This is a genomic window from Phreatobacter sp. (assembly GCF_027532945.1).
Lineage (GTDB): Bacteria > Pseudomonadota > Alphaproteobacteria > Rhizobiales > Phreatobacteraceae > Phreatobacter.
This window is the reverse complement of sequence record NZ_JAPZTZ010000013.1, coordinates 111,778-162,190: the sequence shown is the minus strand read 5'-3', so window position 1 is coordinate 162,190 and position 50,413 is coordinate 111,778. Positions and strand designations below refer to the sequence as shown.

At 69.0% G+C, this 50,413-nt stretch carries 61 protein-coding genes (1 of these 61 cut by a window edge); 28 read left to right on the top strand and 33 right to left on the bottom strand.

Annotation, left to right across the window (positions count from 1 at the left end):
- Positions 1-60: 60 nt before the first annotated feature.
- Genes O9344_RS10505 through O9344_RS10495 form a run of 3 tightly spaced genes read right to left on the bottom strand, consistent with a single transcriptional unit; the run spans position 61 to position 2,935 of the window.
- On the bottom strand, positions 61-1,116 hold the full coding sequence (locus tag O9344_RS10505) for an Ldh family oxidoreductase (protein WP_298476303.1): 1,056 nt from the start codon (positions 1,114-1,116) through the stop codon (positions 61-63).
- A 2-nt stretch (positions 1,117-1,118) separates the two neighbouring features.
- Entirely contained in the window at positions 1,119-2,000 is an 882-nt protein-coding gene (locus O9344_RS10500; protein WP_298476300.1) for an alpha/beta fold hydrolase, read from the bottom strand.
- 29 nt (positions 2,001-2,029) lie between these two features.
- Positions 2,030-2,935 (bottom strand): VOC family protein, encoded by a 906-nt coding sequence (locus O9344_RS10495; protein WP_298476297.1) that lies wholly within the window; start codon positions 2,933-2,935, stop codon positions 2,030-2,032.
- 292 nt (positions 2,936-3,227) lie between these two features.
- Between O9344_RS10495 and O9344_RS10490 the strand changes: the two genes are divergently transcribed.
- On the top strand, positions 3,228-3,965 hold the full coding sequence (locus O9344_RS10490) for an FCD domain-containing protein (protein ID WP_298476295.1): 738 nt from the start codon (positions 3,228-3,230) through the stop codon (positions 3,963-3,965).
- A 16-nt stretch (positions 3,966-3,981) separates the two neighbouring features.
- Here the strand turns inward: O9344_RS10490 and O9344_RS10485 are convergent, their stop codons facing one another.
- The gene (locus O9344_RS10485) at positions 3,982-4,149 is read right to left on the bottom strand and encodes a hypothetical protein (protein WP_298476292.1); all 168 of its coding nucleotides are present in this window, start codon (positions 4,147-4,149) and stop codon (positions 3,982-3,984) included.
- A 186-nt stretch (positions 4,150-4,335) separates the two neighbouring features.
- On the opposite strand from O9344_RS10485, the gene O9344_RS10480 reads away from it, so the two are divergent.
- Both O9344_RS10480 and O9344_RS10475 read left to right on the top strand, forming a co-directional pair.
- Positions 4,336-4,641 (top strand): hypothetical protein, encoded by a 306-nt coding sequence (locus tag O9344_RS10480; RefSeq protein ID WP_298476289.1) that lies wholly within the window; start codon positions 4,336-4,338, stop codon positions 4,639-4,641.
- A gap of 67 nt (positions 4,642-4,708) precedes the next feature.
- Positions 4,709-5,134 (top strand): Rrf2 family transcriptional regulator, encoded by a 426-nt coding sequence (locus O9344_RS10475; RefSeq protein ID WP_298476286.1) that lies wholly within the window; start codon positions 4,709-4,711, stop codon positions 5,132-5,134.
- Positions 5,135-5,206: 72 nt separating this feature from the next.
- Here the strand turns inward: O9344_RS10475 and O9344_RS10470 are convergent, their stop codons facing one another.
- Complete coding sequence (locus tag O9344_RS10470) at positions 5,207-5,593, bottom strand: GFA family protein (protein WP_298476283.1); 387 nt, start codon at positions 5,591-5,593, stop codon at positions 5,207-5,209.
- A gap of 44 nt (positions 5,594-5,637) precedes the next feature.
- Positions 5,638-6,273: an NAD(P)-binding domain-containing protein gene (locus O9344_RS10465; protein ID WP_298476279.1), complete on the bottom strand. Its 636-nt coding sequence runs from the start codon at positions 6,271-6,273 to the stop codon at positions 5,638-5,640.
- A 69-nt stretch (positions 6,274-6,342) separates the two neighbouring features.
- On the opposite strand from O9344_RS10465, the gene O9344_RS10460 reads away from it, so the two are divergent.
- Entirely contained in the window at positions 6,343-7,266 is a 924-nt protein-coding gene (locus tag O9344_RS10460) for a LysR family transcriptional regulator (RefSeq protein ID WP_298476276.1), read from the top strand.
- Here the strand turns inward: O9344_RS10460 and O9344_RS10455 are convergent.
- The 4 genes from O9344_RS10455 to O9344_RS10440 all read right to left on the bottom strand — a co-directional run bounded on the left by O9344_RS10455 (position 7,236) and on the right by O9344_RS10440 (position 10,231).
- Positions 7,236-8,072 carry a heme ABC transporter ATP-binding protein gene (locus O9344_RS10455; protein WP_298476273.1) on the bottom strand — a complete coding sequence of 279 codons (837 nt, stop codon included), beginning with the start codon at positions 8,070-8,072 and terminating at the stop codon, positions 7,236-7,238. The genes O9344_RS10460 and O9344_RS10455 overlap by 31 nt on opposite strands.
- Positions 8,069-9,100 carry an iron ABC transporter permease gene (locus O9344_RS10450; RefSeq protein WP_298476341.1) on the bottom strand — a complete coding sequence of 344 codons (1,032 nt, stop codon included), beginning with the start codon at positions 9,098-9,100 and terminating at the stop codon, positions 8,069-8,071. The genes O9344_RS10455 and O9344_RS10450 overlap by 4 nt, the downstream gene beginning before the upstream one ends.
- Positions 9,101-9,161: 61 nt before the next feature.
- Entirely contained in the window at positions 9,162-10,040 is an 879-nt protein-coding gene (locus O9344_RS10445) for an ABC transporter substrate-binding protein (protein WP_298476271.1), read from the bottom strand.
- Complete coding sequence (locus tag O9344_RS10440) at positions 10,037-10,231, bottom strand: hemin uptake protein HemP (protein ID WP_298476268.1); 195 nt, start codon at positions 10,229-10,231, stop codon at positions 10,037-10,039. The genes O9344_RS10445 and O9344_RS10440 overlap by 4 nt, the downstream gene beginning before the upstream one ends.
- Before the next feature lie 227 nt (positions 10,232-10,458).
- Between O9344_RS10440 and O9344_RS10435 the strand changes: the two genes are divergently transcribed.
- The 6 genes from O9344_RS10435 to O9344_RS10410 all read left to right on the top strand — a co-directional run bounded on the left by O9344_RS10435 (position 10,459) and on the right by O9344_RS10410 (position 17,379).
- Entirely contained in the window at positions 10,459-12,654 is a 2,196-nt protein-coding gene (locus O9344_RS10435) for a TonB-dependent hemoglobin/transferrin/lactoferrin family receptor (RefSeq protein ID WP_298476265.1), read from the top strand.
- 196 nt (positions 12,655-12,850) lie between these two features.
- On the top strand, positions 12,851-14,089 hold the full coding sequence (locus O9344_RS10430) for a TonB family protein (protein ID WP_298476261.1): 1,239 nt from the start codon (positions 12,851-12,853) through the stop codon (positions 14,087-14,089).
- A 39-nt stretch (positions 14,090-14,128) separates the two neighbouring features.
- Complete coding sequence (locus O9344_RS10425; protein WP_298476258.1) at positions 14,129-14,473, top strand: antibiotic biosynthesis monooxygenase; 345 nt, start codon at positions 14,129-14,131, stop codon at positions 14,471-14,473.
- A gap of 4 nt (positions 14,474-14,477) precedes the next feature.
- Positions 14,478-14,999 carry a heme utilization cystosolic carrier protein HutX gene (gene hutX / locus O9344_RS10420; RefSeq protein ID WP_298476253.1) on the top strand — a complete coding sequence of 174 codons (522 nt, stop codon included), beginning with the start codon at positions 14,478-14,480 and terminating at the stop codon, positions 14,997-14,999.
- Positions 15,000-15,036: 37 nt separating this feature from the next.
- Positions 15,037-15,891: a metallophosphoesterase gene (locus O9344_RS10415; RefSeq protein ID WP_298476250.1), complete on the top strand. Its 855-nt coding sequence runs from the start codon at positions 15,037-15,039 to the stop codon at positions 15,889-15,891.
- Positions 15,892-15,984: 93 nt separating this feature from the next.
- Positions 15,985-17,379 (top strand): FAD-linked oxidase C-terminal domain-containing protein, encoded by a 1,395-nt coding sequence (locus O9344_RS10410; protein ID WP_298476247.1) that lies wholly within the window; start codon positions 15,985-15,987, stop codon positions 17,377-17,379.
- 6 nt (positions 17,380-17,385) lie between these two features.
- On the opposite strand, the gene O9344_RS10405 is transcribed toward O9344_RS10410, so the two are convergent.
- Positions 17,386-17,904: a DUF2478 domain-containing protein gene (locus O9344_RS10405; RefSeq protein ID WP_298476246.1), complete on the bottom strand. Its 519-nt coding sequence runs from the start codon at positions 17,902-17,904 to the stop codon at positions 17,386-17,388.
- Between the two features lie 164 nt (positions 17,905-18,068).
- On the opposite strand from O9344_RS10405, the gene O9344_RS10400 reads away from it, so the two are divergent.
- On the top strand, positions 18,069-18,353 hold the full coding sequence (locus O9344_RS10400; RefSeq protein WP_298476243.1) for a hypothetical protein: 285 nt from the start codon (positions 18,069-18,071) through the stop codon (positions 18,351-18,353).
- A 4-nt stretch (positions 18,354-18,357) separates the two neighbouring features.
- Here O9344_RS10400 and O9344_RS10395 read toward each other — a convergent pair whose 3' ends face one another.
- From O9344_RS10395 to O9344_RS10380, 4 genes are all read right to left on the bottom strand, one after another.
- On the bottom strand, positions 18,358-18,615 hold the full coding sequence (locus O9344_RS10395; RefSeq protein ID WP_298476240.1) for a sulfurtransferase TusA family protein: 258 nt from the start codon (positions 18,613-18,615) through the stop codon (positions 18,358-18,360).
- A 10-nt stretch (positions 18,616-18,625) separates the two neighbouring features.
- On the bottom strand, positions 18,626-18,826 hold the full coding sequence (locus O9344_RS10390; RefSeq protein ID WP_298476237.1) for a hypothetical protein: 201 nt from the start codon (positions 18,824-18,826) through the stop codon (positions 18,626-18,628).
- Between the two features lie 102 nt (positions 18,827-18,928).
- The gene (locus O9344_RS10385; protein WP_298476338.1) at positions 18,929-20,080 is read right to left on the bottom strand and encodes an Mrp/NBP35 family ATP-binding protein; all 1,152 of its coding nucleotides are present in this window, start codon (positions 20,078-20,080) and stop codon (positions 18,929-18,931) included.
- A 76-nt stretch (positions 20,081-20,156) separates the two neighbouring features.
- Positions 20,157-20,618 carry a hypothetical protein gene (locus O9344_RS10380; protein WP_298476234.1) on the bottom strand — a complete coding sequence of 154 codons (462 nt, stop codon included), beginning with the start codon at positions 20,616-20,618 and terminating at the stop codon, positions 20,157-20,159.
- Between the two features lie 287 nt (positions 20,619-20,905).
- Between O9344_RS10380 and guaB the strand changes: the two genes are divergently transcribed.
- Positions 20,906-22,399, top strand: a complete 1,494-nt coding sequence (guaB, locus tag O9344_RS10375; RefSeq protein ID WP_298476229.1) for an IMP dehydrogenase — start codon at positions 20,906-20,908, stop codon at positions 22,397-22,399.
- A gap of 60 nt (positions 22,400-22,459) precedes the next feature.
- Here the strand turns inward: guaB and O9344_RS10370 are convergent, their stop codons facing one another.
- On the bottom strand, positions 22,460-22,873 hold the full coding sequence (locus tag O9344_RS10370) for a hypothetical protein (protein WP_298476227.1): 414 nt from the start codon (positions 22,871-22,873) through the stop codon (positions 22,460-22,462).
- A 183-nt stretch (positions 22,874-23,056) separates the two neighbouring features.
- Between O9344_RS10370 and O9344_RS10365 the strand changes: the two genes are divergently transcribed.
- Positions 23,057-23,485, top strand: a complete 429-nt coding sequence (locus O9344_RS10365; RefSeq protein ID WP_298476224.1) for an MAPEG family protein — start codon at positions 23,057-23,059, stop codon at positions 23,483-23,485.
- A gap of 51 nt (positions 23,486-23,536) precedes the next feature.
- Here O9344_RS10365 and O9344_RS10360 read toward each other — a convergent pair whose 3' ends face one another.
- Entirely contained in the window at positions 23,537-23,920 is a 384-nt protein-coding gene (locus O9344_RS10360; protein WP_298476221.1) for a hypothetical protein, read from the bottom strand.
- 221 nt (positions 23,921-24,141) lie between these two features.
- Here O9344_RS10360 and O9344_RS10355 point away from each other — a divergent pair, with 221 nt between their 5' ends.
- From O9344_RS10355 to O9344_RS10325, 7 genes are all read left to right on the top strand, one after another.
- Positions 24,142-25,389 carry a diguanylate cyclase gene (locus O9344_RS10355; protein ID WP_298476218.1) on the top strand — a complete coding sequence of 416 codons (1,248 nt, stop codon included), beginning with the start codon at positions 24,142-24,144 and terminating at the stop codon, positions 25,387-25,389.
- An 80-nt stretch (positions 25,390-25,469) separates the two neighbouring features.
- Entirely contained in the window at positions 25,470-26,774 is a 1,305-nt protein-coding gene (locus tag O9344_RS10350; protein ID WP_298476215.1) for an RsmB/NOP family class I SAM-dependent RNA methyltransferase, read from the top strand.
- Positions 26,771-27,232, top strand: a complete 462-nt coding sequence (locus O9344_RS10345) for a CAP domain-containing protein (RefSeq protein WP_298476212.1) — start codon at positions 26,771-26,773, stop codon at positions 27,230-27,232. The genes O9344_RS10350 and O9344_RS10345 overlap by 4 nt, the downstream gene beginning before the upstream one ends.
- A 77-nt stretch (positions 27,233-27,309) precedes the next feature.
- Positions 27,310-28,863 (top strand): glutamine-hydrolyzing GMP synthase, encoded by a 1,554-nt coding sequence (gene guaA, locus O9344_RS10340; RefSeq protein ID WP_298476210.1) that lies wholly within the window; start codon positions 27,310-27,312, stop codon positions 28,861-28,863.
- 31 nt (positions 28,864-28,894) lie between these two features.
- Positions 28,895-29,122: a hypothetical protein gene (locus O9344_RS10335; RefSeq protein WP_298476207.1), complete on the top strand. Its 228-nt coding sequence runs from the start codon at positions 28,895-28,897 to the stop codon at positions 29,120-29,122.
- Positions 29,123-29,279: 157 nt separating this feature from the next.
- On the top strand, positions 29,280-30,116 hold the full coding sequence (locus tag O9344_RS10330; RefSeq protein ID WP_298476204.1) for a CPBP family intramembrane glutamic endopeptidase: 837 nt from the start codon (positions 29,280-29,282) through the stop codon (positions 30,114-30,116).
- Between the two features lie 3 nt (positions 30,117-30,119).
- Complete coding sequence (locus O9344_RS10325; protein WP_298476201.1) at positions 30,120-30,509, top strand: arsenate reductase; 390 nt, start codon at positions 30,120-30,122, stop codon at positions 30,507-30,509.
- On the opposite strand, the gene O9344_RS10320 is transcribed toward O9344_RS10325, so the two are convergent.
- Entirely contained in the window at positions 30,496-31,011 is a 516-nt protein-coding gene (locus O9344_RS10320; protein ID WP_298476198.1) for a hypothetical protein, read from the bottom strand. The genes O9344_RS10325 and O9344_RS10320 overlap by 14 nt on opposite strands.
- 88 nt (positions 31,012-31,099) lie before the next feature.
- On the bottom strand, positions 31,100-31,573 hold the full coding sequence (locus O9344_RS10315) for a hypothetical protein (RefSeq protein WP_298476196.1): 474 nt from the start codon (positions 31,571-31,573) through the stop codon (positions 31,100-31,102).
- Between the two features lie 348 nt (positions 31,574-31,921).
- Here O9344_RS10315 and O9344_RS10310 point away from each other — a divergent pair, with 348 nt between their 5' ends.
- From O9344_RS10310 to der, 3 genes are read left to right on the top strand one after another with little or no spacing between them, the layout of a single operon-like run.
- A complete protein-coding gene (locus O9344_RS10310; protein WP_298476193.1) occupies positions 31,922-32,569 on the top strand; it encodes a tetratricopeptide repeat protein in 648 nt (215 codons plus the stop codon).
- Positions 32,570-32,589: 20 nt separating this feature from the next.
- Entirely contained in the window at positions 32,590-32,850 is a 261-nt protein-coding gene (locus O9344_RS10305) for a hypothetical protein (protein ID WP_298476190.1), read from the top strand.
- 10 nt (positions 32,851-32,860) lie between these two features.
- Entirely contained in the window at positions 32,861-34,264 is a 1,404-nt protein-coding gene (gene der, locus O9344_RS10300) for a ribosome biogenesis GTPase Der (RefSeq protein WP_298476187.1), read from the top strand.
- 31 nt (positions 34,265-34,295) lie between these two features.
- Here the strand turns inward: der and O9344_RS10295 are convergent, their stop codons facing one another.
- Positions 34,296-34,907 carry an NAD(P)-dependent oxidoreductase gene (locus O9344_RS10295; protein ID WP_298476184.1) on the bottom strand — a complete coding sequence of 204 codons (612 nt, stop codon included), beginning with the start codon at positions 34,905-34,907 and terminating at the stop codon, positions 34,296-34,298.
- Positions 34,908-35,009: 102 nt separating this feature from the next.
- On the opposite strand from O9344_RS10295, the gene O9344_RS10290 reads away from it, so the two are divergent.
- Positions 35,010-35,429: a helix-turn-helix domain-containing protein gene (locus O9344_RS10290; protein ID WP_298476181.1), complete on the top strand. Its 420-nt coding sequence runs from the start codon at positions 35,010-35,012 to the stop codon at positions 35,427-35,429.
- 25 nt (positions 35,430-35,454) lie between these two features.
- Here O9344_RS10290 and O9344_RS10285 read toward each other — a convergent pair whose 3' ends face one another.
- From O9344_RS10285 to O9344_RS10255, 7 genes are all read right to left on the bottom strand, one after another.
- On the bottom strand, positions 35,455-36,201 hold the full coding sequence (locus tag O9344_RS10285) for an SDR family NAD(P)-dependent oxidoreductase (protein ID WP_298476177.1): 747 nt from the start codon (positions 36,199-36,201) through the stop codon (positions 35,455-35,457).
- Between the two features lie 19 nt (positions 36,202-36,220).
- On the bottom strand, positions 36,221-37,723 hold the full coding sequence (gene purF / locus O9344_RS10280; protein ID WP_298476174.1) for an amidophosphoribosyltransferase: 1,503 nt from the start codon (positions 37,721-37,723) through the stop codon (positions 36,221-36,223).
- A 135-nt stretch (positions 37,724-37,858) separates the two neighbouring features.
- The gene (locus tag O9344_RS10275) at positions 37,859-38,470 is read right to left on the bottom strand and encodes a CvpA family protein (protein WP_298476171.1); all 612 of its coding nucleotides are present in this window, start codon (positions 38,468-38,470) and stop codon (positions 37,859-37,861) included.
- A gap of 122 nt (positions 38,471-38,592) precedes the next feature.
- Positions 38,593-39,255 (bottom strand): DUF502 domain-containing protein, encoded by a 663-nt coding sequence (locus tag O9344_RS10270; protein ID WP_298476168.1) that lies wholly within the window; start codon positions 39,253-39,255, stop codon positions 38,593-38,595.
- Between the two features lie 18 nt (positions 39,256-39,273).
- Positions 39,274-40,701 carry a DNA repair protein RadA gene (gene radA / locus O9344_RS10265; protein ID WP_298476165.1) on the bottom strand — a complete coding sequence of 476 codons (1,428 nt, stop codon included), beginning with the start codon at positions 40,699-40,701 and terminating at the stop codon, positions 39,274-39,276.
- Positions 40,702-40,716: 15 nt separating this feature from the next.
- Complete coding sequence (gene alr, locus O9344_RS10260) at positions 40,717-41,820, bottom strand: alanine racemase (RefSeq protein ID WP_298476162.1); 1,104 nt, start codon at positions 41,818-41,820, stop codon at positions 40,717-40,719.
- A gap of 4 nt (positions 41,821-41,824) precedes the next feature.
- Positions 41,825-43,318: a replicative DNA helicase gene (locus tag O9344_RS10255; protein ID WP_298476159.1), complete on the bottom strand. Its 1,494-nt coding sequence runs from the start codon at positions 43,316-43,318 to the stop codon at positions 41,825-41,827.
- Between the two features lie 368 nt (positions 43,319-43,686).
- Between O9344_RS10255 and O9344_RS10250 the strand changes: the two genes are divergently transcribed.
- On the top strand, positions 43,687-44,496 hold the full coding sequence (locus O9344_RS10250) for an outer membrane beta-barrel protein (RefSeq protein WP_298476156.1): 810 nt from the start codon (positions 43,687-43,689) through the stop codon (positions 44,494-44,496).
- A 129-nt stretch (positions 44,497-44,625) separates the two neighbouring features.
- On the opposite strand, the gene rplI is transcribed toward O9344_RS10250, so the two are convergent.
- From rplI to rpsF, 4 genes are all read right to left on the bottom strand, one after another.
- Entirely contained in the window at positions 44,626-45,174 is a 549-nt protein-coding gene (rplI, locus tag O9344_RS10245) for a 50S ribosomal protein L9 (RefSeq protein WP_298476153.1), read from the bottom strand.
- Between the two features lie 28 nt (positions 45,175-45,202).
- Positions 45,203-46,147, bottom strand: a complete 945-nt coding sequence (locus tag O9344_RS10240) for a DUF2232 domain-containing protein (protein WP_298476150.1) — start codon at positions 46,145-46,147, stop codon at positions 45,203-45,205.
- A 133-nt stretch (positions 46,148-46,280) separates the two neighbouring features.
- Positions 46,281-46,532: a 30S ribosomal protein S18 gene (gene rpsR / locus O9344_RS10235; RefSeq protein ID WP_245901832.1), complete on the bottom strand. Its 252-nt coding sequence runs from the start codon at positions 46,530-46,532 to the stop codon at positions 46,281-46,283.
- Positions 46,529-47,023, bottom strand: coding sequence for a 30S ribosomal protein S6 (gene rpsF / locus O9344_RS10230; protein ID WP_298476140.1), 495 nt, complete (start codon positions 47,021-47,023; stop codon positions 46,529-46,531). The genes rpsR and rpsF overlap by 4 nt, the downstream gene beginning before the upstream one ends.
- Before the next feature lie 264 nt (positions 47,024-47,287).
- On the opposite strand from rpsF, the gene O9344_RS10225 reads away from it, so the two are divergent.
- Both O9344_RS10225 and O9344_RS10220 read left to right on the top strand, forming a co-directional pair.
- On the top strand, positions 47,288-47,482 hold the full coding sequence (locus tag O9344_RS10225; protein WP_298476136.1) for a hypothetical protein: 195 nt from the start codon (positions 47,288-47,290) through the stop codon (positions 47,480-47,482).
- A gap of 75 nt (positions 47,483-47,557) precedes the next feature.
- Positions 47,558-47,833, top strand: coding sequence for a hypothetical protein (locus tag O9344_RS10220; RefSeq protein WP_298476133.1), 276 nt, complete (start codon positions 47,558-47,560; stop codon positions 47,831-47,833).
- Between the two features lie 18 nt (positions 47,834-47,851).
- Here the strand turns inward: O9344_RS10220 and O9344_RS10215 are convergent, their stop codons facing one another.
- Positions 47,852-48,793 (bottom strand): NAD-dependent epimerase/dehydratase family protein, encoded by a 942-nt coding sequence (locus O9344_RS10215; RefSeq protein WP_298476130.1) that lies wholly within the window; start codon positions 48,791-48,793, stop codon positions 47,852-47,854.
- Positions 48,794-48,870: 77 nt separating this feature from the next.
- Between O9344_RS10215 and O9344_RS10210 the strand changes: the two genes are divergently transcribed.
- Entirely contained in the window at positions 48,871-49,806 is a 936-nt protein-coding gene (locus O9344_RS10210) for a LysR family transcriptional regulator (protein WP_298476127.1), read from the top strand.
- A 14-nt stretch (positions 49,807-49,820) separates the two neighbouring features.
- Here the strand turns inward: O9344_RS10210 and zigA are convergent, their stop codons facing one another.
- Positions 49,821-50,413 carry the 3' end of a zinc metallochaperone GTPase ZigA gene (zigA, locus tag O9344_RS10205; protein WP_298476124.1) on the bottom strand. Its footprint extends 631 nt past the window's final position, so the window shows 593 of its 1,224 coding nt (coding positions 632-1,224); its start codon lies beyond the right edge, outside the window; the stop codon is at positions 49,821-49,823.

Below are 50,413 nucleotides of genomic sequence, written 5' to 3'. Positions count from 1 at the left end.
GTCTGTTCTTGTCGTCGGGGACCGCGGGCGGGTGACCGTCTCCGCGCGCGGCATCAGCAGTTAGGCAAGGTCTGGCGGGACGGGCACCCCGTGCTTAGCCGCCAGCGCCGCCAGGCGATTGAGCGTGCCGGCGGCGACCGGGATGCCAGCGGCGAGGCGCCGCGCGCGCTCGGCGGCGCCACGTTCGCCGGGCAGCAGCACGGCCTCGGCTCCCGCCGCGACCGGCAGGGCCTTGATCACCGCGGCGAGGTCCGAGACGCTGGCGGTGAAGCCGGGCGCAGCGCCAAAGGCTTGCGGGTCGAGCGCCACCGCGATGCCGTTGCCGCCGGGCTCCGAACCGTCGCGCAGCGCGACCGTGAGCAGCGGATTGCCGACGAGCACGCTCGCCAGCACCTCGATCATCAGCGACAGGCCCGTGCCTTTCGGCCCGGCCATGGGCAACACCGCCTTCACCGCAGCAGGGTCGGTGGTCTCGCGGCCCTCCGCATCGACCGCCCATCCCAGCGGAATGGCGCGGCCGGCATCCTTCGCCGCGGTGATCTTGCCAGCGGCGACCGAGGCCGTGGACATGTCGAAGAGCAGCGGCCGCCCCGGATCGGCGCTTGGCGCGGCGATGGCGAGGGGATTGGTCGAAACGCCCTCGGTACGGGCGCCGTGATAGATCATCAGCGGTTTCGAGGCGGTCATGACGAGACCGACCAGGCCGGCCGCGGCGATGGCCTCGGCATAGATCCCGATAGCCCCCGCATGGGTGATGCGGCGCACGACGCACCAGCCGATGCCGTGCACGCGCGCATCGGCAATGGCGCGGACGGTGGCGGTGTTCATCGCCACCGCGCCGGGCGCCTTGTCGGCATCGAGCACGGCGACCGCGCCCTTGCCGGCGACCTGGCGGATCGCCGCGGCCGGGTTGATCAGGCCCTGCTCGACCATCTCGACATAGCGCGGGATGCGCAGCACGCCGTGGGACTCGACACCCCTGAGATTCGCCCAGACCAGCATCCGCGCCGTCGCTTCCGCATGGTCGGCGGCAAAACCTCCGGCCGCGAGCAGGTCGCGCGCATAGGCCTCGAGAATTGCCGCCTGGACGCGGCGCGGTCCGCCGGGTGCCGCCATGGTCACTGACCCAGGGGGCTGGGGAGATATTTGTCGAGCCATCCCTTGAGGAGCGTTTTGGTTCTGGGCGCATCCTGCGGCGACAGCGGGAAATGCGACGTGCCCGTGATCAGCATCAGTTCGGCAGGCTGGCCTGCCTTTTCATACATGCGGATCGATTGCTCGGTCGGGGTGATCGAGTCATTCGCGGTGTGGAAGAACAGGATCGGCCGCGGGGCTATGTCGGCGACCACATCGTCGGCCCGGAAATTGTACATGCTCCAGGCCGTTTCGACCGGGATTTCCATGATCGCCTTGGGCGACAGGTTCTTGCGCAGGGCCTCGGGGATCGGCACGGCGTCGAAGCGCGAGATCCACATGCTCTTGCCGGTTTCCTGCTTGTGCTTGCGGCCCTTCTCCAGCAGTCCGGTGAACTTCGCCCAGGCCTCCGGCGTCGGGTGCTGGCCGCGGAACTTGCGCTCGCCGTCGCCCCAGCCGCAGGAGGAGATGACGCAGGCGAAACGGTCGTCGATGCCGGCCGCATAGACCGCGACCGCCGCGCCGAAGCTGTGGCCGAGCACGCCGATCCGCGCGGGATCGACCTCCTCACGGGCCTGCAGGAAGGTCAGCGCGTTCTTGGCATCCGCCACCTGGTCGAAGCAGCGCACCTGGGCGCGCTCGCCCTCGCTCTCGCCGCAGCAGCGGAAGTCGAAGCGGAGCGCCACATAGCCCATGGCCTCCAGCATCCGCGCCTGGATCTCGGCGTGGGATTCGTCCTTCGAGCCTACGAAACCATGCAGCACGATGAAGCCGGGCAGGCGCTGGCCGGGCTTGCGACCCTCCGGCACGTGCAGGACGGCGGACAGCTTGAGGCCGTCCGACATGAAGGTGAGTTTCTCTTCCATGGCGGGATGTCCTTGCGGGAGGGGCGGCGTCAGGCGACGGCGGTGAAGGGGAAGTGGAACTCGCGCCATTCGAGCGGCGCCGGCGTGCCCCAGACGTTCATGGCGCGGACATTGCCGGGCCGCTCCAGGTTGGTGATGACATTGGCCTCGAAGGTCGCGTCATCGGCGATCATCGACATGCCGCTGGAGCACTCGAACATCGCCCCCGCGGGGTCGATGTAATAGGAGTAGACGTTGTCGCCCGGGCGGTGGCGGCCGGGGCCCCAGAGCATCTGCTTGTCGAAGCGGTCGAGCGTGTCGCCGAGCCGGATGAACTGGCTGGCGTCGAGGAATTCGAACGAGATGTGGTGCACGCCCGCCCCTTTGCCCTTCACCAGGCCGAGGATGTGGTGCTGGCGGTTGCCGCCATACATCCAGCTAAGGCTGTCATTGACCAGGCGCTCGGACAGCCGCATCCCGCCGATGATCTCGAGCTGGCGGCGTGTCGCCGCCGGATCGGGCGTCAGCAGGTTGATGTGGTCCATCCGGTTCGCGCCGACCCCCTTGGTCGGATAGCGGCGGCCGGCGAGGTCGTCGCGGATCGGCGTGTGGATCTCGAAGCGCAGGCCCTCCGGCGTCACGAAGGTGAAGCCGGCGGCCATGCAGTCGAGGCTCGGCGTGCGGCTCACCACGGTGCAGCCGGCCTCCGCAACCTTTGCTTCCGCGGCGCGGACCGCATCGACCGTCAGGGCCTCGAGGCCGATCGTGTGGGCGGAGTTCTCCCCCGCATGGACCAGCACCAGTTCGACGGCGCGGCCATTCGAGCTGAGCCAGGTCTGTGCATCCCCGCTGCACGTGACCCGCAGGCCGAGAATCTCGGTCGCTTCCCGCACCACCGCGTCCGCGACGCTGGTGTTGATCTTCATGTGCCCGATGGCGTGCACCAGGTGCGTCATCGTCGCTCCTCCCATCTTCTCATTGGGCGGAGTCCTAGCGCAGGGTATGGGGCGTGATCAACCGAATTTCGACGCGAGTGATAAATTTCGAAAATCATATTTTGGACTGCGAAGGGCAACCCTGACGCTGTGCCGCTGCATTTCCGGGGCAGTGCACCATCAACTTGTGGCGACTCTGCCAGCGCCCGCGACATTTTTCGACAAACCGCGGAATTTGCGTCGCGGGAGTGAAACTGCGATACAGGACGTCCGGCGGGCGGGGTTGAACGGCCGTGCGGGCGAGGGTGAACTCATGGCGGTACGGGCGGAGCCCAGGGGTGCCGAGGAGACGCGGGCGGCCGATGTGCTGCAGCGGATGCGTCACGACATCATCAGCTGCACGCTGAAGCCCGGCACGCGCCTGCGCTTCGAGCCGCTGAAGGAGCTCTACGCCGTCAGCTTCTCGACGCTGCGCGAGGCGCTCTCTCGGCTCGTCGCCGAGGGGCTGGTGGTCAGCGAGGGCCAGCGCGGCTTCATGGTGGCGCCCCTCTACCTCTCGGACCTTGAGGACCTGACCGACGTGCGCGTCCTCATCGACCAGGAATGCATCGGCCGGTCGATCATCCATGGCACCGACGACTGGGAGGCCGAGATCATCGCCGCCTTCCACCGCATGGACCGGCTGAAGGCGCGCCTTGGCGAGCTCTATTACCTCTCGGACGAGTGGTCGCAGCTCCATGGCGGCTTCCACTATTCCCTCGTCGCGGCCTGCCGGTCGCCGACCCTCCTGGATTTCCGCGACAAGCTGTTCCAGCGCGCCAATCGCTACCAGCGCATGTCCTGCCAGTTCCGCGCCAAGTGGCGGCCGAAGGATGTCGAGCACCGCACCCTGATGGACACGGTCATCGCCCGCGACGCCGATGCCGCGAAGCAGCTGATCGAGCGCCACATCCGCGAGACCACCGAGAATGTCCTCGCCAATGCCGGCCAGTTCCTGAGCCCCGAACCCGCCGGCTTCGCCACAGCGCTACGGCCCGTCGCGGCGGAGTGAGACGGGCGGCGCCGCGTCACATCGTGTCGGGCGTCTGGATCGGATCTTCCGGCACCGGCGGCATGGGCGAGGGATCCGGCTCATCCGGCTGCGGCGGGATGGGCTGTGGGCCCGGCGAGGGGAAGGGCTCGGGCAGCGGCGGCTGCGGCGTGCCGAAGACCTCCGGCGCGTTCTGCATGATCATGGAAGCCTCCTGCGGTCGTGATGCCGGGACAACTGCCGGGTGCCGTCATCGTTCCGCCATTGCGGCGGCTTAACCGCCCGATGAGACCGCGGAGCGCAGGCCGCCGCTTGCGATTCCGCGCCCCATCTCTAGGCTCGCCCGCCTCGGGCCCCTCCGCTTCGACCCTCGCCCCGAAAGGTCACCGCCATGCGTCTTGCCGCCATCGCCGCCGCCCTTGCCGTCTCCTTCGCCGTTGCCGGCGAGGCGCGGGCCGTTCTCATCCTCGGCCATGGCACCGACACCTGCGCGACCTGGCTGCAGGTGCGCACGACGCCGCGCGCCGGCGAATATCGCCAGTGGATGCTTGGCTATCTCTCCGCCTCCGCCTTCCACAAGAACCGCGACATCCTCCGCAACATGAACGCCGAGCAGGTGTTCACGCGCGTCACTGCCGACTGCCAGCGCACGCCGACGCGCCGCATCGACGACGTGCTCGACGGTTTCCTGCGCTGACGCGCCGGTGCAGGCGTGCGGCAATCCACGCCTTTCCCCTTCTGTCGCCATGGGTTAGACACAGCCGATGTGGCTCAATCAACGCACCGTCGACGCGATCCGGCTGATGGCCGAGCTTTCGGCCCGCTGGCCGAAGGCGGTGAAGGCGGCGGAGCTTGCCGCCATCACCGGCATCACCTTTCTCAACGTCCAGAAGACCGCCCATGCCCTGTCGCGAGCGGGCCTCATCGAGGCCGAGCGCGGCCGTTATGGCGGCTTGCGCCTGGTGCGCGCCGCCGATGAGATGAAGGTCGCCGAGATCGTCCGCGCCTTCGAGCCGGCGGATTGCCCGGTCAATTTCCTCGCCGCCGACCAGAGCCGCGACCCGGTCTCCCGGCTGATCTTCCGCGCCCATCGCGGCTTCTTCCAGCCGCTGGAGGAAACGACCCTCGCCGATATCGAGCCGCGCGCCCTGGCGGTGCAGCCGGCGGTGCGCAGCACCAAGGTGGCGTGAGGCCGGCCTGCCCGGTTGGGCCCCCACCGGTCCTCGGTCATCTCGGCGTCGTGAGTCCGCTCCGTTAGGACATCAAGTCGGCGGCGCGCTGGTCGCCGGCAGGTCGTACCAGTCGGGCTTCGACTGTTCCCACAGGTTCTTGATGATCCGCTTGCCCGTCGGACCGTCCACGAGGCCGGCGGAGACGAGCCAGCGACCGGCGGCGGTCACCTCCTTCAGCACCCGCCCGCCGCAGGTCGTGCAGAAGGCCCGCCGCGCCGCCTCCGACGACTGGTACCAGGTCAGCGCATCCGCGCCCTCGATGGCGACGTCACCAACCGGGGCGGCGATGAAGGCGTTGAAATTGCCGTGCATCTTCTGGCAGTCGCCGCAATGGCAGGCGAGGACCCCGGCTGAGGCGGCCGGCAAGGTGATGCGGACGCGGCCGCAATGGCAGGAGGCATGGAGCATGTCGGCCATGTCTTGTCCTTTCGGGGAGCGGAACGAAGGGCGATGAGGACGCGTCAGGACCCGGTGACGGCCGCAAAGGCCCAGTCGGGCCCCTTGCCGCGGGCCATGGCCTGGTTGATCCAGACCATCGCGAGGGGTTCGAGGATGCGTGCCTTGGTGATGTCGCCGGCGTCCAGAGCCTCGAAGCCGAGATCGGCGAGGAGCCCCATCGCCACCGCCTTGGCGCTGCTGTCGTCGCCGGCAACGAACTGCACGGGACGGTGGGTGAGGTGGGAATTGCGCGCCATGATGGCCGCGCCGACCTGATTGAGAGTCTTCACCACGCGCGCCTGCGGAAGCCAGCCGGCGACGATCTCCCCGCCGCTCGTCGTGTGGCCGATGGTGAGCGCATAGGCGCCGTCCACCACGCCGAGCGGGTTCATGCAGTCGATGACCACTTTGCCGGTGAGATCGCCGAGCGCGCGGATGGCGGCTTCCGCGGCGGTCCATGGCAGGGCGAGGATGACGAGCTCCGCGCCTGAGGCGGCGTCCACCGGGCTTGCGACCGTCGCGCCCACGGAGGTGGCGAAGGCCGTCGTCTCGGCCGCGGCCGTGTCGCGCGTGCCGAGGATGACGACATGGCCCTTGCCGCTCAGGCCCTGCGCCAGGGCGCTGCCGACCCGTCCAATGCCGATGATGGCGATCCGCATGGTCTGCCCTCGTGATCCGGTGAGGCCACGATAGGCGGAGCCGTCATGTCGCGTTATCAAAATGGCATCATGACAGACTTCAGCAACACTGAACTCCGGCGCCTTGATCTCACGCTCCTGCTCGTCTTCCTCGGCCTTCTCCGGCTGCGCAAGGCGGCGGGTGTCGCCACGGAGTTGGGTCTCACCCAATCCGCGGTCAGCCAGTCGCTCCGCCGCCTCAGGGATGTTTTCGGTGACGACCTGTTCCTGCGGCGGCCCCACGGCATGGAGCCGACGGCGGTGGCGCTGGCACTGGAGCCGGCGGTCCGCAGCGCGGTGGACGCCCTCAGGGGCGCGCTCGGCGCCGCCCGAACCTTCGATCCGGCGGCCGCGGCCGGCATCGTTCGCATCGCGGCGCTCGACGCGGCCCAGTCCGTGGTGGTGCCGCCACTGGCGCGACGGCTCGCGCGCGAGGCTCCAGGCCTGCGCCTCTCCGTCCTGCCGCTCGCCCGCGGCGAGGCCGTCGCGGCCCTTGCGGAGGGGCGGGTCGACCTGTCTGTCGGCTTCATCTGGGACCGGCCGGACATGATCTCCGCCGAACTGCTCTACGAGGAAGGCTACCGCGTCGCCGGTCGGCCGGAGGCGCTGCCTGACGCGCCGCGTGTCTCACTCGACGCCTATTGCACCGCCGACCACGTGCTCATCTCACCCGGTGGCGACATGCGCGGCGTCATCGACGATCATCTGGAGGCGCTGGGGCGGAGCCGGCGTGTCACGCTCGCATTGCCCGCCTTCCTGCCGGCTCTGGCGGCGGTTGCCGCCTCCGGCGCGCTGGTGACGCTCCCCGCGCGTGTCGCGGAGGCCTTCGCCGGCGGCTTCGGCCTGGTCACCGCGGCGGCGCCGGTAGAGGTCCGGCGGTTCCCCGTCTCCGTCTTCTGGCACCGCCGCAACGATGCCGATGCCCGGACGCTGTGGCTGCGCCGTCAGCTCGCCGCGGCCGTCGCGGGCGCGTAGCGGGGCGGCGCGTCCCGGTGCTGCGGCAGCACCACGGGGAGGCCGCCGGCGGCTGCGTCACGGCACAGGTCGACCCCGAACACGTCCCGCACCGTCGCGCGGGTGACCACGTCGGCCGGTGCTCCGCAGGCGTGACAGCGGCCCGCGCTCATCACCAGGATGCGGTCGGCGAAGGTCGCGGCGAGGTTGAGGTCGTGGAGGACGGCGATGACGCCGATGCCCTCGCGCGCGAGGCGCTGGGCGCAGTCCATCAGCCCGATCTGGTGGGCGAGGTCGAGGCTCGCGACCGGCTCGTCGAGGAACAGCACCTGGCGGTCCGTCGCCACGTGGCCGGCGCGCAGCTGCGCATAGGTGCGGGCGAACTGCACCCGCTGCTGCTCGCCGCCCGAGAGCATCTGATAGCCGCGGGCGACGAGATGGCCGATATCCGCCGCCTCCAGCGCCTCGGCGATGACCGCCTCGCGGCCGCTCCGCGTCAGCGCCCGGCCGACGCCGTCAATGCCGATCCGCACCACTTCCGCGACCGTGAAGGGGAAGGCGAGGCGATTGGCCTGCGCCATCACGGCCCGCCGCGCCGCCAGCTGCCATGGCGGGATGGCCGACAGCCTGTCTCCCCCGATGAGGACCTCGCCCGAATCGGGCGCGAGTTCGCCGGTGAGCAGCTTGGTCAGGGTCGTCTTGCCGGCGCCATTCGGGCCGACCACGACGATCATCTCGCCCTGGCCAAGCGCCAATGAGACGCTGTCCACCACCTTGCGCCCGCCGAAGGCGGCGGTGAGGTCGCGGGCTTCGAGGAGGGGGCTCATGCGTCGAGGCTCCGGTCGCGCCTCAGCAGCAGCCACAGGAAGAAGGGGGCGCCGATGGCGGCGGTGAGGATGCCGATGGGCAACTCAGCCGGGGCAACGACGATGCGGGCTGCGAGATCCGCCCCGGTGAGGAGGCCGGCGCCGAGCAGCGCGGCGAAGGGCAGAAGCGTGCGGTGGTCGGGGCCGAAAACGAGCCTGAGCAGGTGCGGCACGACGATGCCGACGAAGCCGATCACGCCCGCCGAGGCGACGCTCGCGCCCACCGCCACCGCCACCATGAGGATCACCGCGCGCTTCAGCGTCTGGACGGGGATGCCGAGATGGAAGGCCTCGGCCTCGCCGAGCAGCAGGGCGTTGAGCCCGCGGGCGAGAAGCGGCACTGCGAGCAGAACGGGCAGGACCAGCGGCACGACGGTCCAGACCTTGGTCCAGCTCGCGCCCGACAGCGAGCCGAGCGACCAGAAGGTGAGGTCGCGCAATTGCCGGTCGTCGCTGACGAAGGCGAGGACGCCGGTCAGCGCCCCGGCAAAGGCGCCGAGCGCGACACCGGCGAGCAGCATTACCGCCACCGATGTCCGGCCGTGGCGCGTGGCGATGGCATAGAGGATCAGCGTCGAGGCGAGGCCGCCGACGAAGGCACCGATCGGCAACAGGATGAAGGGCAGCTGCGCCGAGACCGTGCCGAGGATCCGGTCGCCCAGCACGATGGTGAAGCCGGCGGCGAGTGCCGCGCCCGACGACACGCCGACGAGGCCGGGATCGGCCAGGGGATTGCGGAACAGGCCCTGCATCAGCGCCCCCGACACGGCGAGCGCCGCCCCGATCAGCGCCCCGAGGATAAGGCGCGGCACGCGGATGGACAGGATGATGAGCGCCTCGCGGCTGGCAAGCACCTCGCGGTCTCCGGTGAGCCAGGCGGCAAGGACAGCGACCACGCGCTCCGGCGCGATGCGGACCGCGCCGCTGCCGAGCGACAGAACAGCGACGAGGGCGAGGCCGATGCCGATCGCGCAGCCGGCGATGGCAATGCGTCGCCGCTGCGAGGCGAAGAGGGCGGCGACCGCCGGGGAGGGGACGGCGAGCGTCACCTCAGCCCGCCTTGCCGTAGAGCGCGGTCATCAGCTCGCCGGCCGCATCCGGGGTGCGCGGCCCGAAGCCGAGGAGGTAGAGCCCGTCCATGGCAATGAGGCTGCGGGTCTTCGCCGCCGGGGTGGCGCCGAGCGAGGCGATGCCGAAGACCTGGTCGGGCGAGGCCGCATGATCGTTGTGGCTCATCATCAGGATCGCGTCCGGTGCGGCAGCGATCAGCCCCTCGTCGGTCAGCGGCTTGAAGCCCTCGACGGTCTCGGCGGCATTGAGTCCGCCGGCGGCGCGGATGATCGCGTCGGCGCTGCTCCGATTGCCGCCGACCATGACGCGGCCGTTCTGCAGCGACAGCACGAAGAGCACGCGCTTGCGTGCGGCGATGGCCTCGCGGCGGCGCTTCAGGCCGGCAAATCCCTCCTCGACGCGCGCTGCCAGGCCATTGGCCTCGCCCTCGGCGCCGACGAATCGGCCGATGGCCCGGATGCGGCCGGAAACGCCGGCTTCCGAGGTGTCCTCGCCGACGCGCTCGACGCGTACACCGGCCTCGGCGATGAGCTTCAACGCGTCGGGCGGCCCGGCCCCCTCGACGGCGAGCAGATCCGTGGTCCTGAGCGACAGCACGCCCTCCGGCGACAGGGCGCGGACATAGCCCACCTGTGCCTTGTCCTTCAGCGCGGCGGCGGGAAAGAGGCTGGTCGTATCGACGCCGACCAGCAGGTCCTGACGGCCCAGCGCATAGACGATCTCGGTGATGACGCCGCCGGCGGCGACGATGCGCCGCTCGGCCGCGCGCGAGACGTGGGGCGCCAAGGGGAGGGCGGCGGTGGCGGCGAGGAGGCTGCGGCGCGACAGCGGCAGGATCGGGAAAGGTGCGCGGGTCATTTGGTCAGGATCAGCTTGTCGTTGGCGGTGACGCGAAGGCGGTAGCGCTCGCCCTTGTGCAGGATCACCGCTTCGCGGCCGGCGCCGAGGATGGCGCTGACCTCAACGGTCGGGACCGCCTGCGGAGATTCCGCTCCCGTCTCTCGGCTGGAATGCAGGGGAGGAACCACCGGTTCGGGGGATGCGATCATCGGAAAAGCCTAGTTTGGAATGATAACAATCAGTCAGAAGTGTCTGGAAACATTAAAAACTGCCTCCGCCACAACCATTGTTGACATTGATAGTCAGGTTAATTAGGCATCGTCAACAGCGCCGCGACCGGTCAACCCGGCCGGATCATTCGCCAGCCAGCCCGATGCCGGAGCATCGACGCCAGCCAGCCGACAACGACACGTCATTCAGGCTTGCAGGTTCGATCATGCTCATCCGTCGCGGCTGCGCGGCGCTTCTCGCGTCCGTCTCCACCCTCGTTTTCACCGCCGGCCCGGTCCTCGCCCAGGCGCCATCCCAGCCGGCCGAGCAGCGCACCCAATCCGCCCAGGACGAGATCACCGTCTCGGCCGAACGCACGCCGTCGACGGTCTACAACGCACCCGGCACGGTTACGGTGGTGAACGAGCAGCAGCTCCAGCAGAACCTCATCCAAGGCCCGCGCGACTTGGTGCGCAACGAGCCGGGCCTTGCCGTCAGCAACGCACCGACCCGCGTCGGCGCGGGCAACTTCTTCATCCGCGGCATCGGCGATAACCGCGTCCGCCTTGAGATCGACGGCACGCGCATCCCGGACTATCCGGGCTCCAATGTCGGCCCCGGCCTCTACACCCGCGACATCGTCGACTACGAGGACCTGAAGCGCGTCGAGGTCATCCGCGGGCCGGCCTCGGCCCTCTACGGCTCGGACGCCATCGGTGGCGTCGTCTCCTTCACCACCAAGGACCCCGGCGACTATCTGCGAGAGGTCGGCCGCGACTGGTATGCCGGCACGCGCTTCTCCTTCAACAGCGTCAACCGATCCTTCTCCGAGACCATCACCGGTGCTGCGCGCAAGGGGCCCTTCGAGTTCCTGCTGCAGTACACCCGCCGCGATGGCACGGAGACGCAGGTCAACTCGGCCACCCGCCGCGCCAATCCGCAGAACTTCCAGTCCAACAACATCCTGGCGAAGCTGGTCTATGAGACGCCGGATTCCGGCCGCTGGCGCCTGACCGCCGAGGCCCTGTGGCGCGGTATCGGCACCAACCTCATCTCGGCGCGCACCACCTCCATCGCCAACCAGATCACCCACGACACCAACAAGCGCTTCCGCCTCAGCCTCGACTGGACGCAGCAGCTCTCCTGGGCGATCGCCGACGAGATCAAGGTCATGGTCTATGCCACGGACTTTGACCGCCAGGAGCACACCGACGAGTTCCGCCGGTCAGTGCCGGGGGCGGGCGCAGCGAACCGCCTGCGCGTCTCCGATTTCGATTTCCGCCAGCAGATCTTCGGGCTCGATACGCAGTTCGGCGCGCGCCGCCAGTTCGGCGGTCTCGACCACCACTTCGTCTACGGCTTTACCGCCGACTTCACCCGGTCGTCGCGTCCGCGCATGCGCACCGAGACCGACTTGACGACCGGCCTGCCGATCCCCGGCCCCATCGCCGGCGAGACCTATCCGAACAAGAACTTCCCCGACACCGAGACGATCCAGGGCGCCTTCTACATCCAGGACACGATCTCCTGGGGGCGCCTGCGCGTTACCCCGGCGGTGCGCTTCGATTACTACCACCTGTCGCCGAAGCCGGACGCAGCCTTCTACAATTCCAATCCCGGCTTCCCGATCGGCAATGTCTCGGCCTTCGCCGTCTCGCCGAAGCTAGGCGCCACCTATGACCTTACCGAGAACTTCCGTCTCTTCGGCCAGTACGCCCGCGGCTTCCGCGCGCCGCCCTACGACAACGCCAATTTTGCCTTCTCGAACGCCGCGCAGTTCTACGAGATCCTGCCGAACTTCGGCCTGCGTCCTGAGACGGTGAACAGCTTTGAGGCAGGCCTGCGCGGTCGCTTCGCCGATGGGTCGAGCTTCCAGGTCAGCGGCTTTTACAATCTCTACAACGACTTCATCAACACGGTGACGGTCGGCATCTCGCCGGCCGGCCTGACCCAGTTCCAGTACCAGAACCTCCAGTCGGTGCGGATCTGGGGCTTCGAGGCCAAGGGCGAGTATCGCATCAACCCCGAATGGACCGCCTATGGCTCGGTCGCCTACGCCAACGGCACCGACCAGACGACGGGCCTGCCGATCGACAGCATCGATCCGGTGACCGGCGTCGCCGGCCTGCGCTACACCAGCCCGCAGAACTGGATGCTGGAGGGTCGTATCCGCGCCGCCGCCGCCAAGACGCGGGTGAGCGCCGCCAACATCTTCCAGCCCGGCGCCTACGCCACGATGGACGTGCTCGGCGCCTACGAGATCAGCCGCAACGTCACGGTGCGCGCCGGTGTCTTCAACATCTTCAACGCCCGCTACTTCAACGCCATCGACGTGGCGGGCCTGACTCGGACCAACGCCAATCTCGAGCTCTTCCGCGCCCCCGGCCGGTCGGTCTCGCTCAGCGTCTCCGCGAAGTTCTGAGGCCGTCATGGCGGGCACAGCGACGGCACGGCGGTTGGAAGGCGGGCGCCACCCGGCGTCCCGGTCCCGCGGTCGCGCGCGCGTCGAGCCCGTCCTCGTCGGTGGCGAGGGGCCGGCCCGCCAGGGCCTGCCCGGCTCGGCATCCCCGGGTGCCGCCGCGCAGCGGGGGGAGGGCGCACCTCCTGTCATCCTCCCGTTGCCGGACCTCGCCGCCGCCACCCTGTCTCCGCCGGTGGAGATCCCGCCGGCGGTTGTCGACGACCATGCAGCGGTGGCGGCTGCCGCCATCACGCCGGAGCGGGCCGTCTCGGCCTGTCCCATGCCGGCGCGGCGCCTGTCGCTCTCGGTCATCGCCTCGATCGCCCTTCATGGGGCTGCGGCCGCTGCTTTCGTCTGGCTGGGTCTCAAGGCCCCGGCGCCGATCTCGGCCGGCAAGGAGGGCATCGCCGTGGAGGTGGTGGTCTCCGCCGACACCGGCGCCGCATCGCGCCAGGATGCGGCGAGCGGCAGGGAGGAGGCGGTCAGTTCCGCCATCGACAGCGAGGCCCGACAGGCGGTTGAGGCACCGCCCACGCAGACGCCGCCGGAGATGGCGGTTCTCGATCCGGCTCCCGTGCCCACCGATGATCCGCCCGTCGCGCAGCCCGATCCCCTGACGATGGCCGAGCGCCTCGTCGACCAGCTGCCGCCGCCGCCCATGCCGGAGACGCTGGCTCTCGCGGAACGGCCCGTCGAAGCGGCAGCGGTTGAGACCCCGTCCCCGCCCGCGCCGGAACAGGTGGCGATGCCGCCCCAGCCCGCCGCGCCCGTCCAGGTGGAAGCGCCCGTCGAGGCTAGCCAGCTCGCCGAACTCCAGACCGCGGCGCCCCAGCCGGTCCTGCCGCCGACCCCCGCGCCTGCCTTGCGTGCCGTGACGCCGCCCCCAGCCCGCCGTGAGGCCGTCCGGCTGCCGCCCACCCGGCGCGAGGCACCGGTGACCCGCCAGCCCGTCCGTCCGACGCGCCAGGCCGCGGCGACGCCGCAGCCCGACCGTCCCGCCCGCGCTGCCCGCCAGGCCGAATCCTCCGCCGCGCAGTCCGAGCGCGGCGAGGGCGCCGGCCAGCGCAACCGCCAGCAATCCGATGCCAATGGCACGACCGGAGCCGCGACGACGGCGGCCGTTGCCGCCTGGCGCCAGCGTGTCCTCGCCCATCTCGCCCGGTTCAAGGTCTATCCCGACCACGCGCGCGATGCCGGCATCCGCGGCCGCGCCGCCGTCTCCTTCACGCTGTCCGCCAGCGGCTCCGTGTCGTCGGTCGCCATCGCCACCTCCTCCGGGGCGGCGGTGCTCGATCAGGCGACGCTCGCCATGGTGCGTCGCGCCCAGCCCTTCCCGCCGAACCCGGCCGGAAGTCCCGCCAGCTTTACGGCGGGCATCAACTACTCTCTCTATTGACGTCAGCCAGTCCCAGGGACCAGCCAGAAGGACCTCGCCATGTACATCGCCATGAACCGCTTCAAGGTCATCAAGGGCGCCGAAGCCGATTTCGAGACCATCTGGCGGACCCGCCAGTCCTATCTCAGCGAGCTCGAAGGCTTCGTGGAATTCGCCCTGCTGAAGGGTCCGGAGCGCGAGGATCACACGCTCTATTCCTCCCACACGGTCTGGAGGTCGAAGGCCAATTTCGAGGCCTGGACGAAGTCGGAGCAGTTCCGCAAGTCGCATGCCCGCGCCGGCCAGCAGAACAAGCCGACCTCGCTGGGCCACCCTGAATTCGAGGGCTTCGAGGCGATCATCGTCGAGCGCAACGAGGGCTCGCCCTCGGTCGCCGCGGAGTGAGGCCATGACGGTCCATCAGGTCCTGTCCCGCGAGGACAGGCTGTCGGCAGCGCGCGCAGCGCTCGCCGCCAAGCCCGACGGGGTCATCGAGAACGTCGCGCGCGAGCATGGCGTCGCCGCCCGCGACGTCCTCGCCATGCTGCCGCCGGGGGAAGCCGTCGCGGCGCCCGCCGAGGCCTTCGAGGCGATCTGGACCGAGGTGACGGGATGGGGCGAGATCCTCTTCATCGTCAACACGCCGGACATCGTGCTGGAATGCCACGGCGCGCTGGTGCCGGGCACGGCCGGCCACGGCTGGTTCAACGTCCATGGCGACAGCCCCATCGGCGGTCACATCAAGGCGTCGAACTGCCGCGAGATCTGCTTCGTCGACCGGATGTTCCACGGCCGCCGTTCGCTCTCGATCCAGTTCTTCAACGAGGCCGGCGAGGCGATGTTCAAGATCTTCGTCCGTCGCGACAAGGAGCGGGCGCTGATCGCCGACCAGATCCCGCGATTCGAGGCGCTGCGGGCCCGCTACGCCTGAGCCATGGCTCGCCGCCGCTTCACAGGCGGCGGCGAACATGCGAGGCAGCGGCGTGACCACCATCGCCCATGTCTCCGACCTTCATCTCGCGCCGGTGCCTTTCCCGTTCGGGGAGGGGCTGAAGCCGGCACTGGGCTGGATCAACTGGCGGCGCAAGCCCGACGCCCATGATCCCGCCATCGCGGCCCGCGTCGCCGAAGCCGTGCGGGCGGCCGCGCCCGACCAGGTCGCCATGACCGGCGACCTCATCGAACTCGGCCAGGCGAGCGAGTATGGCGCCGCAGCCGAGGCCCTCGCCGCCTTTGGCCCGCCCTGCCGGCTCTCCTGGGCTCCCGGCAATCACGACGTCTACACGGTGCGCGCCGTGCCGCGCCTGCGCGAGGCGCTCGGTGGCTGGCTTGCGCCGGAGACCGGGCCTCAGAACGCGGCCGACATCCGTGGGCATTTTCCCCGCCTCGTGGTGGTCGGCCGCGTGGCCCTGGTCACCCTCTGCTCGGGCCTGCCGACCTGGCTCTTCTCCGCCGAGGGGGAGATCGGTGCGGCCCAGCTCGCCCGGTTCGACGCGGCGCTGTCATCGCTCGACCGCACCGCTCATCTGCCCGTCATCGCCATCCATCACCCGCCCCATGCGCCGGGCCTGTCGCCGCTGAAGCGCCTGCGCGATGGCGACGTGATGATGCGCCTCCTCGCCCGTCATCGCTGCCCGCTCGTCCTGCACGGCCATCTGCACACGGCCGGCGAGACGACGGCCACGGTCGATGGTTTCGCCATCACGCTCGCCGGTGCGCCCTCGGCCTCATCCGCCGGCCATCACGGCGACGATCCCGCCGGCTATTCGCTTGTTCATGTGGACGAGGCCCTCGGCTGGCGCCTCGAACGCCGCGCCGTCTGACCAAGGCGCAGGGGCGCCCTGCAGCTTTCCGATTGGCAGCGCCGCCGCTTGGTGTCTTGATGACGCCCCCGCGGCACCAACCGGTCGACCTCCATGAATGCTCCCTTCGCGGCCCCCGCCATCGATCCGGCTCTCGTCGAGGCCCTGCGCGCCCTGCTTGGCTCCCGCCTGTCGCTGTCCGAATCAGACCGTGCCCAGCACGGCCGCGACGAATCCCGCCACACGCCGCGCCTTCCGGACGCGGTCTGTCGCCCGCACACGACGGAGGAGGTGTCGGCCATCGTGAAGCTCTGCGCCGCCCATGGCACGCCGGTCATCGCCTATGGCGTCGGCTCTTCGCTGGAGGGCGCGCTGATCCCGGTGAAGGGCGGCGTCTCCATCGACATGAACGAGATGAACGCCATCCTCGAGGTTCGGTCGCAGGATCTCGACGTCACCGTGCAGGCGGGCGTCACCCGCAAACAGCTCAACGCTCATCTGCGTGACACCGGCCTGTTTTTCCCCATCGATCCCGGCGCCGATGCCTCCATCGGCGGCATGGCCGCGACCCGCGCCTCCGGCACCAATGCCGTGCGCTACGGCACCATGCGCGAGAACGTGCTCAGCCTCACCGTCGTGCTGGCGGACGGGCGCATCATCCGCACACGCTCGCGCGCCCGCAAATCGGCGGCGGGCTATGACCTCACCGGCCTCTTCGTCGGCTCGGAGGGCACGCTCGGCATCATTACCGAGGTGACGGTCCGGCTCTACGGCATTCCCGAGGTGATGGCGGCGGCGATCTGCGCCTTCCCGAGTGTCGAGGCCGCCGTCGACACGGTGATCCAGACCATCCAGATGGGCATTCCCGTCTCGCGCGTCGAACTGCTCGACGACAATGCCATCTCGGCGGTCAACGCCTATTCCAAGCTCTCCCTGCCGGTGACGCCGACGCTGTTCTTCGAATTTGCCGGCAGCCAGGCCGGCGTCGAGGAGCAGGCCGCGATCGTCGAGGAGATCGCCAAGGGCGAGGGCGCCACCAACTGGCGCTGGTCGGCCGATGCCGACGAGCGCAATCGCCTCTGGCAGGCCCGCCACGACATCCACTGGGCCATCCGCGCCGCCAATCCCGGCAAGCAGGGCTTCGGCACCGATGTCTGCGTGCCCATCTCGTCGCTCGCCGAGGTCATCCGCGGCGTACGCGAGGACACGCGGCAGCAGCCCTTCAACACCACGCTCGTCGGCCATGTCGGCGACGGCAACTTCCATTTCGGCTTCCAGATCGATCCGGAAAGTCCGGAGGAGATCCGTGCAGCGGAAGAGGCCTATGACAAGATGGTGGCCCATGCGGTGCGCGTCGGCGGCACCTGCACCGGCGAGCACGGCGTCGGCCTCGGCAAGCGCAAATACATGCGCATGGAATATGGCGACGCCGTCGACGTCATGCACCTAGTGAAGAACGCCCTCGATCCGCAGGGCATCCTCAATCCCGGCAAGGTCCTGCCGGACTGAGGAGCCTCACTCCGCCGCAGCCGGCACCTGCCGCGACCACCAGGCGTCGAGCGCGGCGCGGCTGCAGGGGACGCGATCATCGAGCTCGCCGGCGAAGGCCGCCCAGGCCTTGGTGAAGCGCTTCGGCACCCCGACGATCAGCGGCAGGCCCTGTTCCACGGCTGCGCCGATCTCGGCGACGAGCCCGCCGCCTTCGGCCTCGGCCCGGCCGAACTTGTTGACGATGACGAGGCTCGCCGGCTGCTCCAGCGCCGCGCGCAGGGCCCCTGCGGCTGCCGCGAGGCCGGCCGGATCGAGCCGGCAGGCATTGACGCTGCCCGAGCCGAGGTCCTGGCAGATGTTGAACCGCCGCCCGCTGCCGACCAGCTCCAGCTCCATGTCGATCTCGGCGCAGCTCGCCCCCGCATTGACCTGGACGAGCCCTGCCACCGCGACGCCGGCGCGCGCGAGGTCGTGGGCGAAGTCCGTGAGAAGGACGTCGCAATCCTCGTCGGGGCCGTAGATCACGGCAGCAATGGCGGTCATCGGGTCGTCTCGCTTTCCCGCGCAAGATGGGGCGCGTCGCCCGGTGCGTAAAGCCCTGGCTCGTCGCGGCCCCGGTCGGGCTCGGCAACGGAGCCTTTTCGGTGTCTCATGCGTTGGCGCTGCGTCGCTGCGTCGCCGTGCCTACCGATGAGGGAACCGAACCCATGAAAGCCATCGTCCTTGCGGCCGCCGGCCTTGCCTGTCTTCTCGCGTTGCCCGGCAATGCCGAGGCCTCCCATCGCCGCGACCGTTCCATGGCGGGCTGGTGCCGCGCCGACGCCGCCCAGATGATGGGCGTGAGCCGCCGCGCCGTCGTGCTGGAGAACCGGGTGCTGCGCACCGAAGCCGGCCGCTACCAGATCCGAGGCCTCGCCGCGCATGGTGCACTGGGATCCCGCACCTTCACCTGCCATTTCAACGCGCGCGGCGTCCTGCAGGGCGCGGTCTGACCGCTCATCCGGTCTTGCGGATGGTGAAGGTCAGGGTCTCCGACACTTTCGCCTGAGCCTCCAGCACATGCCCCGTCTCGCGGACGAGATGGGGGATGTCGATGGCCGCCATCGGGTCGGTGCAGACGACGTGCAGACGGTCGCCGACCTCGGCGCGCTGCAGGGCGCGGCGGGTGCGGAGGGCGGGGAGGGGGCATTTCAGCCCTTTCAGGTCCAGCAGCGTCGCCCCATCCGGAGCGCCGCCGGAACCATCCCCGCTCATGATGCGGACATCAGTGCTTGGCGCCATCCGGACGGGCCATGCCGTCCCAGGTCTTGCCGACGAGGTTGTAGCCAGCCTCGGTGCCGCGCAGCTGCGCGCCGGTCGTGGCGAAGCGGGCGTCGGCGGTCATCTGGTAGTTGGAGTTGAGGACGAAGCCGGCGCCGACGGCGATAGCCACGGCAGCGACGAAAGCAAGGATCATGGCCTTCATGGTGGTCCCCCGTTCTTGTCTTCTTGCAAAAAGAAGCTGTTGTTTCGTCAGGATATCTAGCACGCGGCTGGAATGGTTCAAGCGTCGCCGCGTCGCAGCCCGTCACTCGATGATGATGCGCGGCGGCGGCTTGATGGTGACATCGCCCGTGCCGGTGAGGCTCGCCCAGACCTGCCGTGCGATCTCGCGATAGACCAGGGCATGCGGGCTGTCGGGCACGGTCGCGACCAGCGGCCGACCGGAATCGGAGCGGGCGCGCAGGTCCATGTCGAGCGGAATTTCGCCGAGGAAAGGCACGCCGAGCCGCGTCGCCTCTGCCCGCGCCCCGCCATGGCCGAAGATGTCGTAGCGCTTGCCGGTGTCGGGAGCGATGAAATAGCTCATGTTCTCGACGATGCCGAGGATCGGCACCTCGGTCTTCCGGAACATCGCGACGCCGCGCCGCGCATCGATCAGCGCGAGGTCCTGCGGCGTCGAGACGATCACCGCGCCGGCGAGCGGCGTTGCCTGCGCCATGGTGAGCTGCGCATCGCCGGTGCCCGGCGGCATGTCGACGACGAGCACGTCCAGCTCGCCCCAGGCGACCTCGCGCAGCATCTGGGTGATGGCGCTCATCACCATCGGCCCGCGCCAGATCATCGGCGTCTCTTCCTCGACCATGAAGCCGATGGACATGACCTTCACGCCGAAATTCTCGAGCGGGGCGAGGGTGCGGCCGGAGACGACGCGCGGCTTGCCCGACAGGCCAAAGAGCTTGGGCAGCGAGGGCCCATAGATGTCGGCGTCGAGGATGCCGACCTTGCGGCCATTGGCGGCGAGCGCCAGGGCGAGGTTGCAGGCCGTGGTGGACTTGCCGACGCCGCCCTTGCCGGAGGCGACCGCGATGACGTGCTTCACGCCGGGAATGGTCGCGACCTTCGGCGACGGCGCGTTTGTCGGGCGGCCCGGCGCCACATGCGGCTGCGTCGAGGGGGCAGGGCGCGTGGCCGTCGCGGCGGCGCCCGGCGCACGGTCGGCGGTGAGCGAGACAAAGACCTGGCCGACGCCGGGAATGCCGGAAATGGCGGACTGGGCCGCGGCGCGCACCGGCTCCATGGCGGGCGCCTCCGTCGGGTCGATGGCGATGGCGACCATCACGCGCTCGCCGGTGACGACGATGTCGGAGAGGCGGCCCGAGGCCGTCAGCGACTGGCCGCTCGCCGGCAGGAGCACCTTCTCCAGCGCACGTGCGACTTCTTCCCGTGTGACCATGATGCCCTCGCCTGACCGGCGGTCACATAGGGCATGGCGGCGTCCGGCGAAAGGGCAGCGGGCCGATCGCGACGAAAGGTCAGGGGGTGACGGTCAGCTTCAGCACATAGGCGTCGAGCGGCACCGGCCGTCCGCCGGTGGTGAGCTCGCGCGGCGGCGCCGACAATTCACCGAAGGTGACGAAGCGGCCCTGCACCGGCACGAAGGGCGCGCCCAGATGGGCGGCGGGCGACAGGCGGAAGGACGGCGTGGTGGCACCGATGGCCTGGACCTCGACCACCGGGGGGCCGGCGCGCTCGCAGCGCGCCGTGGCACAGCGGCCGTCGGCGATGACGCGGGTGAACCTCAGCTTCAGCATGCGGCCGCCGGGACCGGGGACCTCGACCGTCTCGCCGCCACGGATCTCGATGTGCCGGGGACCTGCGTCCTGCGCCTTGCTGGGTCCGGTGACCAGCACGAGCGCGGCGCTGGCCGCGAGGAACATCAGGGTGGGGGCGGCGATCATGGTCAGCGTAGCCAGGGTTCGGGTGTCGAAATGCATGTGCGGCTCCGGATGTTGCATCCGTGTGTCGCGGCCACGCTGAAAATGGTTCGACAGACAGATGGGCGCGTGAGGCCCAAAATGCGAAGGGGGGCGGGATCACGTTCCGGCGAGCCCTGTCCGTCTGCATGGCTGCACGGTAAAAATCGTGCCTTTGGCGGCCTCAGCCATGTTGGAGCCGTCACCGAGTCGTGGTAGCAGGCTTCGCCAACCCTTCAACGAGCCGCCCCGCTTCCTTTCGCCGAATCGAAAGGCCGGGATCGGCTTTTCCCGCAGCGGAGTTGGCCATGGCCGTCATCAAGTCCATCGAGGAAGCCCTCACCTTCGACGACGTGCTGCTGCGGCCGGGACTGTCTGACGTCATGCCGGGTGATGTCGACGTGAAGACGCGGATCACGCGCACCATCAGCCTCAATATCCCGCTGATGTCCTCGGCCATGGACACGGTCACCGAGTACCGCATGGCCATCGCCATGGCCCAGGCCGGCGGCATCGGTGTCGTCCACCGCAACCTCGATCCCGAGATCCAGGCGGATCATGTCCGGCAGGTGAAGCGCTTCGAGAGCGGCATGGTGTTGAATCCCATCACCATCCACCCCGACGAAACCCTGGCCGATGCCCTCGCCCTGATGAAGAAGCACGGTTTCTCCGGCTTCCCCGTCGTCGAGCGCGGCCCGAATGGCAAGGGCGGCAAGCTTGTCGGCATCCTCACCAACCGCGACGTGCGTTTCGCCACGCGTCCCGACCAGCCGGTCTCTGAGCTGATGACCAAGGACCGGCTCATCACCGTGGGCGAGGGCGTCAGCCAGGAGGAGGCCAAGCGCCTCCTGCACCAGTTCCGCATCGAGAAGCTGATCGTCGTCGACGAGCACTACCGCTGCACCGGCCTCGTCACCGTCAAGGACATCGAGAAGCAGGTTGCCAATCCCAACGCCTGCAAGGACGAGCAGGGCCGCCTGCGCGTTGCTGCCGCCACCACCGTTGGCGAGCAGGGCTACGAGCGCACCGAGATGCTGATCGATGCGGGCGTCGACCTCGTCGTCGTCGACACCGCCCACGGCCATTCCCAGAAGGTTCTCGACCAGGTCGCCCGCATCAAGCGCCTGTCGAACAAGGTCCAGGTCGTCGCCGGCAATGTCGCCACGGGCGCCGCCACCAGGGCGCTCATCGATGCCGGCGCCGATGCCATCAAGGTCGGCATCGGCCCTGGCTCCATCTGCACCACCCGTATTGTCGCCGGCGTCGGCGTGCCGCAGCTCACCGCCATCATGGAGAGCGTCGAGGCCGCCCAGGCCACCGGAACGCCGGTGATCGCCGATGGCGGCATCAAGTTCTCCGGCGACCTCGCCAAGGCGCTTGCGGCCGGCGCCGAGGTGGCGATGATCGGCGGGCTCCTTGCCGGCACGGACGAGGCACCGGGCGAGGTCTATCTGTGGCAGGGCCGGTCCTACAAGAGCTACCGCGGCATGGGCTCGGTGGGCGCCATGGCCCGTGGCTCGGCCGACCGCTACTTCCAGGCCGAGGTGAAGGACGCCCTGAAGCTGGTGCCGGAGGGCATCGAGGGCCAGGTGCCCTATAAGGGGCCGGTCTCCACCGTGGTCCACCAGCTCGTCGGCGGCCTGCGCGCCGCCATGGGCTATACCGGCGCCCGCACGCTGGCTGATTTCCGCACCCAGACTGAGTTCGTGCGGATCTCCGGCGCCGGCCTGCGCGAGAGCCACGTCCATGACGTGACCATCACCCGCGAGAGCCCGAACTATCCCAATGGCGGCCGCGTCTGAGGCCCGGAGATGAAAAAGGCGGCCGGTGGGCCGCCTTCTTCCATTGATCGGCGCGAAGCGTCAGTTGCAGACGCGAACGCGGCGCAGCTCCGGGCCGTAATAGGTATCGACCCAGCGGCGCTCGACCCAGCACTCGCGGTAGCTGTTCGCGGAAGCGGCGGCAGCGGCTCCGCCGATGATGAGCGCGGCGGCGCCGATCCCGATAGCGGCACCTGGGCCGATACCACGGCCGCGGCCACGATACGGGCCAGGACCCGGGCGGAAACCGGGACGGCCGGCGAAACGCGGGCCGCCGCGGAAGCCGCCACGACGGCGCTGCATTTCGGTGGGCTGTGCGGTGTCGATGGTCGAGCTGATCGCGGCCCGCTCGGCCGAGGCGGCGGAAGCGGTTGCCGGCATCAGCGCGGTGAAGCCGAAGGCCATCAGGCCGGCAGCGGTGGACAGGGCCAGGGCCCGGATGGACGTCGAACGCATGACTGTTCTCCCCGAGTTCGGCGGTTTCCTCCCCGCCGGATCGCGACCGACACGATCGCGACGTGTGTCATAGGTAAGGGCCATGAACGGCCGTTCCTTGACCAACGTATGACCAGCATGGTCGGTTCTGCGCCCTAACGGAAGCGGAATCTCACGGATGTCTTCACAAGAAGGATTGTCTCGATGGGCTTGATGAATGCCGGCATGAATTCGCTGGTCTGGCCGGTGCTGGCGCAGATCCTACTCACGCTCGTCGTGCTCGTGGTCATGGGAGTCTTCCGCCGCAAGGCCATGATGGCCCGCGAGGTCAGGATCAGCGAGATCGCGCTGAAGAATGACGCCTGGCCCTCGAAGCCGCAGCAGGCCGCCAACAATTTCACCAACCAGTTCGAGACTCCCGTCCTCTTCTACGTCCTGTCGATCCTCGCCATTCATGTCGGCGCGACCGGCTGGGTCATGGTGGCGCTCGCCTGGCTGTTCGTTGCGAGCCGCATCGTCCATGCCGTCATCCATATCGGCTCGAACAACATGATCATCCGTCCGCTGGCCTTCCTGGTCGGCTGCGTCGCCATCCTCGGCATGCTCGTCGGCGTCTTCATCGCCGCGGTCTGATGCGGAGGGGCCGCCCCGGTCTGCGACCGGGACGGCCCGACGAGAGGCACCTCAATAGGCGCAGACGTTGACCAGCCGACGCTCGACGCCGTAGGGCGTGTCGATCCAGCGGTAGCGGTAGCAGCTGGCGCCCACCGTCGCGATGCCGAGACCACCGACCCAGACACCGTGGCGCCAGAAGCCGCGGCGATGCCCATGGCGAGGGCCGTGGAAGCCGAGACGCGGGCCGCCGATGTGACGCGGGCCACCAATGTGACGAAGGCCACCAATGTGACGCCCGCCGCCGACGTGGCGAACGCCGCCGAGATGCACGCCACCGGCGCGGAAGCCACCGCCGCCGCCGCGGTAACCGCGGGCTTCGGCATCGGTGGTGGCATAGAGCGAGAGACCGGCAACGGCGATACCGGCGAGGGCAAGGGCCTTGAGGGAGGTCATGGCTGCGTTCCTTGAGCGTTGGAGGAGTGAGGAATTCGCCCCTTCGATCATGGGTCGCCGCGCCCGCGGAAAAGGTTCAACGCTGACGGCGCGGCCCGTCGTCGCGCTCATTGCGGTCTTGGCTGGTAACCGCGCTCCATACTGCAAATCGATCCGGTTTAATTAAGCAGACTTTCAGCCTCGATCCCTAAACTCCTTCCTATCGCGGCAGACCGGGACCGATGACGCAGCAACCCGCCATCACCCTGGAGGATGTCAACCGGGCCATGACCGCCCGGCGGCGGGACCTGTCCTTCCCCGAGCCAATCGAGCAGCATTTCGCCGCCGAGATGGATGCCCGCCGCGGCCGCGCCGTGCGCCGGATTTTGCCGCGCACCCTGGTCATCTACAATGCCTTCATCATCGGCGACCATCTTCTGACGCCGGACGCCGTCATGGTGTCGTGGATCGTCCACTTTCTCGTCGTGACGCCCTGGATCATCGCCGTCATCCTGCTGATGCCGAAGATCACAACGCGGCTGTGGCGCGACCTCTTGGTCGCCAGCCTGCCGCTGTCGATCGTCGCCGGAGTACTCGCGGTCTTTGCCATGTCTCGCTCGCCGTTTGCCGAGCACTACCAGTACTTCGTCATCGTGGCACTGCTCTACGGCAACGCCGTCCTGCGCCCGAGCCTTCCGCTCACGCTCGCCATCTCGGCAGTGACCGTGGTCGCGCATGCGGTGGTCCTCGCGCTGCACCCGGCCGTTCCCGTCGTGGTGGCCGTCTCGGCCAGCGCCTGCCTCATGGTCGCGAGCTACGTCTCGCTGGCCACCAATGCCGCCATGGAGCGCGACCTGCGCCGCCTCTACCTGATGCGCCTGTCGGAGAGCCTCATCGCGAGCGACCTTGAACGCGCCGCCGCCGACCTTCACCGCATCGCCCTGGTTGATCCGCTGACAGGCCTTGCCAATCGCCGTGGCATCGATGCCCGGGCCGCGGCGCTCAGCGGTGGCGTCGATGGCGGCCCCTTCGCCGTGCTGATGATCGACGTCGACCGCTTCAAGTCCTTCAACGACCATTATGGCCACCCCGAGGGCGACAGGTGCCTCGCCGCCGTGGCCCTGGCCATACGGGAATCGGTGTGCGGCGGCGTCGATGTCGCCGGCCGCTATGGCGGCGAGGAGTTCCTCGTCCTGCTGCCCGGCGCCACTCTCGCAGAGGCGCAGCCCGCCGCCGAACGCATTCGCCGCGCCATCGAGGACCTGGCCCTGCCGCATGCCGCGGCCGAGTGGGGCGTCGTCTCGGTCAGCATTGGCCTTGCCGCCGCCGACGGCCTCACTCCCGAGACCTTCCCCCCTGTGGTGGCCGCTGCCGATGCGGCGCTCTACGTCGCCAAACAGGCTGGCCGCAACCGTGTCCATGCCGCCGGGCAGGTGCCTCCCATCGACACAGCCGGGCGGCGGTCCCGCCCGGTCTCGGATGCCGCCTGATCGGGGTGCGCTTGCTTGATGAGCGTCTGCCGGTCTAACAGCACGGGCCTTGGCGGGTCCGCTCCCGTCCTGGAGACGCCGTGACACCCTCCGCCCGCCTGTCCGCCGCCATCGAGGTTCTCGCCGATATCGAGGCCCGCCGCCGTCCTGCGCCCGACGCGCTGAAGGACTGGGGCCTGTCCCATCGCTTCGCCGGGTCGAAGGACCGCGCCGCCATCGCCAGCCTCGTCTATGACGCGCTGCGCCGCCGCGCCTCCGCCGCCCATGTGATGGGCGATGGAAGCCCGCGCGCCGTCCTGCTCGGCAGCCTTGTCCTGGCGCGAGGGCTCGACGCGGCCGCGATCGCTGCGCTCTGCACCGGCGATCGCTTTGCCCCCGAACCCCTGTCGGAGGAGGAGGCCCGTCGCCTCGCCCATCCCGATCTTGCGGACGCGCCCGCCCACGTCGCCGGCGATTTCCCCGACTGGCTGTCCGATGACCTCGCCGCCGCCTTTGGCGACCGGATCGTCGAGGAGATGCAGGCGCTGGCCGCCCGCGCGCCAATCGACATCCGCACCAACACGCTGAAGACCGAGCGCGCCCGCCTCCAGCCGCTCCTTGCGCACCTGTCCCCCGAACCGACGCCCCACGCGCCAACGGGTCTGCGCTTCTCCGCCGGCGAGGATGGCCGTGGACCGACGCTCCAGGTGACGCCGGAATTCCTCAAGGGCCTGTTTGAAATCCAGGACGAGGGCTCGCAGGTCGTTGCCGCGCTGGTCGGCGTCGCGCCGGGCATGCAGGTCGTCGACCTCTGCGCCGGCGGCGGCGGGAAGACGCTTGAGCTCGCCGCGCTCATGGACAATTCCGGCCAGGTCTTTGCCACCGACGCCGATGCCCGGCGTCTTGCCCCTATCCACGACCGCCTGACCCGCGCGGGCGTCCGGAACGTGCAGGTGCGCACGCCGAAGGGCAGGGGCGACGAGCCGCTGGCCGATCTCGCCGGCAAGATCGACCTCGTCCTTGTCGATGCTCCCTGCACCGGCATCGGCACCTGGCGGCGCAATCCCGACACCAAGTGGCGGGTGCGCCCCGGCGCGCTGGACGAGCGCATGAAGGAACAGGACCTCGTGCTCGACCGCGCGGCCAAGCTGGTGAAGAAGGGCGGCCGCATCGGCTACATCACCTGTTCCGTCTTGCCGCGCGAGAACGATGCGCGCGTCACGGCCTTCCTTGAGCGCCATCCCGGCTTTGCGAGCGTTGATCCGCGTGAGCTTCTGGCCCTCGCCCCCGACACCCTTTCGGAGCGCGACGACCTCGTCTCTCCCGCCGGCCTCGGCCTGCAACTCTCGCCACTCAGGACAGGCACGGACGGTTTCTACTGCGCCGTGCTGGAACGATCCCGGTGAGTGACCGGCAGCTCTCCCGCCGCCTCGTCCTGGCAGCTGCGATCGGCCTTGCGCCGGCCCTCGCTGAGGCTCAGCCGGTCGCACGCGTCTCGACGCGGGAGGCGGCTACCGCAGCGCGCCTCATCAATGCCTATCGCGCTAGCCGCGGCCTCGCCGCGCTGCGCGTCGATGCCAGCCTCAATGCCGTCGCCGCCGAACATGCCCGCGCCATGGCAGGCGTGGACCTGCTCTCCCACGACCTCGGCGAGGGCTATACCGCCCGCATGCGGCGCCATGGGCTCCCGCGCGCCTCGGAAAACATCGGCTGGGGCTATGAGACCGTCGCCGAGGCGGTGGCGGCGTGGCGCGCCTCGCCGGCCCACGACGCCAATCTGGTGAAGCCGCATGGCCGCATGGGCCTGGCCCGCGCCGTGGCGCCGGGCATGCGCCCCTACTGGGCTCTGGTCCTCGCCCCCTGACGTCCTGCTGCCATTCCCGTGTTGACGGCTGAAATCCCGGACTTGCGCCGTTTGCGGCATGGTCGTAACGCAAGGCGATGACCCAGCACGACTCCATCCTGATCATCGACTTCGGCTCGCAGGTGACCCAGCTCATCGCCCGTCGCGTCCGCGAGGCCGGCGTCTATTGCGAGATCCACCCCTTCCAGTCGGCGGAAGCCGCCTATCGCAAGATGAAGCCGAAGGGCGTCATCCTCTCCGGCGGCCCCGCCTCGGTGACCGAGGACTTCTCGCCCCGCGCACCGCAGCTGATCTTCGACGAGAAGCTGCCGATCTTCGGCATCTGCTATGGCGAGCAGACCATGGCTGAGCAGCTGGGCGGCAAGGTGGAGGCTGGTCACCACCGCGAGTTCGGCCGCGCCTTCCTTGAGGTGCAGAAGCCGACCAAGCTCTTTGACGGCGTCTGGGAGCCGGGCACCCGTCATCAGGTCTGGATGAGCCACGGCGACCGCGTCACCCGCCTGCCCGACGGTTTCGAGGTGGTCGCGACCTCGGACAACGCCCCTTACGCCGCCATCGCCGATGAGAGCCGCAACTACTACGCCGTCCAGTTCCACCCCGAGGTGGTCCATACGCCGGACGGGGCGAAGCTGATCCAGAACTTCGTCCACAAGATCGCAGGGGCGAAGTCCGACTGGACCATGTCGGCCTATCGCCAGGAGATGATCGCCAAAATCCGCGCCCAGGTCGGCAAGGGCAAGGTGATCTGCGGCCTGTCGGGCGGTGTCGATTCCTCCGTCGCGGCGGTGCTTATCCACGAGGCCATCGGCGACCAGCTCACCTGCGTCTTCGTCGACCACGGCCTGATGCGCCAGAACGAGGCGAGCGAGGTCGTCGACCTGTTCCGCGGCCACTACAACATCCCGCTCGTCCATGTGGACGCCTCCGACCTCTTCCTCGGCCAGCTCGCCGACGTCACCGATCCCGAGACCAAGCGCAAGACGATCGGCCGCCTCTTCATCGAGGTCTTCGAGAAGGAGGCCAAGGCCATCGGCGGGGCGGAGTTTCTGGCCCAGGGCACGCTCTATCCGGATGTGATCGAGAGCGTCTCCTTCACCGGCGGGCCCTCGGTCACCATCAAGAGCCACCACAATGTCGGCGGCCTGCCCGAGCGCATGAACATGAAGCTCGTCGAGCCGCTGCGCGAGCTGTTCAAGGACGAGGTCCGGGCGCTTGGCCGCGAGCTCGGACTTCCCGACAGCTTCGTCGGTCGCCATCCCTTCCCCGGTCCTGGCCTCGCCATCCGCATCCCCGGCGAGATCACCCGCGAGAAGCTCGACATCCTGAGGAAGGCCGACGCCATCTATCTCGACGAGATCCGCAAGGCGGGCCTCTACGACACGATCTGGCAGGCCTTCGCCGTGTTGCTCCCCGTCCGCACTGTCGGCGTGATGGGCGACGGGCGCACCTATGACCATGTCTGCGCCCTGCGGGCCGTCACCTCGGTCGACGGCATGACCGCCGACTTCTACCCCTTCGACATGAACTTCCTCGGCCGCGCCGCGACCCGCATCATCAACGAGGTGCGTGGCATCAACCGGGTCGTCTACGACGTCACCTCGAAGCCGCCGGGCACGATCGAGTGGGAGTGAGGCGCCTCGTGATCGCCGCGGGCACGCGCCCATGAGCCAGAAGGGGTCGATCCCGTCCCGCGAGCGCCGGATCAAGCGCGTCTGTGTCCGCTACGGCCTGCATCTGATGACGGCGCAGAAGCCGGACAAGCGGGTTCTGGCGCATGGCGGCTACATGCTCCGCGATGCCGAGACCATGACCATCGTGCTCGGCGACCAGGGCTATCTCTTCTCCGCCGACCTCGACGAGGTCGAGGCCTATCTGGAGACCCTGGCCTGACGGCGAGGGCCATCGGTGGGCCCGCCTTCAGCCCATGAGGACTTCGCCCAGCTTGTGAGAGGCTGCCGCCCGCCTAGGCTGCCCGCGATGGCGGTACGGGGCATGAGACATGGCGATGGCAGCGGGCACGGCTGACAACGGACCGTGGTGGCGGCGCGTGTTGGGATCGCCGCCTGTCGTCCTGGCGATCCTCTACGTGGCGCTGACCTACCTCTATCTCTCCGGCTTCTTCTTCCGCGCCTCCTTCACGCAGGGGCCGGTCCAGGGCGCCGCGGCCTCCGTCGTCTCCGGCATCATGATGCTGGCGATCTATGCGAGCATCGTCCGCACAGCCGAGAACCGGCCGGTCGACGAACTCGCCCTCGGCCCCGCCGCCCGCGAACTGGGGCTTGGGCTTCTCCTCGGCTTCGGCCTCTACACTGCCTGCATCCTCGTGCTGATGGCCCTCGGCATCTACCGGCTGCAGGGCCTCAACGCCTGGTCCATGCTGCTGCCCGGCCTCGCCGCGCCCATCGCCACTGGCGTCTTCGAGGAACTGGTGTTCCGCGGCGGCGTGTTCCGCCTCGCGGAGCGCTGGTTCGGAACCTGGATCGCGCTCGTCCTGTCCTCCGTCGTCTTCGGCTTCGTTCACCTCGAGAACGATTCGGCGACGATGCAGGGCATCCTCTCGATCTCGCTTTGGGCCGGGATCCTGCTCGTGGCGACCTATCTCCTGACCGGTCGGCTCTGGCTCGGCATCGGCCTCCACGCCGCCTGGAACTACACGCAAGGGTCCGTCTGGTCCGGTATCGTTTCGGGCAACCAGGCGGCACCCGCCGGGCTCGCCCGCTCGACCATGCAGGGGCCGGACTGGCTCACCGGCGGCACGTTCGGGGTCGAGGCGTCTCTTGTCGCGCTGGTGACCTGCTCGGCCGTCGGCATCGCGATGATCGTCGTGGCGGTTCGCCGCGGCCGGATCATCCCACCCCCCTGGACAGCGCCGCGGCAGCCGTGATCCTTGCGGGCGCTTCCGCCCCGGAGCCCTCATGTCAGCCGCCACCGCACCCTCTACGGCATCACCACCTGCGACACCGTCCGCAAGGCGCGCGTCTGGCTGGACGAGAATGGCGTGGCCTACCGCTTCCACGACTTCCGCAAGGATGGGCTCGATGCGGCGCGGCTGAACGGCTGGCTCGATGCGCTCGGCTGGGAGGCGGTGCTGAACCGCGCGGGGACCTCCTTCCGGGCCCTGCCGGAGACAGAGCGCACAGGCCTCGACCGCGACCGCGCGGCGGCGCTGATCCTCGCCAATCCGACGCTGGTGAAGCGTCCGGTGGTGGAGACCGGCGGCGCGGTGATGATCGGCTTCAAGCCCGATCTCTATGCCAGGGCCTTCAACCCCGGCTGAGTGGTCCGACGGCGTCGTCCGGCCCTTTCGGGCGTGACCTCAAGGCAAGCCAAACGCCGAACCCACCGCCCAGCGCCGCTGCGATGATCGGCGCCCAGGCGGCGGCATAGGCCCAGGCATAGCTGCTGAAATAGGGCGATCCGCGCAGCGCGTAGAAGCCCGCGAGCATGAGGAGCGCTGCCCCGTAGCCGCCGACCACGCCGAGGATGGCGCCGATCAGTGTGCGCGGCCCCCGGCCCCACGGCCGGGCCGGCGACAACTGCCCGCCGTCCCGCAGCCTATCGCGCCGTGCCACGACGAGGGCCGCCGTCGTGGCTGCGGCGAGGGCGATGATGCAGGCAACGAAGGGCCCGATGACGAAGGCAAGCCCCATGGCGGCGGCGCCTTCGCGCTGCGAGACTTGGAAGATATCGAAGAGAACGATGCCGATGGCCACGGTGGCGACATAGCCGCTGACGAGGCCGATCAGCCCCCAGACCAGAGCCCATGTGAAGACGCGCATCGCTGAACTCCCATTGACCTGGGAGCCACGGATAGACGCGCGCCATTGCGGCGTTGCCGCGCGGGGCGCCCGCGATGTTTCGCCGATGTCAGGGAGCGCGGGACGGGCGCGGCGGCGGCAGCGGCGCGAAGCCGAGGGCTGCGGCGGGCGGCGTGCTGTCTTCGACCCGGGGGGCCTCGGCCGGCACTGCCGTCGAGAGGGGGATCATGCGAGCGGTCGCGGGCGGCGCCTGCATCTGGATCGGCGCGGCGGCGGGCTCTGGATCGGCGGGGACGACGATGCGCGCCTGGACCTTGTTGGGATCGGCAGCATCGCCCGGCAGCGTGACCGGGCGCGAGGTGCTGGAGGCAAGCGACGGAGCGGCCGGTGCGGGGGAGGCGATGGGAGCTGGTGGGGCAGGCGGCGGGACGAAGGCCGCGACCGTGTCGCGATGGGCGTGGGTGAAGGCAGCGGCGGCGGCGGCGGCCACGGCGATCGCGGAGACGAAGAAGGCGAGGCGTCGCCATCGTGCCCCGCGCAACCGTCGCGCCACGGCGCGTTCGGTGGCGGGATCGTAGCTCATGCCGAGCGCGGCATCGCCGGCTGGGGCGGCGGTCTCGGCGGCGTGTTGGGCTGCTTGAACCTGATTCATTCGACCAATGGCACGCGATGCGAATGGGGCCGCCGGGCCCGGCGCGAGACCAGGCAAGCGGCTATGGCGATGAAGTCCCCGAAGCCTATGCGCGCCAAATGTGGCGCAGATGCGGAGCGGAGGCAAATTGTCCCGCCCCCTGTGGACGGATCGGCGAGCCGTCCATAAGCCCTCTGCCTCACCCCCGCCGCGTTTGCGTCCGACAGGGGGAGTTGATAGGTTCCGCCGCTTCTGACGGGGGCTCGCGCGATCCCTTGGGCGCGGAGCTGGATTGAGACCATGGCCGATATTTTCGACGAAGTGGAAGAGGACCTGCGCCGGGCGCGGTTCGAGGCCTTCTGGCAGAAGAACTGGGTGATCATCGTCGGCGCCGCCGTATCGGTCGTGCTCGTCGTCGGAGGCTGGCGCTTCTACGACCATCTCCAGGCCGAACGCTCGGCCGCGGCGGGCGCCAGGTTCGAGGCGGCGCTGAGGCTCTCGCGTGACAACAGCCCGGACGCGACGTCCCAGTTCAGCAGCCTCGCCGCCGAGGCGCCGGGCGGCTATCGCATCCTGGCCCGCTTCCGGCAGGCGACCGAGCTTGCCACCCGCGACAAGGCGGCGGCTGTCTCGGCCTATGACGCCCTTGCTGCCGATGCCGGCATCGGCCCGCTGATGCAGGACCTCGCCCGCCTGCGCGCCGCCTATCTCCTCGTCGACACGGCTCCCGCCGCCGACCTCGTCCGCCGCGCCGAGCCGCTCGCCGGTGCCGATGGCGCCTTCCGCCATTCGGCGCGCGAGATCCTGGCGCTTGCCGCCCTCAAGGCCGGCGACCGGGCCGGTGCTGAGCGCTGGATCAAGGCAATCCAGGACGACCGCGAGACGCCGCAAGGCGTGCGCGGCCGGGCCGACCTGATGTCCACCGTCTTCCCTGCCAGTGGCAGCTGAGCGATCAACGGAATTTTGCGATGACCCTCCGCCCCGACCGTCGCCTCGTCCTGCGCACCGCCGCCCTCGGCGGCCTCGGCCTCATGCTGGCCGGCTGCGAGTCTCTCCAGGACATCCCCTCCATGTTCGAACGCCGCCAGGCGCCGCTGCCCGGCGACCGCCGCCCGGTCTTCCCCGAGGGCGTCCCCGGCATCGACCGCTCCGTCCAGCAGCCCGCGAACTCGCCCGGCGCCGTGCCGGCCGAGCCGCCGCCGGCCCAGCCGCCCGCCCGCGGCCGCTGAACGCCAGCCCATGTCCTTCACGCTCGCTATCGTCGGCCGGCCCAATGTCGGCAAGTCGACGCTGTTCAACCGTCTCGTGGGCCAGCGGATCGCGCTGGTCGACGATCGGCCGGGCGTGACCCGCGACCGCCGCGAGGGCGATGCCAGCCTCGGCGATGTCGCCTTCACCATCATCGACACGGCAGGCCTCGAGGACAGCCGCGAGGGCAGCCTTGAGAGCCGCATGCGCGCCCAGACGGAGGAGGCGATCCGCCTCGCCGACGCGATCCTGTTCATGGTCGATGCCCGCATGGGCCTCACTCCCGACGACCAGACCTTTGCCGAGATGGTGCGCAAGTCCGGCAAGCCGGTCATCCTCGCTGCCAACAAGAGCGAGGGGAAGGTCGGCATGGCCGGCGCCTACGAGGCCTTCTCCCTTGGCCTCGGCGATCCCGTGCCGCTCTCCGCCGAGCACGGCGAGGGCCTGAACGAACTCTACGAGGCGCTCGCCGCCCTCATGCCGCCGCCGGTCTTCGACGACGAGCCGGAGGACGACGAGGATGACAGCATCCCCGCCGGCGACCAGGAGGCGCCGCCGGAGGATCTGTCGAAGCCGATTCCCGTCGCCATCGTCGGTCGTCCGAATGCCGGCAAGTCGACCCTCGTCAATGCGCTGATCGGCGAGGACCGCCTGCTCACCGGCCCCGAGGCCGGCATCACCCGTGACGCCATCGCTGTGGACTGGGAGTGGGGGGGCCGCAAGTTCCGCCTCGTCGACACGGCGGGCCTGAGGAAGCGCGCCCGCATCGAGGACAAGCTTGAGAAGCTGTCAGTGGCCGACGCACTGCGCGCCATCCGCTTCGCCGAAGTGGTCGTCGTCTGCATGGACGCCGAGAAGCCATTCGAGGACCAGGACCTGCGCATCGCCGATCTCGCCGCCAAGGAGGGCAGGGCGGTCGTTCTCGCTTTCACCAAATGGGACCTTGTGCCCCACAAGGGCGGCAAGGCGGCCAAGCTCCGCGAGGAGACCGACCACTGGCTGCCGCAGATCAAGGGCTGCCCGGTTGTCGCCAATTCCGCCGCCACCGGCCAGGGTCTCGACCGGGTGATGCAGGCGATCCTTGATGCCCGCGTGCCATGGCAGAAGCGCATCTCCACCAACACGCTGGTGCGCTGGCTACAGGAAACCGTGGACCACCATCCGCCGCCGGCCGTCTCCGGCCGCCGCATCAAGCTGCGCTACATGACACAGGCGAAGGTGCGCCCGCCGACCTTCGTCACCTTCTGCTCGCGCCCCGAGGCGCTACCCGAGAGCTATCTGCGCTATCTCGTCAACGGGCTGCGCGAGAGCTTCGATCTCCACGGCACGCCGATCCGCTTCCATCTGAAGAAGACGGACAATCCCTACGCCGAGACGGGCCGCAAGATCCGCTGACGGGGGCGCCATAGCGCCCCCGCCGATGGGCTCAGTAGGCCACGGAGAACCGCTTGCGGGCGTGCTTCGGCGTCTCGAGTTCGTCCACCAGCGCGATGGCGTAGTCTTCCGCCGAGATGGCGCTGTTGCCCGCGGCGTCGACGAAGAACTGGTCGCCGCCGAGGCGGAACCGGCCGGTGCGCTCGCCCGGCTGGATGAGGGCCGCAGGCGACAGGAAGGTCCAGTTCAGCGTCGGCTCCGCCTTCAGTTTGTCGAGGAAGACGCCGCCGGCCTTCGCCTCCTTGAGGTAGAGGTCCGGAAACTGCGGCGTGTCGAAGAGCTTCACGCCCGGCGCCACTTCGAGGGAGCCGGCGCCGCCGACCACCAGATAGCGCGGAACGCCCGAGGCCTTGGCTGCACCGATCAGCGTGTCGGCGTCGGAGGCAAGGTAGTGCACCGACGAGATGACCACGTCGTGGCCGGCATAGGCGGCGGCAAGGGCCTTGCCATCGAAGGCGTCGACGGCCTTCGCCGTGACGCCGGGCAGGGCGGCGATCTTGGCGGTGTCGCGAGCCAGCGCCGTCACCTGATGGCCGCGGGACGAGAGCTCGCTGAGGATGCGCGATCCGATCATGCCGGAGGCGCCGAGAAGAGCGACTTTCATGGATGGTCTCCTTGTGGTAGTTACCAATGGAGACCAGATAGCTACTGGTGATCACATGCGAAAGAAGGCACTTTCGGGTCACGTGGTCACGCGGAGGGAACCATGGGCGAGCCCCGCATCATCGAACTGCCGCCGCAGCCCTTGCCAAAGGATCTGCCGCCCGACGTCTTCGCCGCGGATTGCCCCACCCGACGGGTTCTCGACCGTGTCGGCGACAAATGGGCGGTGCTCATCCTCATCCTGCTGGCCGATGGCACCAAGCGCTTCAACGTCCTGAGGCGGATGATCGGCGGCGTGTCGCAGAAGATGCTGTCGCAGACGCTGAAAAGCCTGGAACGCGATGGGTTGGTGTCGCGCAAGGTCATTCCGACCGTGCCGGTGACGGTGGAATATTCAATCACGCCGCTGGGACGGACGCTGCACCAGGCCGTAGACGCGCTGCGGGTCTGGGCCGAGACCCACATTGCCGCCGTCGAGGCGGCACAGTCGCGCTACGACGCCGAAGCCGGGCGCGAGGCGTAGAGGCAGCTTGCGCCCCCACCTTTGCTCACGCCGGGTCGCGGAAGCTCTTCCAGCTGCGGGCCGGGAAGTCGTAAAGTCGGCCGTTCTCCGTCACCTCTGCGCGGCACATGGCGACGATGGCCTCGGCGGCCGCTTCCGGCGGCTCCAGCGTCTGCGGATCCTCGCCAGGCATGGCCTGCGCCCGCATGGTGGTGCGGATCGGGCCGGGATTGAACAGGTTGGCTTTCACCGCCGTCGTCTCGCTTTCCGCCGCATAGGTGCGGGCGAGCGCATCGAGCGCCGCCTTTGTGGTCGAGTAGGGGCCCCAGAAGGGCCGGCACTTGGTCGCCGCGCCCGAGGTCACGAAGACGGCGCGGCCGGCATCGGATGCCTGGAGCAGCGGGTCGAAGGAGCGGATCAGGCGCCACTGCGCCGTGACGTTCACGGCGACGATCTGGTCCCAGTCCTTCGGCACCACATGGCCGAGCGGCGAGATCGGACCGAGAATGGCGCCGTTGGCCACCAGCACGTCGAGCCGTCCCCAGCGCTCGTGGATGGCGAGGCCGAGCCTGTCGATCCCGTCGCCGTCGCGGATGTCGAGCGGCACGAGGGTCGCCGGCAGGCCGCCCGCCTGGCGGATGGCGTCGTCGAGCGATTCGAGGCCGCCCTGGGTGCGGGCGACCGCGACCATCTGGGCGCCGCCGGCGGCCAGTGCCAGGGCAGTGGCACGGCCGATGCCGCGCGAGGCGCCGGTGACGCAGGCGATGCGCCCGGCGAAAGGCTTGTCGGTCATGGGTGTCGGTCCGTTCGCGTCAGCTGGCTTCCGCCAGCAGCGAGAGCTGCTTGGCGCCTTCGCCGACCAGGTCGGTGATGGCTGTCGGATAGTCGCCGGTGAAGTAATGGTCGGTGTATTGCGGCTGGGCGGCGTCGCGGCCCGGCTCGCCGAGGGCGCGGTAAAGCCCATCGATGGAGATGAAGGCAAGCGAGTCGACGCCAAGATAGGCGCGCATGTCCTCGATCGACATCTGGGCGGCCAGCAGCTTGTCCTGGTCGGGCATGTCGATGCCGTAATAGTCCGGGAACTTGATCGGCGGCGAAGCGATGCGGAAATGCACCTCGCTGGCGCCGGCGTCCCGCATCATCTGCACGATCTTGCGCGAGGTCGTGCCGCGCACGATGGAATCATCCACGAGCACGAGGCGCTTGCCCTCGATCACCGCGCGATTGGCCGAATGCTTCAGCCGCACGCCGAGTTCGCGCACCGACTGGGTCGGCTGGATGAAGGTGCGGCCGACATAGTGGTTGCGGATGATGCCGAGCTCGTAGGGGATGCCCGAGGCCTGGGCATAGCCGATCGCCGCCGGCACGCCGGAATCCGGCACCGGCACGATGACGTCGGCATCGACATTGCTCTCCTCGGCGAGGATCGCGCCAATCTTCTTGCGCAGGCCGTAGACGTTCTGCCCGTCGACAATGGAGTCGGGCCGGGCGAAATAGACATATTCGAAGATGCAGGGCCGCTTGCGGCGGGGCGGGAAGGGCTTGATCGATTCCAGGCCCTTGTCGTCGATGACGACGATCTCGCCGTTCTCCACCTCGCGCACGAAGCGCGCGCCGATGATGTCGAGCGCGACCGTCTCGGAGGTGAGGATGAACTTGCCGTTGAGCTCGCCGATGACCAGCGGGCGAATGCCCAGCGGGTCGCGAGCGCCGATCATCTTCTTGTTGGTCATGCCGACAAAGGCATAGCCGCCCTCGATCTGGCCGAGCGCGTCGATGAAGCGATCGACGAAGCGGTTGCGCCGCGAGCGGGCGACGAGGTGCAGGATCACCTCGGTGTCCGACGTCGCCTGGTAGATGGCGCCGTCGGCGATCAGGCGACGGCGCAGCGTCAGGCCGTTGGTGAGATTGCCGTTGTGGCAGACGGCGAAGCCGCCGGTCTCCAGCTCGGCGAACAGCGGCTGCACGTTGCGCAGGATCGTCTCGCCGGTTGTCGAATAGCGGGTGTGGCCAATGGCCGAGTTGCCGGGCAGGCGCTCGATCACCTCGCGGCGGGAGAAATTGTCGCCGACGAGGCCCATGCGCCGCTCGGAATGGAAGCGCGCACTGTCGAAGGAGACGATGCCCGCCGCCTCCTGGCCGCGATGCTGCAGGGCGTGGAGGCCGAGCGCGGTGAGGGCGGCGGCGTCCGGGTGGTCGAACACGCCGAATACGCCGCATTCCTCGTGCAGCCGGTCGCTGTCGAGATCGAGCCCCAGGTCGTCGTCGAACTGGCCGTCCGCATCGTGGTGGCGGACCTCGAGTGAACGCGTCATCGCATCCTCATCGTTGGCAGGCCGAGGTCGTCGGCCCGTCGCTCATATGCGGGCCGATGCGCCGGAACGATAGATCCACCCCATGCACGGCGACCATGCGCGGATACAAGGTCCGCTGGTTAAAATGGCTCCGCCTCAGGGCCTCGCGGGCGCAGCCCCCGGTGCCGGCGAGGCCGGCGGCGTCGCCGGCGCGGCCCCGGCCGCAGGCGGCGTTCCCGGAGCGCCAGGCGCCGGACGATTGAGGCGCCTGAGGATATCCGATCCCTCGATGTCCTGTGGCAGCTGGGCGATCAGCGCGTCCTTCACCTGTTCCAGGAGAGCGTAGGACTTGGCGCGGGTCACCCAATCCGGACGGCCATTGGTCGGCACCAGCCAGGTGAAGAAGGCGAAGGCCACGACGACGATGACGAGGCCGCGGGCGAGGCCGAACAGGAAACCGAGGGTGCGGTCGAGGACACCGATCTTCGAGTCGAGGATGGCATCGGAAATCTTGATGGTGATGAGCGAGACCACGACCAGCACGGTGAGGAAGACACCGGCGATGACGATGGCCTTGGCGATGAGCTCGTTCGACACCTGCGTCTGCGCGATGGGCAGGAGACGCGGATACGCGTACCAGGTCGAGAGAGCGGCCAGCGCCCAGGACGCAATGGACAGGACCTCGCGGACGAAACCGCGGACCATCGCCAGGAGCGCCGAGATCAGCATGATCACGGTAAGGCCGATGTCGAGATAGGTGACCGGCATCGAGTTCGGCTCCGGAATGCGTCGTGGGGCGTGCCTGAATCGGGTGACCGGCTGCGCGACACCGCGCTTATAGCGAGGCAGTGCGCCCGCGTCACCCCGTCAGGGATCGCGGGATACCCTCATCAACCCCTCTGTGCGCCTGGCGTGGAGGGAACGCGGCTGGCTGGCACCGCGATGTCCTTTGGCGGCGTCACGCCCATGGAGACATAGATGCTCATGAGCTGGTCCATGCCAATCTCGGCATCGCTCACCCAGTCCTCCGGCACGTAGATGAGCCCGCCGCCGATCGGCACCGGAGCCGTCGGCACGAGGACGCCAAGATAGCGCGCCTCGCCGACCAGGACCGGCTGGTGGGAGGTGAGGAGCGCGAGCACCGCCGCGCCGTCGCGGCCGCCGCCGAAGAAGCACCAGACCGGGCTCATGCTCTTCAGCCCGTCGGCATCCTTGCGGTCAACCATCGAGACGAAGCGGCGCGAGAGGTCATAGACCGTGCCGACAAGCGGGATGCGCCGCATCACCCGGTCCAGCGCGTTCTGCAGGCGCTCCTGCAGCACGATGGCGATGAGGCCGAGCAGATAGATCAGCGCCACCACCATGAGGATGCCGATGAGATAGGCGGCGAGCGAGGAGGACGAGAAGCCGAGACCGAGCGAGGTGAGGAAGCGGCCGACCACCGTGCCCGGCCCGACGAAGCCGTAGATGAAGCTCACCGACCAGCCGACCACGAAGGCCGTAACCGCCAGCGGCAGGAGCAGCAGCACGCCTGCGAGAAACACCCGCCTCATCCGATTACCCCCTCGCGTTCAGTCGTCGCCCGGCGATCCCGGCTTGCCCCGTGCAACGCCCGAGGCCGCGATATCAGCGACGAGGGTCGACAGGTTCGTCACCGCCTGCACCGACAGGCCGGGCTCGACCGTCTCGCCACGCGCGATCTCCGGCACGACGGCCTTGGTGAAGCCGAGCTTCTTGGCTTCCTTGAGGCGGGCGGCGGCCTGCGCCACGGGTCGCACCGCGCCCGACAGGCTCACCTCGCCGAAATAGGCGGCGTCCGCCGGGAGCACCGCGCCGCTGAGCGAGGAGACGAGGGCCGCGGCGACGGCAAGGTCGGCGGCCGGTTCTGCGATGCGCAGGCCACCGGCGACGTTAAGATAGACGTCGTGGCCGCCGAGCCTCACGCCGCAATGGGCGTCGAGCACGGCGAGCACCATGGACAGCCGCGCCGGATCCCAGCCGACCACGGCGCGCCGCGGCGTGCCGAGGGTGGACGGGGCGACCAGCGCCTGGATCTCCACGAGGACGGGGCGCGTGCCTTCCATGCCGGCAAAGACGGCTGTTCCCGGCGCGCCGAGGTCGCGACCGGCGAGGAACAGTTCGGAGGGGTTCGGCACCTCGCGCAGGCCCTTGCCGGTCATTTCGAAGACGCCGATCTCGTCGGTCGGGCCGAAGCGGTTCTTCACCGCACGCAGGATGCGGAAATGGTGGCCGCCTTCGCCCTCGAAGCTCATCACCGCATCGACCATGTGTTCGACGACGCGCGGGCCGGCGATCTGCCCGTCCTTGGTGACATGGCCGACAAGGATGACCGCCGATCCCGCCTTCTTGGCGAAGCGGATGAGCACCTGCGCCGCCGAGCGCACCTGGCTCACCGTGCCCGGCGCGCTCTCCACCGTGTCGGTCCACATGGTCTGGATGGAATCGATGACGACGAGCCGCGGCACCGGGCCTTCGGAGAGCGTCGCGACGATGTCCTCCACATTGGTCTCGGCGGCGAGTTCCACCGGCGAGGCGGTGAGGCCGAGGCGCTCGGCGCGAAGCCGCACCTGGCCGACCGCCTCTTCGCCCGAGATATAGACGACCCGGTGGCCCATGCGCGCGAGCCGCGCCGAGGCCTGGATAAGCAGGGTCGACTTGCCGATGCCGGGATCGCCGCCAATGAGGATCACTGAGCCCTTGACGAGGCCGCCGCCGAAGACGCGGTCGAGTTCGCCGACCTGCGTTTCGGTGCGGGGGGCCTGGTCATTCATCCCGTCGAGCCCGGCAAGGGCGAAGGCCCGGCCACGGCCCTTGCCCGCCTTGGCACCGCCCTTGACCGGCGCGCCGCCGACGCCGGTCGCTGCCACGCTCTCCTCGGCGATGGTGTTCCAGCCGCCGCAGCTCTCGCACTTGCCCTGCCAGCGCCCGTAGGTGGCGCCACAGGACTGGCAGACATAGGTGGTGGTGGTGCGGGCCATGGTGCCTCAGCCCGCTCAGTCGAGGTAGCGGCGGTGGTAGCGCCGCCCGAGGCTGGTCAGGATCTCGTAGCCGATGGTCCCGGCGGCCTCGGCCACGTCATCGACGCCGATCCCGTCGCCAAGAAGGGTGGCCGTATCGCCTGCCGCGACACCGCCGGCATCGGTGACATCAACGGCGACGAGGTCCATGGAGACACGGCCGGCGAGGGGGCAGAGCACGCCATTCACCCGCACCGGCGCGCCGGTCTTGCGGTCGGTCGAGCCGGCCTGCCGCAGGTAGCCGTCAGCATAGCCGACCGACAGCACGGCGATGCGGCTCGGCCGCGGCGCGGTCCATGCCGCGCCATAGCCGACCGTGTAGCCGGTGCGCAGGCCGCGCACCTGGACGATCGGCGCGTCGAGGCGCACGACCGGTTCCAGCGGGTCGCGGTCGGCGACGAAGCGCGCGCCATAGAGCGCTACGCCTGGACGCAGGAGGTCGTGGCGCGCTGCGGGCAGGGTGCAGCCGGCGGAATTGGCGAGCGAGCCGGGAATGCCGGGGAACAGGCCGCGCAACTGGCCGAAGCGGTCGATCTGGCGGGCGGTGAGCGGATGACCGGGCGTATCGGCGCAGGCGAAATGGCTCATCAGCAGCGTCGGCTCGAAGGCGAGGGCGGCCGTGCCGGGCTCGGCGAGGAGCGCCGCCTCGGCGAGGTCGAGGCCCAGCCGGTTCATGCCGGTGTCGATATGGACCGCCGCCGGCAGCCGCCGCCCGACGGTGTCGCAGAAGGTGGCGAAGTGCTCGACATCCTCGCGGCTACCGAGCACGGGCCTGAGGTCCAGCGCCGAATAGGTGTCGATGGCCTCGCCGAAGAGGCCGTTCAGCACGTAGATGGTCGCCGCCGGCACCGCCGTGCGCAGGCGCCGCGCCTCCGACAGGTGGGCGACAAAGAAGGTGCGGCAACCGGCCGCCGCCAGCGCCGGGCCGGCCCGCTCGATGCCGAGACCATAGGCATCGGCCTTCACCACCGCGCCGCATTCCGCCCCCGGGCCCATGGCGGCGAGGGCCCGCCAGTTCCGGGCGAGGGCGCCGAGGTCGATGGTGAGGACCGCGCCGGCCTCGCTGACGGGGATGCTCATCGGCTTACTCGAAGCGCTCGGGCAGGGCGTCGCCCTCGGCGAGATCGGAGAAGCGCGTCACCGAATCCTCGAACTGCAGCATGACCGTGCCGGTCGGACCGTGACGCTGCTTGCCGATGATGACCTCGGCCCGGCCATGGACCTGCGCCATGTCGGTCTGCCACTTCAGGTGCTCCTCGGTGCCGGGCTTCGGCTCCTTGTTCTTGAGGTAATATTCCTCGCGGAACACGAACATGACGGCGTCGGCGTCCTGCTCGATGGAGCCGGATTCGCGCAGGTCGGAGAGCTGCGGGCGCTTGTCGTCGCGGTTCTCCACCTGACGGGAGAGCTGCGAGAGCGCCATGATCGGTACGTTCAGCTCCTTGGCGAGCGCCTTGAGGCCGGTGGTGATCTCGGTCAGCTCCTGCACGCGGTTCTCGCCCTTGCGGGCGCCGCCCGACAGCAGCTGGAGATAGTCGACGACCATGAAGTCGAGGCCGCGCTGGCGCTTGAGGCGGCGGGCGCGGGCTGCGAGCTGGACGATGGACAGGCCGCCGGTGTCGTCGATGTAGAGCGGCAGCGCCTGGATCTCCTGCGCCGCCTGGGTCAGCTTGTAGAACTCGTCTTCCCGCATGTCGCCGCGGCGGATTTTGTAGGATGGGATGGCTGCTTGCTCGGCGACGATACGCGTGGCGAGCTGGTCGGCGCTCATTTCGAGGGAGAAGAAGCCGACAATGCCGCCATTCGTCGTCTTGTGGCTGCCGTCCGGCTCGACATCGAAGCGGTAGGCCTTGGCGATGTTGAAGGCGATGTTGGTCGCGAGCGCAGTCTTGCCCATGCCCGGACGGCCGGCGAGGATCACGAGATCGGAGGGCTGCAGGCCACCGAGCCGCTGGTCGAGGTCGCGCAGGCCGGTCGAGATGCCCGACAGCTTGCCGTCCCGCTGGTAGGCCGCCGCCGCCATGTCGAGGGCGCGGGCCATGGCATCGGTGAAGCGGCGGAAACCGCCATCGTAGCGGCCGGTCTCGGCGAGCTCGAACAGGTTCTTCTCGGCGTCCTCGATCTGGGCGCGCGGCGGCATGTCGACCGGCGCGTCATAGGCGACGTTGACCATGCCCTCGCCGATGACGATCAGGTTGCGGCGGATGGCGAGGTCGTAGATGGCGCGGCCATAATCCTCGGCGTTGATGATGGTCGTCGCTTCCGCGGCCAGGCGCGCCAGATACTGCGCCACGGTCATGCCGCCGACGTCGATGGTCGGATCGTTGAGGAAGGTCTTCAGCGTCACCGGGGTGGCGATCTTGCCGGCGCGGATCAGCTGGGCGGCGATCTCGTGGATTTTCTGGTGCAGCGGGTCGAAATAGTGCTTCGCTTCGAGGAAGTCCGAGATCCGGTAGAAGGCCTCGTTGTTGACGAGGATGGCGCCCAGCAGCGCCTGCTCCGCCTCGATGTTGTGCGGCGCCTGGCGGAACGGCAGGTCGTTCGGTGCGACGGGCTTCAGGACGGGCAGGGCGGACATGGGAGCTTCTTTGCGGTCGCGGCTGTGGGATGTCCCATGGCTAGCAGCCGGATGGGGAATCATCACGGGGCCATGATGGCAAGGTCCCGCTGTCCACACCAATCCCATGGCAGCAGGTCGCTCGTCGCGATCTCCGCTTGACTCCGGGCGGCGGTCCGGCGTCGCCCGCGCCACCCCCGATGTGGCCGCCACGACACAGTCGTCGCAAAGCAGAACCGGCACAGCGAAAGACGACAACCATCGGTTTACTTTATCATCCGCGGAAACCTGGTGGTAAGATTAACATGCGATCCCTTGCCCCATCCGCAAGTGCGGTGAATCGATCATTTCCAAGGGGCGCTCCCATGTTCAAGCGTGTTGCATTACCCATGGCCGCTGCCGCGGTTCTCCTGACGACCGGCATGGCCGGGGCTGCGGACCTGGGCCCGCCTCCCCTTCGCGGCTCGGAAGTCATCGCTCCCGACTATCACGTCGACAAGTGGAGCGGCGTCTATGCCGGCGGCACCGTCGGCATGCAGATCATCCGGAACTCCGGCTATCATTCCGACGCGCTCGGGGCCGCAAATCCGAACTTTCCTGATTTCCACTACGACTATGCCGGCACCCGTTTCTCCTACGGTCTGCACGTCGGTCTGCAGCGTCTGTTCGGCCACTTCTTGATCGGTGCGGAGTTCGATTTCGACGGCCCTCAGGCCAAGATCACCTCGCCCTGGTATAACGGCAACGTCGCCTATTCCGGTGGCGTGGCGGGCAACAGCTACCAGCAGCGTGTCGGTCTGAACTGGCAGGGTTCGCTGCGTGGCCGCGTCGGCTTCGTGCACCACAAGACGCTGATGTACCTGACCGGCGGTCTGGCTTTCGCCAACATGACGGTCTGCACCGTGATCGACGACTGCATCAACGGTGCCAACCACATCGTGCGCTATTCGGCGGTCCGCTGGGGCTGGACTGTCGGTGCCGGCTTCGAGCACAAGTTCAATTACAACTGGTCGGTTCGCGCCGAGTATCGCTACACCAACTACGGCTCGCGCACCTGCTTGGCGACGGATCGCTGCTCGATCGACGTCAACTCCTCCGACATCAACAACCGTGTCGAGACCCACGCGGTCCGTGTCGGCGTGAGCTACCTCTTCGGCGCCCCGGCCATGCCGCTCGCCCCGGTCATTGCCCGCTACTGATCGCGAGGGCGGGGCGAGCCCCCGCCTTCCATCATCCCCGCATGAAAAAGCCCGGTCGCGAGACCGGGCTTTTTGCTGTGCCGTGGAGGAGGGGAGGCCGCCTGGAGGTCCAGGCGGCTTGGCCGTCGATCAGGCCTCGGCGTCGCCGAACTCTTCCGGGTTGAAGGTCTCGAAGGTCGGCTCGTCGGCGCGCTGGGTGAGGTCCTCGCCATGCGCCTGACGCTCGGCCTCGCCGGCGGAGCGGGCGACGTTGACGGTGATGGTCGCTTCGACCTCCGGGTGCAGCGAGACGATGACCTTGTGCAGGCCGATCGCCTTGATCGGGGTGTCGAGCTGGATCATGGCGCGCGACACGGTGATGCGGGCGGCAGTGATGGCGTCCGACAGGTCGCGGGCTGAGACCGAGCCGTAGAGCTGGCCGGTCTCACCGGCCTGGCGGATCAGGGTGTAGGAGGTGCCGTCGAGCTCGGCGGCGACCGCCTCGGCGTCCTTCTTGAGCTCGAGGTTGCGCGCCTCGAGCTGGGCCTTCATGGCGTCGAAATTCTTGCGGTTGGCCTCGGTGGCGCGCAGCGCCTTGCCCTTGGGCAGGAGGAAGTTGCGGGCATAGCCCGGCTTCACGTCGACGACTTCGCCCATATAGCCGAGCTTGGCGACGCGCTCGAGAAGGATGACCTGCATGGTGGGTACTCCGTTGGTTCGTTGAATGTCAGAGCGGGGTAGGGGGAGCGGGCGGCTGGCGCCGCGCGCGGATGTCGAAGAGCACGTCAGCGAGGCCGGCGAGCGCCACGAAGATCATCGGCCAGCCGATGACGAAGGTGAGGGCGTAGAGCAGGCCGAGCGCGAAGCCGCGCATGCCCCAGCCGCGGGTGATGTCGTGAGCCAGGGCAAAGCCCTGCAATGCGTAAACGGCGAGGCTGACGGCAAGAACGATCGCGGCGATCTGCCCGGGAAAACCGCCGGCGAAGGAGCCGATGGAGCCCACGAGCAGTGCCACCGCGGTCCATTTCGGCAGCTTCAGCGACGGCAGGTCCGGCCAGGGACGGACAAGCCTGCCGGAGGCCCGCACGATGCGGCCGGCGAAATAGAGGTTGATGGTGGTGACGAAGGTCCAGACCACCGCTCCCGCCACCGGCACGGCAGCGGCCATGAGCCGGATCAGCGCTTCGCGGTCGCCCTCGCCGAGGCGCATCTGGGCGAGCGTCCGGGTGATCGCCTCGCGGATGGCGGCCTGGAAGGCGTCGAAGTCGAAGCCATAGAGAGCGATGATGCCGAAAAGCGTGAGGGCGACAGCGCCGATGCCGATGAGCGAGAGGATCTGCCCGGGCGAGATCCACACCGCCTGCTCGGGGTCCTCGGGGTCAGCACCGGGCTGCCACGCGAGGACGGCGTAGGACAGGATCCAGGCGGGAAGACCGACGGAGAAGAAGAAGAACAGGCCGAACTGCGAGCGCAGCGCCAGCGACAGGGCGAGCGCGCCGATCGCCGCGGCGAAGGCGCCGGCATAATGGCCCCAGCCGAGGCCGGCGATGAGGACGGGCAGGGCGGCAAAGTAAAACAGGATGAGCGCCAGCGGGCTCCCCGACGCGAGCGTCGCGAAGAGGAGCGCGGAGGCAAGGCCTGCCCCGAAGGAGATGGCGAGGGTCGGTCCCATCGTCAGCTGTCCCGCTCGTTGTGAGGGTTAGGGGCGCCGCCCCAGCTTCAGCCGCCGCAGGAGTCCCACGTGGCCGACGATCATCAGAAGAAGGTTCCGGAGCGGCGGTTTGGCCCGCCGCCCCGGAGGCACGTCACTTGATCACGTAGGGCAGCAGGCCGAGGAAGCGGGCGCGCTTGATCGCCTGGGCGAGCTCGCGCTGCTTCTTGGCCGAAACGGCGGTGATGCGGGACGGGACGATCTTGCCGCGCTCGGAAATGTAGCGCTGCAGGAGACGGACGTCCTTGTAGTCGATCTTCGGCGCGTTCGGGCCGGAGAACGGGCAGGTCTTGCGACGACGGAAAAACGGGCGACGGGCGCCACCGGCTGCGGCTGACATGCTCACTCCTCCGTCTGCTCGGCGTCGGCGCCGGTCTCGATGTCGCCACCGTCACGGTCGCGGAAACGGCGGCCACCGCCACCACCACCCGCGCCGCCGCCGAAGCCGCGGTCACGGCCGCCACCGCCGCCGAAGCCGCGATCGCCAAAGCCACGCTCGCCGCGCTCGTCGCGGTCACGCTTCTGCAGCATGGCGGACGGGGCCTCCTCGAGCTCCTCGACCTTCACGGTCATGAAGCGCAGGATGTCCTCGTTGATCGCCATCTGGCGCTCCATCTCGACCACGGCGGCCGAGGGGGCGTTGATGTTCATCAGGGTGTAGTGGGCCTTGCGGTTCTTCCGGATGCGGAAGGCGATCGACTTCAGACCCCAGGGCTCGACCTTGGCCACCGAGCCGCCATTGGCTTCGATGACGCCCTTGTACTGCTCGGCAAGCGCTTCCGCCTGCTGAGAGGTCACGTCCTGGCGCGCCAGGAACACATGTTCATAGAGAGGCATTCGGCCTGTCTCCGGTTCGAGTGACGCTTTCAGCGGCGCGAAGCCCCCCGAGCCTGGACAGGCCCGACAGTTTCTCGAAGGCGGAGACACCGGACGACGGAGGGGCTTGAAACCCGCCTGCAGGTTGACCTGCCGTCCGTTCAGCCACCGGCCGACGAAAGCGAAGGCGGCCTTATACGCGAAAGTCGCGAGGATTCAAGCCCGAGGGTCCGGAACTGCCGCTGCACCGCGCGGTTGTCATGGCACCGGAACGGGGAGGACGCCATGACCGCATCGAAACCCACGACGCCGCTCGACCCGGGCTATCCCGAAGACCGGGGTCGCGGCGGCAATGCCGGCGAGGATCGCGCCGGCGGCGATGAGCGTGGCGGCGGGACCTTCGAGAACGGTCCCGATGCCGAGAACCTCACCCGCGGCGCCCCGCCGAAACCCGTGAAGCGCTACAGTCAGGCCGGATGACCGACCCAATTTCGCCGTGATCCATTGCAACATTCTGCAACAGATCGCGTTGACGTCGAAACCGGGAGGGTCACCATGTCGCCTGTCGTCCACACTGCCGCTCCCGCCTGCCTCTTCACCGGCGAGGATGTCACCCGGATGAAGCGCAAGTTCGCCAGGACCTGCGAGGAGCTTGGCGTTTTCGCGGAAGATGACGGCGCCCGCCGCTCGCTCGGCCGGGCCCTGGTTGCCGCCATCGCCCGCGGCGACATGGATTTGCCGGAGCCTGAGACGCCGGTCGGCGCCACCGAGATCGTCTGTTTCGAAGGCGAAGAGCTTGTTGTCATGATTACCGATCGTCCCGGGCACTGAGGCGGCGTCGGCGCGGTATCAGCCGCGCCCGACCCCGTCCCGGAATGCCTGCGCTGTCTGCGCAGCGCCCACCTCGAACGGCGTCACGTCCGCCCAGAATCGCGCTGTGAACTTGCTGGCATCGACCCGGTAGGGCCTGTCCCACTGGAAACGCATCTCGACCATCCCCCGCAGGGAGGGCACCGCGAGGCCAAGCGCCGGCAAGGCCCATAGGGGTACCGCGCTGACGCGCGCCGTCGCGCCGATGGCCCTGGCGCCGGTTTCGAGGATCCGTCGCGGCGTCGTCGTGGGCGCGCAGGGCATGTGCCAAGCCTGCCCGTAGGCATCGTCCGGCGCCTCCAGCAGCGTCACCACCGCACGGCCGATGTCCGGCACATAGGCGAAGTCGTGAGGCATGTCGGGCGGCGAGATGAGAACCGCGCGCCGGCCGCGCGCGATGGCGCCGAAGCCGACATCGCCGAGATGGGACAGGCCGACCCCCGGCCCATAGAAGTCGGGCGCCCGCAATGCCGCCACCCGCACGCGACCGGCAGCGGCCATCCACTGCCGCGTGAGGTCGGCCCGCACCGCCGGTTTGGCGCCAATGGTCGTAAGCGGCGTCGCCTCGGTCAGGGGATGGTCCTGCGGTCCGTACATGTAGAGATTGTCGAGGAACACCATGCGCGCGCCGGCCGCCTCGCAGGCATGGAGCAGGTTCGCCATGGCGGCCGGCCACGAGCGGCGCCAGACGGCCCCATCATAGGCGAAACCGATGGCGACGACGATCTCGGAGGCGCCGGCCACGGCCCCCGCCACTTGCGCCCCGTCAAGCACGTCGCAACCGACGAAGCGCACCACCGCCGCCAGGTCATTTGGCCGCCGCCGCTGCGCGACAGTGACGTTGCGCCCCTCGGCGACGAGCCGCTCCACCGTCGCCCGTCCCACCGGCCCATAACCAAACACCACGATCGCCTCGCCCATCACCGTTCTCCTTTTGCGATGGGCAAAAGGTAGTCCGGCGCTGGTCATGACGAAAATGCATTGTTATCATCATCATTATGCGCGACACGAATTTAGCTGGTATCGATCTCAATCTTCTTCCGCCTCTCGAGGCCTTGCTCCGGCTGCGCAATGTCACCTATGCCGCGGCGGAGGTGGGCCTGAGCCAGCCGGCCATGAGCCGGACGTTGGCGCGCCTGCGCCACCTGCTCGGCGATCCGCTGCTGGTGCGCACCGGCGCCGGCTATGTCCTGACGCCGAGGTCACGGGACCTGCTGCCGGCTCTGGGCGCGGCGCTGGAGGACCTGCGCGGCCTGCTTCATCCACCCGCCTTCGATCCTGCCGGGGCGCGCAGCACCGTGCGCATCGCCTGCTCCGATACGCAGGCGATCCTCCTGATGCCCGCCGTGATGGCGCGGCTTGCCCGAGAAGCCCCCGGCCTTGACCTGCACCTCGTCCCTTATTCCGCGGACATGATCCCGCGCATGGCGGCCGGCCGGCTCGATCTTGCCTTCGCGCTGGCGACGACGCCCCTGCCGCCGGGGGCGCGCAGCGAGGCCATCGCCCAGGACCGGCTCGTGATGGTCATGCGACGTGGCCATCCGCTCGCCGACATGCCGCTCAGCATCGCCGACTATGCGGTGGTGGATCATGCTGGCATCGCCATTCTTGGCGACGGCCTGTCAGATCTTGACGCGGCGCTTGCCGCCTCGGGTATCAGCCGGCGAATCGCGGTGGTGACGCCGCATTTCACCGCGGCGCTGGCGGCGGTGGCCGCGACCGATCTGGTCTCGACTCTTTCCCATGCCTTCGCGTCACGCTTCGCTGCGCCCTTTGGCCTCGTCCTGCGCGAGCCGCCGCTGCCCGAAACGGCCATGACCATCACGCTGGTCTGGTCGCACCTGCGTGCCGGCGACCGCCTGTTGGTCTGGCTGCGCGGCCTCATCCGCGACGTCGCTGCAACGCTTCACCACGAGGCGGCAGCGACGGCCTGACGGCAGGTGCCGGCTCAGGCGGCCTCGGCCTCGCGCCGCCAGGCCGGGAAGGGGTCCGGCAGTCCGGCGAAAGCGTCCGCATCGAACCGCGTCGACGAGGCGCGCCCCAGCAGGCAGGCGTCGAGCGCGGACCGCATCGCGACCTCATCCATGCCTGTCCCGATGAAGACGAGTTCCTGCCGCCGGTCGCCATAGACGGGGTGCCAGTGGCGCTTGACCATCTCGCGCCATTCCTCCGATTGCGGCCAGCGCGCCTTGGGCACGGCGATCCACCAGAAGCCCATGGCCGAGGTCCGGCAGACCGCCCCGGCGATCGACAGCTCGCCGCACCAGTTCGGCCGGGTCGCCAGCCAGAAATGTCCCTTGGCGCGGATCAGGCCCGGCCAGGTCCGCTTGAGGAAGGCGTCGAAGGCGAGGGGGTCGAAGGGCCGCGCCGCCCGGTAGACGAAGGACGAGATGCCGTATTCCTCCGTTTCCGGCACGTGATCCTTGAAGCCGTAGAGTTCCTTGGCCCAGAGCGGATGCGTCTCGGCCTTCTCGTGGTCGAAGTGGCCGGTGTCGAGAACCGCGTCCAGATCCACCTTGGCGAAGTCGGTCTCGATCACGC

What these genes read in the sequence shown, in the direction of transcription:
- O9344_RS10355 (WP_298476218.1), top strand. Translation starts at nt 24,142, where the DNA reads ATGACGCAGCAACCCGCCATCACCCTGGAGGATGTCAACCGGGCCATG.
- O9344_RS10255 (WP_298476159.1), bottom strand. Translation starts at nt 43,318, where the DNA reads ATGTCCGCCCTGCCCGTCCTGAAGCCCGTCGCACCGAACGACCTGCCG.
- O9344_RS10275 (WP_298476171.1), bottom strand. Translation starts at nt 38,470, where the DNA reads ATGCCGGTCACCTATCTCGACATCGGCCTTACCGTGATCATGCTGATC.
- O9344_RS10405 (WP_298476246.1), bottom strand. Translation starts at nt 17,904, where the DNA reads ATGACCGCCATTGCTGCCGTGATCTACGGCCCCGACGAGGATTGCGAC.
- O9344_RS10240 (WP_298476150.1), bottom strand. Translation starts at nt 46,147, where the DNA reads ATGGGACCGACCCTCGCCATCTCCTTCGGGGCAGGCCTTGCCTCCGCG.
- O9344_RS10465 (WP_298476279.1), bottom strand. Translation starts at nt 6,273, where the DNA reads ATGCGGATCGCCATCATCGGCATTGGACGGGTCGGCAGCGCCCTGGCG.
- O9344_RS10425 (WP_298476258.1), top strand. Translation starts at nt 14,129, where the DNA reads ATGTACATCGCCATGAACCGCTTCAAGGTCATCAAGGGCGCCGAAGCC.
- O9344_RS10500 (WP_298476300.1), bottom strand. Translation starts at nt 2,000, where the DNA reads ATGGAAGAGAAACTCACCTTCATGTCGGACGGCCTCAAGCTGTCCGCC.
- O9344_RS10380 (WP_298476234.1), bottom strand. Translation starts at nt 20,618, where the DNA reads ATGCATTTCGACACCCGAACCCTGGCTACGCTGACCATGATCGCCGCC.
- O9344_RS10320 (WP_298476198.1), bottom strand. Translation starts at nt 31,011, where the DNA reads ATGCGCGTCTTCACATGGGCTCTGGTCTGGGGGCTGATCGGCCTCGTC.
- O9344_RS10395 (WP_298476240.1), bottom strand. Translation starts at nt 18,615, where the DNA reads ATGAGCGGGGATGGTTCCGGCGGCGCTCCGGATGGGGCGACGCTGCTG.
- O9344_RS10470 (WP_298476283.1), bottom strand. Translation starts at nt 5,593, where the DNA reads ATGGCCGACATGCTCCATGCCTCCTGCCATTGCGGCCGCGTCCGCATC.
- O9344_RS10295 (WP_298476184.1), bottom strand. Translation starts at nt 34,907, where the DNA reads ATGAAAGTCGCTCTTCTCGGCGCCTCCGGCATGATCGGATCGCGCATC.
- O9344_RS10390 (WP_298476237.1), bottom strand. Translation starts at nt 18,826, where the DNA reads ATGAAGGCCATGATCCTTGCTTTCGTCGCTGCCGTGGCTATCGCCGTC.
- rpsF (WP_298476140.1), bottom strand. Translation starts at nt 47,023, where the DNA reads ATGCCTCTCTATGAACATGTGTTCCTGGCGCGCCAGGACGTGACCTCT.
- O9344_RS10440 (WP_298476268.1), bottom strand. Translation starts at nt 10,231, where the DNA reads ATGATCGCATCCCCCGAACCGGTGGTTCCTCCCCTGCATTCCAGCCGA.
- O9344_RS10455 (WP_298476273.1), bottom strand. Translation starts at nt 8,072, where the DNA reads ATGAGCCCCCTCCTCGAAGCCCGCGACCTCACCGCCGCCTTCGGCGGG.
- O9344_RS10480 (WP_298476289.1), top strand. Translation starts at nt 4,336, where the DNA reads ATGCGTCTTGCCGCCATCGCCGCCGCCCTTGCCGTCTCCTTCGCCGTT.
- O9344_RS10400 (WP_298476243.1), top strand. Translation starts at nt 18,069, where the DNA reads ATGAAAGCCATCGTCCTTGCGGCCGCCGGCCTTGCCTGTCTTCTCGCG.
- O9344_RS10445 (WP_298476271.1), bottom strand. Translation starts at nt 10,040, where the DNA reads ATGACCCGCGCACCTTTCCCGATCCTGCCGCTGTCGCGCCGCAGCCTC.
- O9344_RS10315 (WP_298476196.1), bottom strand. Translation starts at nt 31,573, where the DNA reads ATGAGCTACGATCCCGCCACCGAACGCGCCGTGGCGCGACGGTTGCGC.
- der (WP_298476187.1), top strand. Translation starts at nt 32,861, where the DNA reads ATGTCCTTCACGCTCGCTATCGTCGGCCGGCCCAATGTCGGCAAGTCG.
- hutX (WP_298476253.1), top strand. Translation starts at nt 14,478, where the DNA reads ATGACGGTCCATCAGGTCCTGTCCCGCGAGGACAGGCTGTCGGCAGCG.
- O9344_RS10335 (WP_298476207.1), top strand. Translation starts at nt 28,895, where the DNA reads ATGAGCCAGAAGGGGTCGATCCCGTCCCGCGAGCGCCGGATCAAGCGC.
- O9344_RS10495 (WP_298476297.1), bottom strand. Translation starts at nt 2,935, where the DNA reads ATGACGCACCTGGTGCACGCCATCGGGCACATGAAGATCAACACCAGC.
- O9344_RS10250 (WP_298476156.1), top strand. Translation starts at nt 43,687, where the DNA reads ATGGCCGCTGCCGCGGTTCTCCTGACGACCGGCATGGCCGGGGCTGCG.
- radA (WP_298476165.1), bottom strand. Translation starts at nt 40,701, where the DNA reads ATGGCCCGCACCACCACCACCTATGTCTGCCAGTCCTGTGGCGCCACC.
- O9344_RS10215 (WP_298476130.1), bottom strand. Translation starts at nt 48,793, where the DNA reads ATGGGCGAGGCGATCGTGGTGTTTGGTTATGGGCCGGTGGGACGGGCG.
- O9344_RS10485 (WP_298476292.1), bottom strand. Translation starts at nt 4,149, where the DNA reads ATGATCATGCAGAACGCGCCGGAGGTCTTCGGCACGCCGCAGCCGCCG.
- O9344_RS10505 (WP_298476303.1), bottom strand. Translation starts at nt 1,116, where the DNA reads ATGGCGGCACCCGGCGGACCGCGCCGCGTCCAGGCGGCAATTCTCGAG.
- O9344_RS10490 (WP_298476295.1), top strand. Translation starts at nt 3,228, where the DNA reads ATGGCGGTACGGGCGGAGCCCAGGGGTGCCGAGGAGACGCGGGCGGCC.
- O9344_RS10285 (WP_298476177.1), bottom strand. Translation starts at nt 36,201, where the DNA reads ATGACCGACAAGCCTTTCGCCGGGCGCATCGCCTGCGTCACCGGCGCC.
- purF (WP_298476174.1), bottom strand. Translation starts at nt 37,723, where the DNA reads ATGACGCGTTCACTCGAGGTCCGCCACCACGATGCGGACGGCCAGTTC.
- O9344_RS10410 (WP_298476247.1), top strand. Translation starts at nt 15,985, where the DNA reads ATGAATGCTCCCTTCGCGGCCCCCGCCATCGATCCGGCTCTCGTCGAG.
- O9344_RS10305 (WP_298476190.1), top strand. Translation starts at nt 32,590, where the DNA reads ATGACCCTCCGCCCCGACCGTCGCCTCGTCCTGCGCACCGCCGCCCTC.
- O9344_RS10290 (WP_298476181.1), top strand. Translation starts at nt 35,010, where the DNA reads ATGGGCGAGCCCCGCATCATCGAACTGCCGCCGCAGCCCTTGCCAAAG.
- O9344_RS10475 (WP_298476286.1), top strand. Translation starts at nt 4,709, where the DNA reads ATGTGGCTCAATCAACGCACCGTCGACGCGATCCGGCTGATGGCCGAG.
- O9344_RS10270 (WP_298476168.1), bottom strand. Translation starts at nt 39,255, where the DNA reads ATGAGGCGGGTGTTTCTCGCAGGCGTGCTGCTGCTCCTGCCGCTGGCG.
- rplI (WP_298476153.1), bottom strand. Translation starts at nt 45,174, where the DNA reads ATGCAGGTCATCCTTCTCGAGCGCGTCGCCAAGCTCGGCTATATGGGC.
- O9344_RS10360 (WP_298476221.1), bottom strand. Translation starts at nt 23,920, where the DNA reads ATGACCTCCCTCAAGGCCCTTGCCCTCGCCGGTATCGCCGTTGCCGGT.
- alr (WP_298476162.1), bottom strand. Translation starts at nt 41,820, where the DNA reads ATGAGCATCCCCGTCAGCGAGGCCGGCGCGGTCCTCACCATCGACCTC.
- O9344_RS10210 (WP_298476127.1), top strand. Translation starts at nt 48,871, where the DNA reads ATGCGCGACACGAATTTAGCTGGTATCGATCTCAATCTTCTTCCGCCT.
- O9344_RS10370 (WP_298476227.1), bottom strand. Translation starts at nt 22,873, where the DNA reads ATGCGTTCGACGTCCATCCGGGCCCTGGCCCTGTCCACCGCTGCCGGC.
- O9344_RS10415 (WP_298476250.1), top strand. Translation starts at nt 15,037, where the DNA reads ATGCGAGGCAGCGGCGTGACCACCATCGCCCATGTCTCCGACCTTCAT.
- O9344_RS10220 (WP_298476133.1), top strand. Translation starts at nt 47,558, where the DNA reads ATGTCGCCTGTCGTCCACACTGCCGCTCCCGCCTGCCTCTTCACCGGC.
- O9344_RS10435 (WP_298476265.1), top strand. Translation starts at nt 10,459, where the DNA reads ATGCTCATCCGTCGCGGCTGCGCGGCGCTTCTCGCGTCCGTCTCCACC.
- O9344_RS10225 (WP_298476136.1), top strand. Translation starts at nt 47,288, where the DNA reads ATGACCGCATCGAAACCCACGACGCCGCTCGACCCGGGCTATCCCGAA.
- guaB (WP_298476229.1), top strand. Translation starts at nt 20,906, where the DNA reads ATGGCCGTCATCAAGTCCATCGAGGAAGCCCTCACCTTCGACGACGTG.
- O9344_RS10365 (WP_298476224.1), top strand. Translation starts at nt 23,057, where the DNA reads ATGGGCTTGATGAATGCCGGCATGAATTCGCTGGTCTGGCCGGTGCTG.
- guaA (WP_298476210.1), top strand. Translation starts at nt 27,310, where the DNA reads ATGACCCAGCACGACTCCATCCTGATCATCGACTTCGGCTCGCAGGTG.
- O9344_RS10460 (WP_298476276.1), top strand. Translation starts at nt 6,343, where the DNA reads ATGACAGACTTCAGCAACACTGAACTCCGGCGCCTTGATCTCACGCTC.
- O9344_RS10310 (WP_298476193.1), top strand. Translation starts at nt 31,922, where the DNA reads ATGGCCGATATTTTCGACGAAGTGGAAGAGGACCTGCGCCGGGCGCGG.